Below are 57,671 nucleotides of genomic sequence, written 5' to 3' on the forward strand. Positions count from 1 at the left end.
GCCATTTTGATCAGTAACGGTTCCTTGCGTGGTACCTTTTATTTTTACAGCAGCTCCGGGCAAACCCTTACCTGTTTCATCTAAAACTTTACCACTTACATCAATATCGATGTGTTTTTCAGGAGTGTTGTTTAAAAGAACACTTTGTTTTGGCCTCACAATAACAGCATTTTCTTTTATAGAATAGGTAAAAGGCTGATTTTCAAAACATGCTTTCAACGTTTCTTCAAGGCTCGCATCCTTCAATTCTACCGATACAGGTTTGGCTTGTTTAATCAGCCTGATATTATAAAAAAAATCGTACCCGCTTTGGATCCTTATCTCATTGAATACTTTTTCAATGGATACATTCTTTTGGCTCAACGTTATTTTCTGAGCATAGCTGTTTGCGCTTACCTGTAATATAGCCGTGGTTAAAATAACTATTATAAGTTTCATTACTCGCCATATTTTACTTACGCGGTTTGTTTTACCGCATAAAATTTTGTAAAATTTCATACATTTGATTTGTTTAGATTTAAATGTTAATTGGTTAATTGCCTATTATTTAGCAGGTATGATCTGAATATTATACAGGGTTCTGATAGCAGTCAGGATCCTGTTTTTTTCTTCTGCTAATTATTATATAATTGTTATTTCGTAACTATTATCCTCCTTCCTTCAATCTTAAAGTGAACATTTCCGGTAGCTTCAATAATATTCAAAACTGAATTGATACTCTTTGACCGGGATATTTTGCCCCCAAATGATAAATCGGGATCTTTATCAATCTTGTAAACAACATCAATATTATACCACCGGGATAATCTTCGCATTATACTTTCAAAATCCTCGTTAAAGCTGAAGTAGCCATTTTTCCAGGCAACAACATCTTCCGTATTAACATTTCCCACAGCTAAACCTGCACAACCTAAAATGCTTTGCTGGCCCGGTTTAAGAATAATTGATTGTTGTGCAAGTTGATTTTTAAGGTGAGCCGCAATCTTTACGCTACCTTCAAGTAAGGTTGTGGTTATAGCATTTTCGTCGGTATAAGCATTTACATTAAAATGTGTGCCTAATACTTCAATTTCTTGCCTGTCTGTAATAACTTTAAAAGGTTTGGCCTTATTTTTTGTCACTTCAAAATACCCTTCACCGGTCAGTTCTACCTGTCTTTCACCGGTTGCAAATTGTGTAGGGTATTTTAATGATGAAGCAGCGTTAAGCCAAACCCTGGTTCCATCTGACAGGATTACCTGGTATTGTCCCCCTACGGGTGTTTCAATGGTGTTATAAGAGGGTTTATCTGTAGTTTCGGATAAAGTTTTATCAGTATTTGCAATGGTATATATCAGTTGGCCGGCCGCTGTTTTAGTAACACGCAATTGAGCTTGTTTTGCTATTCCCCCTGTTTTAGCATCGTCCAAATCAATCTTCGAACCATCAGCAAGGGTTAATGTAGCTTTATTCCTGCCGGGAATAATTTTGTTTTTATTAGCTACTGCTATAAGTTGTTCCTGTTGCTTTTTATAAATAAAGAAATAAGCCGCACTAAAAAAAAATACAAATACTGCTGCTGCAGCTGCCGCCCACTTTACAAATTGTTTTCGCCGGGGAAAAAGCCGTGGAGCACTTTCTATCTTATCAGCATTATATATGGCGTTTAAAATAGCGTCGCTTTTTTCAGAATCAAGATCCTCTGTTTGCTTTGGCGCTTCATAAGCCTTATGAAGCAATTTTTCTGCAATGGATTCATTTTCCGGTAACGCCATTAATTCCAGCATTTCTTCCCGCTGCTCAGGAGTAGCGTCGTTATTTATGCAAAGTTGAAATAGATATTCAAGTCTGGTTATGCTCATAATAAACCTTTTTCAAAGGTGAGTAAGTAGCTCCACACCTTTATAAAGTGGATCTAAAACAGCATAGACAATTGTAAAAGACTTATGGGGGGTATCAATTAAAAATAAAGTACAGGATAAAGGCGAATGAGGTTTCTTTTAAGTGAGCCGCGCAGAAAGTACGGATGCTCTTCATAGCCTGATCAAGATTCCATTTAACGGTTTCGGTCGAAACATTTAATTCTATTGCAGCTTCTTCTCTTTTCATTTCCTGCTGCTTAATAAGTTTATAAGTAAGCAACTGTTTAGGCGGTAAACGGTTTATCGCCAGGTTCAAAATATTTTGATATTCCCTTTCCTGGGTCAAATGGTCGGTATCCTGGCAATACGTAATTATCGGTTCACGGATAAACTGCAAAAGGTTTCTTTTTTCGCTTTGCGAATGCTTAATGGCATTGTAAGTAACATTTTTTGCTATTGTATAGATCCAACCTCCAAAATTGCCGATATGAATAATTTTTTCTCTGTTGATCCATACTTTCAGGAAAGTATCCTGCAAAATCTCCTCAGCGGTTCGTTCATCTCCGGTTATTCTTAAAGCAGTTGTATAGATGTTTGGCCGGTATAAATCAAATAAGCGCTTAAAGGCCTGCTCATCTCCATTTGCTACTTTTAATAGCAAAGGTTTGTCTTCATCTATATAGCTTATTTGCATATTAACTAATGAATGTTGCAACCTTTGAATAGAAAACCTTTAAATGTATACCTGTCATACAATTCTCCAAAAGCATAATAATCAGCTACCAGGACCTGGCCATGATAACAGCTTAAATTTCAAGGAGGTGTTTAGTATATGTACAAATGTAAATGCCATTTGTTAAACAAATGTAAAAAAATAATTAACAATTGTACATAAATACTAAACTTTTTTTAACATGTGTTTACAAACGAAAACAGGGGATCCAGGAATTAAATTCAGGCAAAGGAGAAAAGGAGCAATTATATACTTAGCTTTAAATAAGCATGTTACAACATACTTATTTAAAACCATTGCCTTAGTGCACAAAAATTACCTTATAAAACAATGATAAACTAATTATTAAAAGTAGATTAATTTTGTTTACTAATGCTAAATAATTAATTGAGTACTAATGGATGCATGATTTTACTGAAGCTCTGGCTTACAGACGATTCATAACGGGTGGGTTTTTCTGTTATATTTTGGAACCAGGGCTTGCAGTAAGGTCTTGACAATTATGTTAACAGGCCGGATCTACCTGTTAGTATTCCGTGTAATTTCAAACGGTGATTAAAGAATTCGGGGTGAATTAGGGATCTTAATCGTTGGAGATAAAATAATAAACTACCAGCATAATCGCGTCGGAGTTACCGATATTTGAAAGATTATGCCCTAAGCGACCATCAAAAAATATAGAATCTCCTTCTTCAAGGGTATAATTCTTGTCTTCAATCAGGTAATCAATTTTACCTTTAATAAGGTATTTATATTCAAAAGCGTCTGTTACCACCATTTTATTACGGCGGGCGCCCTTTTTTAATTTTAGCAGTACAAAGTCAACAGGTCCACCATGAATATTTCTTGTTAAGATCCTTTGATAGTCAAACCCTTTTGCAGTTTCTTTTTTAAGAGGTTTATAATCGGATGAGCGGATTACAAAAACCTTTTCCTGGTTGTTAACGGAGTAGATATCCTTAAAAAAAACCGTCAGATCAAGATTTAGCGAATGCACAATATTCATTAATACCGGTAACGAAGGGATGGTACGGTTATTTTCTATTTGCGAGATGAGCCCTTTGCTTACGCCGGCCCTGTCTGCCAATTCCTGAATAGTTATACGTTTTTCTTTTCTTATTTCTTTTATCCGGTAACTGATCTTCAGGATAATATCATCTTCCATATATTTTTTTTTCGTTCAAAAGTAAACAAAAAATCACAACGAAGCCTGCTGCCATAAACAATGAAAAACATCATTATTATGGGACGACAGGCTTCGCCCGATTCTTTGAAATGACCTTTGTACCTGTTAGTTATTTAAAGCTTTCTGCTACGGCTCTGCCACGCCCGCTTTGCGGCATTTTTAGGCCCAAGATCCAGGCAATAGTAGCTGCAGTATCATAGGTAATAATAACATCTTTTATTTCATGACCATTTTTGATACCCGGGCCATTTATAATCCATGGCACCTGTACTTCATCCAAAGATTTACCGCCGTGGCCTTTATTAATGCCACCATGGTCGGCTGTTACTATAATAATGGTTTCATTTTCAATGCCTGCATCTTTCACAGCCTGTACAATTTTCCCTATCCTTACATCTACTTTTTGCAACGTGTCATAGTAAGCCGGTGTGCGATGCCCTATATTATGCCCAACCCCATCAGGCTCACTAACGTGGATAAATGTAAAAAACGGTTTCTCTTTTTTTATAATACGCACGGCTGTGTCCACACAAAAATCATCGCCCGCGTCACCACCTGGTACAACAAAAGTAATAGCGTCTTTTTCAATTAACGGCCCAATACCGCCCCAGCTGTAAATTACAGCTGTTTTTGCAGCTGGCTTCTGGTCCCTGATCACACTAAAGATGGTGGGGAAGATCCCATATTTTGTGGTTGTAGCAGAAGGAATTTCGGGCACCTTGCTGTTCCATTCGGTGTAACCATGCTCTGTTGGCCCAGCCCCCATTAACATGGAGGCCCAATTATCGGCACTGGAAGAAGGTAATACGCACCTTGCTTTTAACGACCATGAACCTGTTTCCATTAATTTTTTAAGGACGGGCATTTTAGCATCAGGCACCGCATAAGCGCCAAAACCATCGCAGCCAATTAAAATTATATGTTTTACATTTTTAATTTGTGCACTTACTTGTAATACCAGGCAAAGAAGACAAAGGGTAATAATTGATTTTTTCATTTTATGTCAGGTTATTTATAATTAGTTAGCAAACCGTAAATAGTTATAGTTGTATACTTTGATTATCCTATAACGGCCGGATTTTAAACGTTTTGTTTAGTATAAGTACAAATATAGTTACTATTTGTAAACAAATTATAAATAAATATTCAAAAAATAAATCATTAATCTAAGTATTTTTGCAGGTAGGTCATTAGAGGTAGAAAATGAAGACACTATTATAATACTGTAAATTAACACTTTATAAATATTAATTTTACATATCGCTCTAAATAAAGCTAATTACTCCGTGCAATCGAGTATAAAAACTCCTGCCAAATAATAATTTATTTGTTTACAAATACTAAAATAATATTATTGCAGGGTCTTTGCTTTCAGGAGGATCTGTTGAATAATTAACCAGTCGCTAGTGACTGGTGTTAAGTCAAGTTTTATTTTTTGCTGACTTAGAACTTAAGAGTAAGCATCAATGCCCCATCCGGAAATGGCTATACAGATTTGTGGTTGATATAACACTAGTTATTTCGCACACATCTGAAGCCCAGGTGCTCCATACCGCTATCTTCCGTACTTTTCATTCGCCGGGCTACTCTGTAGCCAGAGCAATAGCTATCGTTACATAAAAATGAGCCTCCCCTTATCACCCTTTTTTTTGCATATGGCTCATCAGGGTCATAGCTTTTAGCGGGCCCGCGGGGATTTGTAATCCCGGCCGCAACCGTTTCGTAATATTTGTTATTATAATAATCGGCACACCATTCCCAGGCATTCCCCGCCATATCAAATAAGCCATAGCCGTTTGCTGCGAACGATGCGACCGGGGCTAATCCATAAAACTTATCTTTTAAGGTGTTGTTATCCGGAAAATGTCCCTGCCAGGTATTTGCTTTAGGTTTTCCCTGATCAACCGGTTCATTACCCCATGGATAAATACTATTTTTCAATCCTCCACGGGCGGCCCATTCCCATTCGGCTTCGGTAGGCAAACGCTTGCCGCTCCATTTACAATAAGCAGCTGCATCATACCATGATACCTGCACTACCGGCAAATTATCTTTTCCTTTAATATTGCTGCCCGGTCCCTGCGGGTGTTTCCAGCTTGCGCCTTTCTTCCATACCCACCATTGACTGTAATCATCCAAAGGCACAGCATGGTTTGGCGGCGAAAACACTAATGATGCCGCAACCAGCAAACTATCATTTGGTTTAGGTGTACCGGGTGGCACCTGTTTTTTTAGCTCCTCCCAATTGGGTTTAAGCTCGGCGGTAGTAATGTACCTGGTAGCTTTTACAAACCTGGCAAATTGCGCATTGGTGACTTCGGTTTTATCCATCCAGAAATCATTTACAATAACTTTATGTTTTGGGTATTCGTCTGCCGCCGCCTGTGCATTATCTCCACCCATCATAAACGTGCCTGCTTTTATCAAAACCATACCATCATGCAACTTACCGGCGCCTGATAGTGGCTGAATGTTAGTTTTGGCGCTAAGAGACGGGAACCGGGCCGGAATATTTGATTCGCAACAAACTGCCTTACTTTTAGGTACAGGTAAATGATTTACGATGTCATTTTTGGGAGCTGTTTTTTGTTTACACGCCTCCAATGACAAATAAATACATGCTATAAACAGTAAAAATTTTAATTTAATTATCATTCACCTTTAAAATTGATCTTGCCAGATAGCTAAGATAGAATATCCCTAAGATCTGATTTTTATTTTTTTTCCTTTACCTGGTTTAACAGCTCGTCCAACTCTTTTACCTTTTCCGGATGCTGTACAGCTATATTATGTTTCTCGCCAACATCTTTATTTAAATTATACAATTGGGGTTCTAAAGAGTTGCCTGTTTCTATCCCCACCAACTTATCATATGCAGCACCTTTGTTTGGCATAATATATTTCCATCCATCCTTTACAATAGCAAGCGCCCCACCTTGTTCCACATATACAGAACGGCCTTGATCTGATTTTCCTAAAAAAGCAGCTATTAAATTTTCGCTGTCCTTTGCATCCCCGGCTGGTACAGGCTGCTTTAAAAATGCAGAGAAGGAAGCCAGCACATCTATCTGTGATACCAAAGCATCTGAAACTTTTGGTTTGATCTTACCCGGCCAGCTTATGATAAACGGGACTCTTGTACCGCCCTCGAGTGCACTGTATTTACCACCCCGCATCGGGCCCGCAGGCATATGCCCGTTTAGTTTGGCTACGGCTTCATCCTCATATCCATCATCCAAAACCGGCCCGTTATCACTGCTGAATATAACTATTGTATTTTTATCCAGCCCCAGGTATTTGAGCTGTTTCATAATTTCGCCCACAGTCCAGTCCAATTGCAAAATAACATCCCCGCGTAAGCCTAATCCGCTTTTACCTTTAAAACGGGTTGCGGGCATCCGGGGCACGTGGGGTTCTGTTAAAGCCAGGTATAAAAAGAATGGTTCCTTTTGATTCTTTTCCATAAAGCCTTCTGCTTTTGCTAAAAAAGTTGACGATACCTCTTCATCCACCCAACGTGCCAGCTTTCCGCCACTCATGTAGCCAATTCTGCCTATGCCATTCACAATAGTCCCATCGTGACCCTGGCCCGGGGATGATTTTAACTTTAATAACTCAGGATGCTCTTTACCGGTTGGGTCATCACCTATCTTTTTGGTATAATCTACAGCAATAGGATCATTCGCTTCCAGTGCCACTATTTTATGATTCTCCAGAAAAACCGTAGGTACCCTATCAGCTGTTGCGGGGAAAATGAAGGAATAATCAAAACCTACTTCATTCGGTCCCGGTTTAACTTCTCCATTCCAATCTTTTGCTACGGCATCGCCAAGGCCCAGATGCCATTTGCCTACAATTGCAGTTTTGTATCCTGCTTTTTTAAACATATTTGGTAAAGTGGTTCTATCAGTGGGGATAATTAAGGCAGCGTCACCCGGTAAAATACCCGTACCCTTTTTTCGCCAGGGATATTCACCGGTCATCAGCGCGTAACGTGATGGTGTACAGGTTGCAGAGGTACAATGGCCATTTGTAAAACGAATGCCTGATGCAGCCAGTTTATCCATATTGGGCGTATGAATTTTAGTGGCGCCATAACAACTTAAATCGCCATAACCCAGGTCATCAGCCATAATGTATATCACGTTGGGATGATTGCCGGTTGATTTCTTTTTTACCTGCCCAGCGGCAGTAAACGCTGTTAAAAAAAGAGCCAGGATTAGTATGTTTTTATTCATTATAAAACATTTTTTATAAATCATTTCAGTTTGCCCGTTTAAAAAAATCAATTGTTTTGCCATCGTCACCTTTACTGGCAGTCATAACTTGTTTTATCACTTCCGGTAATAAGCTGATACAATCATTTTCAGGAGTTGAGCTATACGTATTTCTTTGTTCTGTCCAACTTTTTTCCATGCTGAAAAAATCAGGATAGTTGGCAAATTTGCCGTTCATTCGCGCCTCTGCGTATTCAAAAAACTTCAGCCAGCGTGGAAGGTAAAGATCTTTAATAATGCCCGACCATTCCTTATAAGCATATTCATGTAATTCAGTACCAGGATCATTACTTCCCCAATAGGTAATTTGCATACGGGCATTCCATTCGCTTAAACGTTTATCATTTTCATCAGGCAACATTTCTTTAGCACTGTTGATCCATTTGCCAACCCTAAAAGCCGGATTGGTACCTGTCCACTTATCCTGCAAATTTACCAGACCAATAAAAAGATTTTTATATTTCAAAAAAGCTTCCTTGTCTTTCCGTTTATAAGCCAGCATAAAACCCTCATAATCTTCCTGTGCCTTTAAGGCGATAACCTGGCGCCATATATCCACCAAATCATACCGGTAAGTAGTAACATTTTTAAACCGAGTGGCAGCTTTTGAAAAGCTTATGGCTGCCTGCATTAATAATTCAGGATCATAAGGTAATTCTGTAGGCCCCCACGTTGAAACTGATTTGATAACATTCGTATCAGGCCTTGCGCATAAAACCGATTCGTAACCTCCTGCATTGGCAGCTGAATAATCAATGTATACCGATTGCAGTAAATACTGCCATCCTTCATTTATATCTTTATCATTTTTACCATAACGCGCTTTGATATAGTTATCCAGATTTTCCTGAACCGGAACGTTTTGCTTTTGCCAGGCAGAGGCTAAGATCCAGTCGTAAATGATGGCATTATTCTCTATTCCTTCCGGGATAATTCCTACGCCTTTAAGTGTTGAACCGGCAGCAGTACGGGATGCCCGTTTAGGCTCTGTTATGGTACGTAATAATTTACCTTCCATAATAGGTTTACCCCCAAAATTGGTCACTGTACACCAAACCCATGGAAAATGACTATAACCATTTCGCTTTTCCCAATTATCGCCCCTATCCTCCAATAAGTCCAAAACAAGGGTATGAGAAGGATCGAGTCCCTTGAGCATTGCTACCTTTGGATTATCCTGCCAACCCTGCAATACCCAGGTTGAGCCCGGAAAGTTCTTTTGCATATTGGCCTGTATCAGTGTACCGGTTTCTGTTACATCCAAACCACCGGTTTTACCGCCTTCATGAAAAAGATCGCCCCCAAAATACTTAATATCAGCACCATATAACTGCCCCATATATTTATAATAAACTGCTGACATTTTTGTGAACAACGGATCTTGCGGAGCCAATATTGATGGGCGCTGAAAACCACCTACCCATTTGCCCTGGTCAATAATTATGGCTCCCGGAAAATGATTTTTCAATGTTGTTGGCACCATCCCCCAAAAGCCCTGCATTACCGGCTGAATGCCCAGCTCATGCATTCGAGGCAATATCTTTTTCTGCAAATTGCTCCAATGGGCTATCATTGCATCTGAAACGGGGCCTCCCCAGCCTTCCATGTTACCCATTAACCACCAGGCATTAAAGGCCGGTCCCGGTATGTATTGCTTTATCTCACCATCATTAAAACCAAAATCTTTCAGGGTTTTTTGCCAGATAAGTTCATTCCCTATTGGCGCCAGCATTAGGTTTACGCCGTTTAGCGCCATCCAATCCAACTCCTTTTCCCATTCCTTCCAACCCCAAAAGCTCATGGTATAATTATAGGTACAATAATTTAAGGCGTACCTTATGGGATAAGCTGATAATACAGCCACAGCTTTATTGGTTTGTGGCAGTATGGCAGGAATTTGAATATGATCGCCCGTGTGTGAAAGGCTGGTGTTACAGTACTTTTTTAAATACTCATTAAGTGCAAATGATGCGGCGCTAAGTGTATTGGCTTTTATAAACAGTTTACTTCCCCTGGTAAAATAAATAGCGGTATCGGATTTATTTTTGGTAGCCAGAACTTCAAAAACAACTTTACCCTTTAAAACCGGAAACCGGCGGTCAACCAAAGATTGGATGCTGCCGAAATTTTGTGCGGTAGCATCCAATAATAAAAAACAACAGGCTGCTAAAAGCAAGATCCGTTTTCTGAACAAATTCAAATAAGAAACTATTAAAATCATAGAGCTGTTTTATAATGGTAAAAGGCTTTAGCATCAAGATCCATCCAATCATTTTTATCACTTTTCCATTTCAGTTTCAATTGTGGTGAGATCCCTTTTGGCAACAAATAATTCAATTTTATAGCGTGATAACCAGCCTTTAAATAAACATCCTTTATAACTTCTGTATTGGGCTGATAGCCAAAATCTTCATCAATTAACGTAGCCTCATGTAAGCGCAAATAGGCCTTCCCTGTTGTTAGCATGGAGAAAGTATACTTCCCATCAGCCGGAATTTTTATAAATCCCTCATAACAGGTCATCCCTTCTTTTTTACCCGCTTCTTTTCTTGTTATATTATTACCCGTTCCTTTTTCACTCTCTTTCAAATTCTTTTCAGCTATCACCCAGGGAAAATTCCCCTCATAAAACTTCCAGTTAAGCCCGGGTATTAATTCCCTTAAAACCGAATCTGCCGGGATCATGGCGTTATCATAAGGGCGCGGCGCTTCGGCATCTGCGTGGCGCACCTGCAATACGTTAGCTTTCATTTGCGCCTGTATTTTTTCAAATCCGGTTTTCAGGGCCAGGTTATCCGTTTCTTTCGGATCATTAACTACATCATATATTTCAAAATCATCACCTGCAGCTTTAACCTGGTAGCGTACACCCACCAGGTTACCCATCCGGATCATTTGCATCTGGTCTCTTTTTCTATTCCTCCTGCTCGCTTCAAATTCTTTAAAAACAGGAGTCTTCCCTTCTTCGTAATACTCCACATAAACCAGGCTGTTTTGTTGCTTTCCCTTACCGGTTAAATCAGGCAGTAAAGAAACTCCGTCTGTCCTGGCAGGTGGCTGTATATGTGCAACATCTGCAAAAGTTGCCATCCAGTCAGACAGCATACTGGGCGTGGTTATCGTTTTTCCGGGGGCTATATGATCGGGCCATTCGGCCAGGGTTGGCATTCTCAGGCCACCCTCCCAGCAATCCCTCTTTATGCCATCAAAAGGCCCGTAGCTTCCAAAAAAAGTGGGATGGTTTGGAACAAATGAAGCCGGCAAATAGGATTCGATAGACGGACCATTATCAGAAGTAAAGATCACCAGCGTATTATCAGCTATTTTTAAATCCACCAACAATTGCAGAATATCTCCAACGGCATCATCTATCCTGCGCACAGCAGAAGCATATCTCTTATAAGTTTCAGGCCATGCTATTTCTGGCGTAGCGGGGTTGTTATCATCATCATAAGTAGCATTGGCATATTCGGGATATACATATGAATCAACTTTACCAGTGGCTGTATTGATCATATGGCCCGGCTCACCAAGCCATTGCAGGCCGCCTTTCAGTCCTTTCCCGCTCGGATATGCCTGCGTAGGCAGCTCTAACACGGCATGCGGGCAATCATAAGCCAAATACATAAAGAAAGGCTTGACCGCATCGCTTCCCTTTTGGTGCGCTATTATATAATTTTTTGCAGCAGCTGTCCACAAATCGGTCGTATAACACTTACTTAAATTTGCGGAAACCTCCTTATAGTCACTCCATACCTGTTTTTTTCCGTCATACAAACCCTCAAACGGATAGTGTTCATGTCCGTCTTTATGCCGTATGTAACCGTAATAACTGTCAAAACCTCTTTTTACGGGATGTGCCTGCCAATCGGGGCCATTTCCATTAATGCCCTGCAGGCCCCATTTTCCAATTGCTGTTGTATTGTATCCGGCTTGTTTTAATAAGGTAGCCAAAGTGTGGTTATTTTCCAGCGCCTTATCAAATTGATTATCCCTGATGTTTGCATTTCCCTGGTTAACGCCGGTTAGTAAAGAGGCCCTTGATGGCGCGCATACCGGCGCATTGCAATATTGCTGCGTAAACTTTGCACCCTTCTTTGCCATCAGGTCCAGGTTAGGAGTTAGTTCGTAAGGTTTGCTCCTATCGCCCGATTGTTGCCGTTTGTTTTGAAAAAACACGCCAAGATCTCCATAACCCAGGTCATCCGTCAGGATAAAAATAATGTTGGGCTTTTTTTGAGCTTTTACAGTTAGTATATTGGAAAAAACCAGCAGAAAAACAGTAATTAGGAGATATGTTTTTTTCATGATCTACACCAGAGTTTTCTAAATTTAACAACTAACCCATTATTTAGTTGATTTAATTTCACGCAAACGATTGTTTAAGCTTTCATCAAATCAGTTTCTAAGGCAGAAATGGTTACTTATTAAATTTGATTCTTCTTGGTGAAATATAAGGCACCACTTCATAGCCCATTTCATGTTTGGGCATCCCCAGGTCAGTTGGTGATGGACCTACAAAAGATGTACTGGCGCCTTTTATTGAAAAGGCACCGTTACTGTCAATTTCAGCTATTGTGTAGATGGGGTCTTTATAGGGTACCGTATATTTGATATATGGATATTTTTGGTCTATTTCTGTACTATAACGAATCTTGACATAGGAATCTCCCAGCCACTGGTATGACATGCTGTTGATCTGGATATAGAAGATATCATTAATTTCATTTTGATAATCCAGGTGATGATGTCCGCTGAATACCAGCCGCACTTTTTTAAAACCGGCATCCTGGTTTGCACGCTCAAGGATCAAACGTACCAGGGTTGCATTTTCAATGCCCCCCATATCATTATCTAATCCCTGGTGGCAGAATACTATGGTGGTAAGGCTTGTTTGATGCAAGTCTTTTTCCAGCCATTCCTGCTGTTCTTTACCGATATACCGGGCATAACCTACAGGCCTGTCGGGCGAGGGGTTGTGCTCGTTACCATTTAACACAACAAAATGATATCCATTTTTATCAAAAGAGTAATATTTAAGCGGAGCCTTCCAGAATGTAATTACCTGGTCGTGCGTAAAGCCTCCGTCGTTATCATGATTGCCTATCACATGATAGCGGGGACCCTGAAATTGCTCCCATATTTTTAAAAACGGAAGGTTTCTATCATAGGGCCGGCAAAAATCGCCTAACTGGATGATAAAATCAACATCCTGTTTTTGCATATCATCAATAAAAACCTGCAAACGCAATTCCCCATCGTGCATAATATCCTGGTGAATATCGGCACAAATACCAAACCTGATCTTTTTTTTGGCGGGTTCGCGTTGCAACTCTACAGAAACCGGTGTGGCAACTAATTTTTGAAATGGGGTTATCAATAAGCCCCCAATAGCCAGTTTTTGAATAAAACCTCTCCTGTTTTGATTTTTCATGATATGTGCGGATTAATGTTTATTTATTTCATAACACTATTTATAACCCCGCCGATAGGGTTTACCGAAGTAAAGTTGAAGCCCAAGATCCTGGCGATAGTTTTTGCATACTGATCCTGGTAGATCTGTCCATTATTTTTTACTTCGCCAATAGCTTTTATGTTTGGCCCAATTACCATTAACCAGGTATCATTTGCATGCGGAATACTTGAACCATGGCTTGTCCATTGGTCTCCTTCCCCCCTCCCATGATCGGGCACAACCATTATGGTGGTATTGTTTTTGTAAAACGGATCGTTTTGTAAATAATCCCACAATCTGCCAATCATTGCGTCAATATTGTGAATGGCATCCAGGTAGAAATCATATTTACCTTCATGCGCATCATCATCGGTGTCGGCCAGATCCAGGTAAACAACCTTTGGGTGTTTCGCCATGATATATGATTTTGCCAGCGCATAGGTGTTGGCATCCAGGCGCTCGCCATCGCCCCAGATCTGAGGTTCATAATGCTGAATTTCATTAGCCAGTTTCTCGGCTTCGGTAAGGTTGTTTTCTTTGAGGTCTTCAAACGGATTATTTACTAATAAACCATTGCGGTTACGGTTAATAATCCTGGCTACAGCATCCCATGATGCAAAAGCTACCACTTTGCCTTTATACCCCTTTTGCCTGTCAATAAATTCCAGAACATTCTTGTTAGGGTTATCCGGGTAATCGTTTGAGTTTACTTTCGGGTCGGCATAACCTGTTAAATTTTCGTTGCGGCCCGGATATGAAAACCAGTACGGGTTTTTAACATTTACTTTACTTCCCAGGTCCCGGTTGCCATACAGCTGACCATTTTTAGCTATGGTATTCCATACAAAAGGCATTAATTTAATTCGCCTTTCCTGCTCATCTCCGGCCCAATATTTTTTCATTACCTGGGCCGAATCCTGGGAAATAAACTTTTTGCCGGTAATCAGCTGCTTTTCCGCACCCTGGAAAACTTCTTTCCAGCGGAGACCATCTATAGATACGATAATGATGTTGCCAGGCTTGCTGGTTTTTTGGGCAACAACAGTTCCTGCGGTTAAAAATATAATCAGTAATAAAAAAGATACTTGTTTCATCTCAATTTGGCTTATGTATAAAATAAATAGGTTTATGCTTCGTATTTTATGTATTCATCATCAAAACTGCCATCTCTATACAGGCTAAACCCTTTTTGAATATTAATACTAAAACAAAGTTAATAAATACTATACAAATAGCAAATAAAATATTTGATACAAAAGCAGGCTATTGGATTACTATTTGCGGCATAATAAACCTTTAAAAATCAATAAAAAATGCGTCCCGGATCTCACACAGAACGCATCGTTAAACTGAAAGATAATTTTAATTGAACGGAAGGAACCGAAATTTACGTCAAAGCAATGGCCCACCCAGTGCCCGCCAGGGTTATGGCAATCTCTTTAAAATTCCGGTTCGTTTGGCTTATTCCCCATAACAAAAATCAGCCTGCCGCCATTCATCAGGTCATGATGAGTGAGATAGCTTTTTTTATAACTAACACCATTCAAGCTTATATTCTGTACATATTTATTTGCTGCAGACAGGTTTTTGGCCTGGATTATAAATTTTTTCCCGCCAGGCAAATTGATTGTAATTTTACTTAGCTGCGGCGCACCAAATACATACCTGCCATCGGCAGGGTTAACCGGGTAAAAGCCCATAGCCGTAAACAGGTACCATGCCGACATTTGTCCGCAATCATCATTACCGGAAAGGCCTCCAGGTGTGTTGAGATAAAACTGATCGGCTATTTGACGAACCAACTGCTGGGTTTTAGCAGGGTTGCCCGCAATGGTATATAAATAAGCAACATGATGGTTTGGCTCGTTCCCATGGGCATACTGGCCAACCAAACCGGTAACATCAAGGGTTGATCCTTTACCAAACACTTTTGAATCCATAGTAAATAATGAATCGAGCTTTTCGCTAAATTTCCTTTTGCCGCCCATCAAACTGATCAAACCGGGAATATCCTGTTGTACCTGCCATACATATTGCCAGGCATTTCCTTCGGTATAATCGCCGCCAATGGCCAGCTGTCCGCTATCCAAATTAGCAAAGGGGCGAACCCAATCACCATTTGATAATTTGCCACGCATCAGGTTGGTCGACTTATCAAAAAGATTGACATAAAATTTTGATCGTTTGGTGAAATAGTTATAATCTGCCTGTTTGTGCAATACTTTGGCCAATTGGGCGGCGCACCAATCATCATAAGCGGCCTCCAGGGTGCGGGACACGGCTTCTCGTTTAACGGTATCTGAGGGCAGGTAGCCATAATGCATGTAAAGGTTCCAATCGTATTTTGGATTTTTATTTTGGGTGAGGGTGGCTTTTATAGCAGCAAATACTTTCTGTTTATCAAACCCTTTTATGCCCTTTAAGCTGGCATCAACCATAACGGGTATGGAATGATTACCTATCATGGCATAGCTTTCCTTGCCCCAAAGCGTCCAAACCGGCAGCAAATGGACCGAGTTAAAATGCTGCACCATACTTTCTACCATTTGTCCGTCTTTAGCAGGGCAAATAATAGTGTAGAGGGGGTGCGCTGCGCGATAAGTATCCCATAAGGAGAAGGTGGAATAAAATACCTTATCTGCTGATTGGTGTACTTTACCATCGGCACCGCGATATCTGCCATCAACATCGGCAATATTATTCGGCTGGATAAGGGTATGATAAAGACTGGTGTAAAAGGTGATCTTTTGTTGCTGCGTGCCTTCAGCTTTAAGCTTACCCAGGTAGCTTTCCCAAATAGCGGCTGCATCGGCCTTAACTTTGTTGAAAGGCTTATTTATAGTTTCGGCAAGGTTTTTAGTTGCCCCCTCAATGCTCACTGCTGATATGGCTACTCTTGCTTCAACTGCCTCACCGGGCTGGGTATCAAAATCAATAATTAAACGCCTGTGGGTATCGCCATCAATAAAATGAGATCCCTTAAATGCTTTGCTAAAGCGGGCAACAAAAAACACTTTTTTATCAACCCACTGGCTGGTATAGGCATAACCGCTGATGCTGTTTTTACCGGTGATATTGATGTGCCCTTCAGAAACGTGGTTTTCAAGTTCTTCTTTGCTATCAACCAAACCGCTTTGCAGATCAATAAGCAGGTGCGAAGCCCCTGCATTGGTATAAGTGTAACGATGCACTCCTGTATGTGCCGATGCTGTAAGTTCCGCTTTTATATTGTTATTACTTAAAACTACAGTATAATACCCGGGACTTGCTTTTTCTGTTGATTTTGAAAACCTGCTTGTGAATTTTCCAGGTTGATTTCCCTGGTATGGAAAAAACAGCACGTCGCCCAAATCAACACCACCCGTACCACTCAGGTGAGTATGGGCAAAGCCGGTTATAGTAGTATCTTCATAACGGTAGCCGGAGCAATAGTTCCAGCCGAAGTTGCCGGTTTCGGGACTTAGCTGCACCATACCGAAGGGGATTGTAGCACCCGGAAAAGTATGGCCGTTTGCTGACGTACCGATGAAAGGATCAACATATTGGTTGTATGATTGCGAGAATACGCCGGTGCTTGCTAAAAACAGAATTAAGTATAGGCTTAGTTTTTTCATTGAGTTAATTAGCTTATAAATGATATAAATAAGCAGCCGGATCAAGCACCTTACCTTCGGCTGTTTGCAGCTGTAATAAGTTTTGCCCGCTGTTTGTATCATCAGCTAAATAATAACCTTTAATGGCATAATAGCCTTTTTTTAAATGGAGCAAAGCCTTTTGTGGTTCAACATAGCTATTTCTTTCCCTGTTTACCACTATCACATTATCCAAAAACAGCAACGGACTATCCTCAAAACCTGAAGTTAGCTGATAATCGCCTTCATCATTAATTTTTATATAGCCATTTACCTTAACCCAATTATTAATCGGGGTGTTAGTTATAGGAATTATAAAAGCTTGCGGAAAGTTAAGTATTCCTGTTACTGCGGCAGCAATAGTATCCAGTTTTTTATAATTCAACTCCTTTGTTTTATACAGACTATAACTTAAACCCGGCTGCAAATTGCCTGTACTATCAACTGGATTAACCATTACATGCTTTATAAATTCCCTTTGTAATATATGCTGATTATCGAAAGTCCATGTGGTATAGGCAAAAAGCTTAATGCTATCTGTTAGCGCCTCATTTATTTTTACCGGGAAGGATGTTGCAGATGCCGTGCTATCCGGAGCTTTACCGTTTAATGAATAGCGGACCTTCGCACCTTTTAAAGGATAATTTAATGTTAAAGAATAATGATCGTGGTTGGTAACCACATCGCCCATGTTCGCAATATTCGGCAAACGGGCATTTAGATCCCATAGCTTAAATAAGCCGTATTGCTGATTAAGCTTATATGCAAACCTGCTGATGTTTTTATTTTCTTTTGATGACCAGCCAAGCTCGGCAACTGCCAGTGCGCGGGGATAAACCATGTATTCCAAATGTTTAAGGTTTGGCACCTTTTCCGCCCAGAGATTGCCCTGCACACCCATAATATATTTAGCTTCATCAGTGCTTAATTGTTTTGATTGCGGCTCGTAATTATAAACCATTTGCCATGGCACTGGCGGATTCCAGCCTATGGGCTCCAGGCTTTCATTAGCCTGGGGTGCATCAAAGTACATATAGGGCAGTGGTGTCATCACCACGGGATGGTGCATCTTTGCAGCTGCAATGCCGCCGGCTTCGCCTTCCCAGCTCATTACCGTTGCTGATTGGGCAAGACCGCCCTGCAAGATCTCATCCCAGCCGATCAGCTTTTTATTTTTTGAAAGCAGGAATTTTTCTATCTGTTTGATGAAATAACTTTGAACCTGCTCAGGTTTTGTCAGTCCCTCTTTTTTCATCAGGGCTACCGCTGTTGGGCTTTTCAACCAATCCACAACTTCGGCTTCATCGCCGCCTATGTGGATGTATTGATTTGGGAAAAGATCAATAACCTCGGTTAGTACATTTTCCATAAAGGTGAAGGTATTTTCACTTGGGTCTAGCATCCGCACGCGGTGTGTGGCACCGGTTGAATCCTGGCAACCCAGCTCAGGGTACGCAAAAATAGCAGCTTCGCTATGACCGGGCATTTCAATTTCGGGCAGTACGGTTACAAAGCGTTCTTTGGCATATTTTAACACTTCGCGAATATCATCCTTGGTATAAAAGCCATCGCGACCGCCATCTATCAAATTATCCAGCTTCCTGAACTTTCCCTGCTTTTCATAAAAGCTGATCTTTGAACCAATATCTGTAAGCTTCGGATATTTATCTATTTGAATCCGCCAGCCTTCATCATCCGTTAAATGCCAGTGAAATACATTCAGCTTGTAATGCGCCATCATATCAATATACTTTTTAACCTCGTCAACCGTAAAAAAATGACGGCTTACATCTAAACTTAATCCGCGCCATTCAAATCGTGGCTCATCTGCAATGGTACATTCCGTTATGTGCAAAGGCGCTGGTCCGGTAGCCGGCAAAAGCTGGATCAGGGATTGAATCCCGTAAAAAATGCCATCGCTGTTGCCTGTAATGTTAATATAGGTTTTTGTGATGTTTAAATAGTAACTGCCATTGGTACGGGTAGAATCTATCAAAAGTCTGATAGCCGCTACAGTTGGTTTTATCCTTAATTTTAAGTGCAGGTTATAATTTTTTGCGAGGTAGTTTTGCAGGTAAATGCCGGTGGTCTTATTGGCTTCATCAACTCCAATAACATCATTGTTTTTTAAGGTGAATGTGCCTTTTTTTGCTATTATTTTTAGTGGTTGTGGGATGATATGGAATTGAGCTTTTACAGCGAGGGACAAGCAAATAAGCAACAAGGCTGTAATTGCCGATATGGAATTAGCGGCCTTTTTATGTGGGATATTTTTATTGTGGCCCATTGTTTTATGGTTAATTTTAGTTCATCAATTATTCGCACATCCGCACATCCAAAATCTGCACATCGTTCCCCTACGCTTTTTTTGGTTTTACACTTTTTAAGGTGTATTCAAAATGATAACTGCCCGAACCCGCTGTCAGTTGGATATCATTGCCGACATTTTTAATATTGCTAAGGTCACTAACAGTATTAATTTCAGCCCCGCTTTCGGTTACATCACCATTTACTAAAGGTAAAATAATTTGTGCAGTGGTGTTGGGCGGTACGGTAATATCAATTGTAATTTTTCCGCTATCAACGCTCCATGCCGATTTAACTTTGCCGTATTGTGTTTCCAGTTCGGCTTCTGCATTTTTAAGCTTGCCGCCCGGGTGTGGGGCGATGATCATTTTACGGAAACCGGGCGCAGTTTCATCCGTATTTATACCGGCAATTACTCCATACATCCAGTCGCCAATGGCGCCATAAGCATAATGGTTAAAGGAATTCATGCCGGGGTCTTCAAAACTTTTATCAGGCTTTATACCATCCCAGCGTTCCCAAATGGTTGTTGCACCATTCTTAACAGGATAAAGCCATGACGGATACGACTCATTCATCAGTAATTCATAAGCCCTGTCGGTATAGCCAAAGCGACTTAATACATGGCAAATGTAAGGTGTCCCCAAAAAACCGGTGGTTATATGCCCATCATAGCCATCAATATTTTGCACCAGTCTTTTTGCTGCAGATTCACGCAGGTTTTCAGGCAGCAAATCGAAATTTAATGCCAGCACATATGAGGTTTGCGTGCCCGATATCATACGCCCATTAGGCGTAACATATTCGCTGAGGAATGCTTTTTTTATGTTGATGAGCAGCTGGATATATTTTTTTTCATCGTCATCCTTGTTCAGGATCTTTGCCGCATTAATAAGCAATTGGGTTGAGTAGGCATAAAATGCCTGCGCTATCAGGTTTTTATCGGTATGTGCAGCTCCGTCTTCATAATCAGTGCCTGCATAAAACAACCAGTCGCCAAAGTGGTTACCTGTATCCCAGAGGTTATTGCGGGAATGCTGCTGAATGTAAGTTACCCAGGCTTTCATACTTTCATATTGCTGGCGCAGCACCTCTTTATCGCCGTAGGCTAAATAAATATTCCACGGCGCAATGGTTGCCACATCGCTCCAACCCGAAGCGGCTGAATAGGTGGAGTCTAAAACATTGGGGATCACATAAGGTACCGCCCCGTTTTTTACCTGGTCTGCCGACAGGTCTTTAAGCCATTTGGTAAAAAACCCGGCAACATCCATGTTAAAGGTAGCGGTAAGGCAAAATGCCTGGGCATCGCCTGTCCATCCCATCCGTTCGTCACGCTGCGGGCAATCGGTAGGGATCTCAATAAAATTACCCTTCTGGCTCCATAGTATGTTATGCTGCAATTGATTTATCAGCGGATTTGAGGTAGTAAATTTACCTGTCTGATCCATATCCGAATACAGGGCATAAGCCGCCACATTTGTTGAATCAATGGGGCCGGTATAACCCACAATTTTTAAGTACCTAAAGCCCTGGAAGGTAAAGTGCGGCTCGTATGTTTCTACCGAATCGCTCCTAAAAATATAGGTGATCTCCTGTTTTGCCGAACGCAGGTTTTTAGTGTAAAAATTACCTTTCTGATCAAGTACTTCAGCGTGGAAAAGCCTTAAGGTATCACCGGCTTTGGCTTTTAATTTAAACCGCACCCAGCCCACCAGGTTTTGCCCAAAGTCTACCACGCGGTCTCCTTCGGGAGTTGTGAGCACTTTAAGAGGGGAAAACCTTTCCTGTTTTTTTACAGGCGGCCCGGCAGATGCTATCAGATAATCTTTGACCTTGTTCTTTTGTTTTACTAGTTCCCAGGCATCATCTCTATAAGCAGCAGTTGTCCAGCCACGCTTTTCCTTGTTCGCATCATAAACCTCGCCATTAAAAAATGATGACGATTGGATAGGGCCATACGCAACCTTCCAGCTTTTATCTGATACAAAAATCTGGCGTTTGCCATTGTTGTAGATCACTTCGAGCTGAAAAAGCAGAGCCAACTTTTTTCCGTACACATTCTTTTTCCGATCATAGGTATAACCCCGGTACCAGCCATCGCCAATAGTTACCCCAAAAGCGTTAAGTCCTTTTTGCAGGCGCGATGTAACATCATAAACCTGGTATTGCAGGCGTTTTTTATAGCTTGTAAAGCCCGGTGTAAAATAATCATCCCCTATTCGTTTTCCGTTTAGCTGCGCCTCATAAAGGCCATGGGCTGATATGTATAAATGCGCTGCCTTTACCTTGTGCCCCAGCGTAAATACTTTGCGAAACATGGGACTTGGGCCACCAGTTGTATCCAATGGATCATTACTCTGGATCCAGTGAGCCGACCAGTCATCGGGTTTAAGCAGGCCCATTTTCCATGAGTTGATCTGGCTCCAGGGCGAAGTTTGGCTCTTATTGTTCCAAACCCTTACCTGCCAGTAAACTTTTTGGCGCGATGCCAATGGCGGGCCGCCATAATAAATATGCACAGACCGGTCTGACAATACCCTGCCTGATGTCCAAACCAGGTTTCCTCCTTTTATTAACGCTGCGGCATTGGTACCCACCCTGATTTCATAAGCAGTTTGGTGTAAATTTCTTTGCAGCGTGATCAATTTCCAGCTTAGGCGCGGGTTAGTAACATCAATGGAGATGGGGTTTATTTTATACTCGCAGCTAAGGTTATCAACCCTGAAAGGTACCGGGATAACTTTTTTTGCCTGCAGTAAACCGGGGGTAAAGATCAAAATTAATAAAACAGTGCATAGCCACGCCTTTTTGCGTTTACTATTCAGGGGTATTAAAATCATACTATAAAACGGTATTACCTTTTAATTTTGATTAAGGTACAAAATTATTGCAACCTACTGACGAAGAGAAGGTAAGGAGGCTGCAAATATTTTACTTTACAAGGCAATAAATACCCGCATTTTACAAAAATACAAGGCAATATGGTAGCTGATTTTACATTTATACAAGGCAATATTTATATAATATTGATAACCAAATAAATAAAATATCATTAAACAGGCGTTTACAACCGACTCCTTTCATCCTTTGATGCTGCATCAGTTGAGCGTTGGTTTTTATTATTTGCAATACCAAATGACCGGCTATAGGATAGCTTGATGATAGGTCGAAAGTGGGATTCAGGCTGGTAATTTACATAAACATCGCTGTTAAAAGCGTCAGTGATAAGCACTCCGAGGTGGCCGCGATAATTGTTAGCGCGAAAAACATCAGCTATACTCAACTGGAAACTCCCCTTTTGATCGCGAAGCTCCTTTTTAAAACCCAGGTTGAAGATCGCGTTCCCATTTGAGCGGGAGTTGCTGTTATAGGATGAGGAGTTATAATAGCCGGACAGTTCAATGGCGTAATTGCGGGGCAGTTTAAAACTTTCGGTAAAATTCAGGGAATAGCTGAAATAGCTTTTCTCCAGGAGTTCGGGGAAATAGCTGATCCGGTATCGGTGCCATCCGCCGGTCAAATTATAGTTCATCTCCCACCAGGCGGCTGCCTTCACCGGGATGGTCGCCTGCGCTGTAAGGTTATTTTGCCAGTCTGCGTTCTCCGGCATCAGGTAAACCAGGCCGGGAGTTGGACCTGGCACGCCCTGCACCCCTTCAATGGGGTCGGTATCATGGCTATACAATAGGGAAAACAAGTAGTCATCTGCGTTATACGCCAGCTTTAAGTTATGGGTGATGGTCGGCTTAAGGGCAGGGTTGCCTGTAAAAACAGAAGTTGGGGAGTTATAAGAGACATAAGAAGCCAGATCGGCAAAAGACGGGCGGCTGATCCGTTCGGTATAGGACAATTGTAATTCGTCTGTCGCATTCAGTTTCCGGCTGAGAAAAACGTCCGGAAACAATTTACGCAGCTTTCGGTCTACAAAATATTGCGCATTAAGCGAATGATCGGTTGTATTGCTTGAATATTCGTACCTGGCCCCGGCGGACAGGCTGGTCAGGCTATCGGGCTTCCAGTTCAGCACGGCATAGCCTGCAGCGATCAGTTCGCGGGTAGCCAGATCGTTCGAGGTGCCTGCGCTGACCGATACCCACTGGTCATTCACCAGGTTTTCAAGGGCAGAGGTGCTTTTGCTGCGTGTATAAGTGCTTTTTAACCCCATTTCCAATTGCAGCCCTTTGTTAAAAGAATTGCTGTAATCCAGTTGAGCGACAAATACGCTGATGTTGGCATTGACCAGGTTGCGCTGACGGGCTGCAAACAGGCTATCGCTGAAATTGCTCTGCACTTGCGTCGTGCCGTTGCTACGATGGCTAAAGAGATCCAGGCCAATATTGAGTTTTTGTTCTTTGCTAATGGCTTGTTCGAGAAAAAGGCTGGGGTGCAGATAGTGGGTATAGCTGGTGCCGGCCAATTGCGAATCAAACACCAGGCTGGAATCTATACTTGCGTAATTGCCAAAGTTATGGCTGTTGTTTTGACTGGAACTGATGCTGTAATAAACCCTGCCGCCAATGGTGGTTTTCGCGCCGGGGTGATAATCCAGGCCAGCAGCCAAACCCTGGTAAGCAGCTGCGGTATTCCCTTCTCCATTATAATGAAAATTAGGAAGGCCGCCAATTATCGGTGCGTTTGATGTGCCCTGAGCCAGTAATAAAGCATAGCTATGATCGTGATTATAACTATAAGAGGCGTGCAAGTTGATCTTACCGCTATTGTGGTTCAGATCGATATCCGCAGACTCTTTTGCTCCTTTACCATAACCGGCCGAGACGATTACTGAGCCGTTGGTACCTGCCCGCTTATTTTTTTTGGTAACGATATTGATCAGCCCGGCATTGCCATCGGCATCATATTTGGCGGGCGGCGTGGCCATTAGTTCTATTTGAGCGATATCATCAGCCGTCATGCCATTGAGCAGGGCAGCCACCTGGTCGGCCGAGAGGCGCAGGAGTTTACCATCCATCATTACCATAACTCCGCTTTTGCCGTTCAGGCTAATGGCGCTGGTTTGCGGGTCAACAATTACGCCGGGTGAGCGTGAAAGTACTTGCAAAGCCGAACTACCTTTGGCCAGCAGGCTGTTTTGTACATTGACCACCAAGCCCCCTGCTGTTTGCTGCACCAGGGGTTTGCCGGAGCGGATCACCACTTCGCTCAATTGTTGGCCGGCGGCTTTTAGCCGGATCGTTCCGGCATCATAAGCCGGATCGCGGATAGTCAGCGGTGAAAAATAGTCCATATAGCCTATACAACTGATTTTAAGGGTATAAGTGCCGGATGGCGCAGCGCTAAGCCTAAAAACCCCTTTTTCGTCCGAGGCCGCCGAACGCACCAGCGTACTGTCTGCACTTTTCAGCAATACCGCAGTGGCAAATGATACCGGGCTGCCATTGGTATCCGTAAGCGTACCGCTGACCTGGCTTTGGGCAATAGTGCTTAACAACAATCCGCTAAGGATGAGCAATAACGTTTTCATGCTCCAAAGGAAGTTTTCATCTGCGGCACGCAAAAATCCGATTGACGAGCTGCGGCCGCTAATTGACGAGGCGCATGAAATGGCACGAATTAATGTCGCCGGTGATTGAAAGAGGGTAATGTACCGGTTATCCTTTGCCCGGTGTATTTCGTCAATTAAAAGCGGCCATTGGCATATCGGCCTGTATTTATTAACTGAATAGCCGTAACTTTATTAATTATGCCATCCATGACGACTTCTCAAAACTGGTTTTTCAAATACAAGCTTTACCATATCCCTTTCTGGATGTTATACAACTACCTGCTATGGGCGCTATATATCGGCAGTCCCTACGAGGCTGCTCACGAAATATTTTTTTCTGTTTATTTTGCCAAATGTTTCTTTTATGTAATTTTCCCCGCTTTCGCCGTATATCTTAACCTGTATTTCCTGGTGCCGCGCTACCTGCAAAAAGGCCGCTACGGCTGGTATATGCTTTTCCTGGCATTGTCTATCGTCGCGTCGTCATTTCTAATTGTTCCGGGATACTACGTGACCGCCTGGATAGCCGGCAGCAACGCAAAGAAGATGTTTGGCTTCGACAGTGACTGGAACACTTTCTATCACGTGGCCAAGGGAGATCCTTTGAAATCCACAATAGCCGCCATTACGCTGGCCATGAGCATTAAACTCACCAAAAACTGGCTCGAAACGCAAAGACGGCAGCAGGCGCTGGAAAAGGAAAAGCTGGAGACAGAGCTCAAATTCCTGAAATACCAGTTTAACCCGCATTTCCTGTTCAATAGCATCAATTCCATTTTCTTCCTGATCCATAAAAACCCGAATATGGCTTCTGATTCATTGGCCAAATTCTCTGAACTGCTACGGCATCAGCTTTATGAAAGTAACGATAACCTGATACCGATTGATAAGGAAATTGCCTATCTTGAAAATTTTATCGGGCTCGAAAAACTTCGCCAGAACCAGGACCTTAAGGTTAGCTTTGATGCCGGCCAGAACTACCCGGCTAACCTGGGTATAGCGCCTTTTATATTAATGACCTTTGTAGAAAATGCCTTTAAACATGTTTCAAAACACAAAGGCGGGCCTAACTGGATAACTATCCGGATAGCTGTAACAGATCACAAGTTGTATCTTGACATAGCAAATAGTAAGGCAGAAGAACAGCTTACAGAAGTAATAAATTACGGGGGGATTGGTTTAAAAAATGTGCAGCGCAGGCTTGATCTTGTTTATCCCGGGCAATATGAGCTGGAGATTAAAAATAACCCGGACAGCTTTGTGGTGAAATGCGACCTGCAACTGTCTGAACTTGTAGTAACGCCATCGGTACAATTGATGGCCTAAATATTTCATAGTTAAAAAGATGATTAATTGTGTAATTATTGATGATGAACCTTTAGCCCGCGAGGGATTGGCTAATTATGTGCGGGAGGTTGACTTTTTAACGCTCAGCGGCACAGGCGAAAACCCGCTGGAACTGCTGCCGCTGCTTGACCGGCAAACCGTTGATTTGGTTTTTCTTGATATCCAGATGCCAAAAATGAACGGGATAGAGTTTTTGAAGATCCTGCAAAAACCGCCAATGGTGGTGATAACAACCGCCTATCCATCATATGCCCTTGAAGGCTTCCAGTTAAATGTGCTTGATTACCTGTTAAAACCGGTAACCTTTGAACGTTTTTTTAAAGCGGCAAGCAAAGCCCGCGATTATCACCGCCTGCTCATGAAATCTTTCTCGAATGATGCCGCAGTAACAGAGCCTGATGATTATTTTTTTATCAAGTGCGGAAGCAAATACGAAAAGATCCCTTTTGAAGAGATCCTGTATGTGGAAGGGATGCAAAATTATGTAAACATATACACCCTGAAAGGTAAGTATGTAACAATGCTTTCTCTAAAAAATTTAGAAGAGAACCTGGACCAAAAGGCATTCATCAGGGTACACAAATCTTATATCGTTGCTATCGGCAAAATTGATGGCATTGAAGGGAATGAAATATTTATCCAAAATAACCGGATCCCCATCAGCAGGAATTACAGGGACCAGGTGATTGGGCAGGTGGTTACCAAAAAACTGTGGGATAAAAAGTAATAGCCAGTGCGCTGTTTTACCAAAGGCATAACAAAGCAGCACTGGCTATTGAGATTAATTAACTTAAAATAAATTGCCGCTTAGGATTTTAACGGGATTGCCCCGCTGTAATGAATGATGCTGCAGCCATTTGCCTTGTTGTTCTTCAACTAATTGCCTCGTTTGCCAGGCCAGTACTTTTGCCTGAAGTCGGGCTATACATATTTTTTTATTTTCCAATTGTGAGCGGCTATCCATAGCCTGCACCTGGATGCCTGAAGGCACATGTAAGCCCCTGACAGCCGTTTCCACCTTATTTACATTCTGACCACCAGGGCCAGACGCCCTGCAGGTTTCCAATTTTACTTCTTTTACATCCCATGCCGCTAATTCTTTTATATCGAAAACTGCGACTCCTACAAACCAATTTTTACGTTTATGATATTTGCGAAACGGGCTTTGGGCTATCCATTGGATGGTGCCCTGCCATTCGGTAATAAATGCATCAAGGTTATCAGCTTCAACCATTAAGGTTGCCGATAGTAAGGCTCCTTCATTTTCGGCTTTTACATTTTCCAATACTTCGGTATTAATCCCCAACTGCTTTGCCTGTTTCAATATCATTTGCTGTACAAGGGCCACAACCCGGCAGCATTCTGCCGGGCCTTTGCCTGATGTTATTTGTATAATTACTTTTTTCATTTGTTTAATCTTTATTCATTCTTGCAATCATTGGTATAAACCTACCCTGGATGTCCACAAGGTCTTTTTGAGCATTCATTACCGTTTCTATATCCTTATAAGCCAGCGGATTTTCTTCAACACTGCCGCCAATAAGTGTTGCACCCGCACCTGACAAGAGCTTTTTCATAGCCGAAACTGTCATGCTCTCTTTAGCCTTTTGCCTGCTCATCGCCCTGCCTGCCCCATGCGATGCCGAAAACAATGAACGATCTGCCCCTTTACCGCTAACCAAATAAGCAGGTGTTGTAATACTGCCGGGAATAATTCCCAGCTCACCCGCATGTGCGGGAGTGGCACCTTTTCTGTGTATAATCACCTCTTTGCCATCAGCCAGGGTATCTTTCCATGCAAAATTGTGGTGGTTCTCTATCACCTTAATGGCCTTTAATCCCAGTGCCTTTAACAGGTTAGTATGGATGCGTTCGTGGCAAGCCTTTGCATAATCGCCGGCCAGGGTCATGGTTAGCCAGTATTCCTGCCCGGCCTCACTATCAAGGTCCAGCCAGGCCAGTTGCTGCGCATGGCGTGGAAGCTTGCAGGTATTCATCGCTATTTGCGTATAATGTTTTGCAATTGCAGCGCCGAGGCCCCTGCTGCCCGAGTGTGACAGCAGCGCAGCATATTTCTTAGCAGGTAAACCCAGCGTGTTATTTTCAGCAAGCTCAATTGTGCCAAACTCAACAAAATGATTACCGCTGCCTGATGTACCCAGCTGCCTTACCGCCTTGCCTTTTAACAACTTTAAGAAAGGAATCTGCCCAAAAACAGGGCTATCCAATACTTCATGCTCCTGCCTTACATCCAGGCCGCCTTCCATACCAAAATGGGTAAAGTTTCTAAGGGCTTGCTTAACTTTGTAATCAAAGCGTTTTATAAAAGCATCGGTTTCGTCAATAATAGTAAGCGCCATCCGGCAACCTATATCCATACCGACAGCATAGGGAATTACCACATTATCAGTGGCCAGCACGCCGCCAATAGGCAGGCCATAACCCATGTGTGCATCGGGCATCAAAGCCCCCTGCACGCTTACCGACAATAACATAGCCAGTTCCATTTGCTTTTTAGCAACGGCCTCAATATCCTTACCCCCATAAATACTGCAAGGCGAAGGGGTATCCCTTAACCCGAAGGTTTGAAAAGCAGGCTCAGCAACCTTGCCAATTATCTTCCCGGCTATTTTACCCGTTATCTCATCGTTAAGGTGTAATTCCGGGTTGTTTTTAATGGCTATCAGCAACTCAATCAACTTTTCATTACAGTAATGTTTAAAATATTTTGAGGTTATGCCCAATACCAGGCTTATCAACTGGTTATTGGTATAACCTATTTTTATCAGATCTTTTGTTTTTAATGTGCCCATGTTGGGTTTTATCTTTTTTAATCCAGGTACGCCTCTTTGTTGGTGTACCTGGGTTTGTTTTTTAATTTGTTAATGTATTTTGGCTTTTCGAAAAGGATATCAGCCCAATAACGGCAACTCCTCCCATTGGTTAAGCGATGAATTTTTGGCCATAAATATTGGTTACCAATCCGGTTATCAATAGCTTTTAACTCCTGCTCCAGCAGTTCATCCACCATTTTTACTTCGTAAATAATGTGCGGTTTTACTGCCAGTACAAAGCGCCATGATTCAGTGAAAGCGTAAGTAACTCTTATCATTTTACTAGCTGGCAACCACTCTTCTTTTCTAGAAAAACAAGCTTGTTCAGCTTCTGAGAGTTTCAACTTATTTTTATACCAATCGTAATTACAGATCTCGCGTAAGGCTTGGATCTTCTCTTCATAATGATAGCGCTGCTTGCGTCTTTTTCTTTTTTTAAAGCTTTTATCATAGTGGTATTCAACTGTATTGATCTTATCCAATATTCCCTGGTAAAACACTACCTTTTCACTTTGCTGTACATCTTTATGTAGCACGAAGATCTTTTTCCATCCTTTTTGATAGGGGTGTTCCAATGGTATCATTGGCAAATGCTGCTTCTCTTTGCAAAGTAAACTATGCTGCTTATCCAGCTGAATTAATTGCTTATCGCGATCTTTTCTTACGAGTCGTTTTTTTCTTCTGGCCGATTTTAAACGGTACGGCCAATTCTGCAGGTCCATAAGGCTTCCTGTATTAAAAATTTATTTAATTGATTTTAATTCGGGATGATTCATCCCCGGGTTAGGGATATACCCTCTGCTAAAGCTCAGCTGGCCTGTAAAATATTGGGCAATACAAAAAACTGGTGACAGCACAAAGCCACCACAATTTTATCCTTCAAAAAAAATGAAAAAAGAATTTTGTCTGCCGTTTAGGCAATGAGCGCAAGGGATGATATGTAGATATGCTCTGTCATGATTCCTTGATATTTAATGGGTTAACAAATCAGGAATTACGGCAAAGATAACAGAAATTATCTAACAGGCAAACAGATAAAAAATATCTCGAAAAGAAAAAATATAAACAAAAAAGCAACCTTGTTTGTTGTAACAAAGGCATTACAATAAGCAACACCAATAACTTAATAAACAACACAAATAGCTATGAAAAAGAATTATGCAATCAAAGGACTGTCCATAATAGTGATAGCCTTTATGTTTAGTGCGTGTAAAAAGAGCAACAACTCCTCTTCTTCAACTTCAGGAACTCGAATGGCTTTTGCGGTTAGCGCCGATAATTCGGCAAGCTCATTTGCGAGCTCAACGGGCAGCAGCTTAACTACCAATGCAACAGCGAGCATCACCTGGACATCAGGCATTGCCAACATTGCTTACTTTAAGTTGGACGCAAAAAAAATGAACACAGAAATTGAGATCAAAACAAAAAGTTTGCTGAATGTAGATCTCTTTGCCCCGGTTCCAACTGTAATCAGCACGGCCATTGATACCGGCACTTATAGCGAAATTGAAATAAAGGTTGTGCTTGAAAAAAGCACATCAGGCCCTATTCCACTCACATTAAAAGGCAACTTTACAACAAGCACCGGCACAGTAATACCTATTGAATTTGACTTTAATGATAATGCCGTTATTAAAGCCGAGGCAGACAATGTGACCGTTGATGGTAAAACTGACCTGGCTACCATCATAAAGCTGCATTTAAACAAGCTGATAAGCAACACAGCCGCAGCAGCGCTTGAAGCGGCTACAAGAACAGGAGGTGTAATTGTAATAAGCAGTACCAGCAATACTGCTATTTATGATGTAATTAAAGACAAAATTACCGATTGTGGTGGCTTTGAAAGGTTTGAGCACCATGACAAAAAAGACAGAAAAAATGATGATTAGTCATATAAATAAAATGAGCAACTAAATAAAAACCCCGAAAGGGGTTTTTTAATATCTAAAAAGTTCGACCTACATTAGCGCTATGCAAAACAACCTTTGGGAGCTTTACGGCAATATTGATATTTATTTGTTTGATCAGTTATTAAAAGGCCGCTTTAATAATTGCAATAAAGTACTGGATGCTGGTTGCGGAGGAGGGCGAAACCTGGTTTATTTCCTTCGCAATGGGTTTGATGTTTATGGTATAGACCCAAATCCGCAGGTAGTTAAAGTGGTAACAGAATTGGCCGCCAGCCTGGCGCCAGATATTCCATCAACTAATTTCAGGGTTGCTGCAGCTGAGGAATTGCCTTTTGATGATGGATATTTTGACCTGGTGATCAGCAGCGCAGTACTGCATTTTGCCACTAATGCATTTCATTTTGACAGCATGCTGCGATCTATGTGGCGCGTGCTAAAACCGGGAGGATATTTGTTTGCGCGGCTGGCATCGGATATCGGAATTGAAACGCTGGTGCAAAATCTTGGCAGCGGGCGCTACCTCCTGCCTGATGGTTCTGAACGCTTTTTGGTGAATGAAGAAATGCTGTTTGATTATACAAGCGACTTGAACGGTAAGTTATTTGAACCCATTAAAACTACCAATGTGCAAAATTTGAGGTGTATGACTACCTGGTGTTTGCAGAAAGTGTGAGTATGTTCATAATTTACAATATGCACCTTTAAGCTGCGTTTTTTATATTTACACCCATACATCATTACTTTATGAAAATTATAAAATCGCACTTATTTGTATTCGTTATTTTATTAGCTGTAGCTGTATTACCTGCCTGTAAGGCCAAAAAGCCTATTGTTACCAGGCCAGCCGTTACTTATCCCCCCGATCCTGTGCCTGTAAAAAAAGAAACACCTCCTGCACAGGCTCCGGTACAGGAAACACCTGCACCAGTAGCGGCACCTGTTGCACCGCCTGATTATAACTTTAAAAATATCCAGTTTGAATTTAACTCGGGCATATTAAAAACAGAATCATACCCTATTTTAGATAAGGCCGCTGCCGAGATGAAAAAAGACCCGACAGCTAAGTTTATTTTAAACGGCAATTCCTCTGCCGAGGGATCATACGATCATAACATGGCTTTATCAATTGAAAGGGCCAATTCTGTAAAATTGTACCTGGTAAATACCGGCATAGCAGGCGATAACCTTGCTGTTAAAGGTTATGGAGAAAGCAAACCTATTGCTGATAATGCCACTGAAGACGGAAGAAAATTGAATAGAAGGGTTGAGATTAAAAGCAATAAGTAATGCAAGTGATACATTGATGACCAAACTTTGATTGACATTAAAAAATTGATATTTTAAGGTTTAATGGAGCTAAATCATAAATTTTAATGCCCCACTTATCTTTAACCTTAAAATATCAATTTTTTAATGTCAATCCAATGCACCATATTTGTATATGGCATACCTTATAAATAACGACAGAAACGTTCCATGGAATACTTTACCTGAATTACCTGTTGATAAGGAACTTTATGAAGATATAGAGGTGTATGCGCAACTTGGCAATGCCAAAGCAGCACTTGGCCGCTTGCAAGGCAGAAGTATAGCTATTCCTAACCAGGGACTATTAATCAACTCCATTAGTTTGCAGGAAGCAAAGGCCTCCAGTGCAATAGAAAATATTTTTACCACTGATGACGAATTATATCAAGCTTACAGCGAAGAACATGTTAAACAATTAAACGGCCCCGCTAAAGAGATCTTATTTTATAGAGAAGCTTTGTGGGAAGGCTACAATTATTTAAAGGGGGATCAATTATTTGATGAACATTATTTCATTAAAATGTACAGAACCGTCAGCCAGTTTAATGACGGCATAAGAACTCCGATAGCGCAGATTGTTATTAAGGAAGGAGGAACGGGTCCGAATGCAGGCAAAGTTTCTTATACGCCACCCAGGGGTAAAGGAGTGGTTGAAGCAAAGTTGAAAAATCTGATTGATTTCTTAAATGATGATAAGGTATATGCTGTAGATCCACTGATCAAAATGGCAATCGGGCATTTCCAGTTTGAAGCCATACATCCGTTCAGGGATGGTAATGGACGTACGGGAAGGATTTTCAATATCCATTATCTCACCAAAAAGGAATTGTTGGATTATCCAATCTTATTCCTTAGCAGGTATATTATGGATAACAAAGAAGAATATTATACCGGGCTTTCAGGCATTACACAAAGGGGGAGCTGGAAAAACTGGCTTTTATATATGCTTAAAGCTGTTGAAGCAACTGCTAATATTACTTATGATAAAATCAATGACATTATAGCGGCTAAAGACGCTATTTTAAAAGCTATAACTGAGGACACAGATATAGCAAGACCAGAATCATTGATAAATGCAATATTTACCCAGCCTTATACACGGGTGAAACATTTGACCGGGGCCAATATTTATGCGGAAAATACAGCCAGAAAATACCTTGACCAATTAACCGACATGGGTATTCTTGAAAAAAGAATAATTGGTAAAGGCAACTATTACCTGAACCTGGAATTGTATAGGGTTCTTTCTGAGTAAATCTGTAACACAGGAAGCTGATTAACCTTTACAATCCCTAACTTAAGGCTTATTTTTTTATTATATATCCTATTCTTTTTTTCTCCATTGTTTATCCCCCGGCACTTTTTATAAACCGTTGCTAAATACTTTTTGAAAAGGTGCCCCGCTTTTTAAGTCATAAATAAACGGGGTTATTTATGCTTCATCAATTATAATTTTGCAGGTGCCACCGGCTTGTTATCGCTGCTGAAAGAGTCTCTGAACATTTTCCAGCCTTTGGCAGTCTTTTTCCAGAGCACCAAATACTTTCCGTTATCTGTCATTTTATTGTTTTTATCAAAAGACTGCCAGACCCCTTCTTCAGTCACATAGCCATTACCAAGCCCATAAACATCGGTAGTAATAAATTTCCCGTTATGGAGCCCGCCTGGTTTGTTGCATGTCATTTTAAAGAAGTCGAGTGCCCCTTTATGCCCTTTCATTGCGGGTGCATTTGGCAACATAATCCGGCAATCTTCCGCATAGCGGTTAATAAAAATAGATGAATCGTTCTTTAGGTACGATTGAAAATAAATACTGTTGCTTGCGGCAATTGCCTTTTTAGCCTCAGCCAAATCACCCTGAGCAGCAACTTTGTTAAAGGTAAAACCCAGCAACAACAGGATAACTGGTAATAAGATTTGCTTTTTCATTTTTTGTTTGATCTTTAAATTATGATCAAAATTACGGCATGCAAAAACAAGAAAATTGTACAAAACGGACCAGTTTATCCATGATAAATTATTTTATCAGATTCTCTCCATTAAATGTTAATGTTTCAACCAACCCACCGGAATCTCCTTAGGCTCTGAACCATTTACACTATATTTTAATAAAAGCTTAAAGCCGCCGCCGCCTTCAATAAAATCAAGCGCGAAAGGATGAGCGCCCATTTTTAAAGCTATTTGCCCGCTGCGTTCCTGTGCTGAGTGATTGCCATCGTTATTTACGGTTATGTTATTGCCTATTCTTAAAACACCACCATCATCGCAGGTAAGGTAAAAGCTGTAAATACCGTCAGCAGGAACATCAATATAACCCTTGTAGTTAATTCCAAATGATGGCGCTTTTACGGTAGAAGGAACTTCAATTTTATCGGTAATAAATGTGCTGTCTACTTTGGCATTTCGCATTAAAGCGGTTTCCTTAAAGTAGGCTTTATAATAACTGCAAGCTAGTCCGGGTTTTGGCGGGGCAATTTTTACCGGGCCAAGCATTTGCTGTTGCGTATAATTTAAACTATAAATATCGCCGCGGATGCCAGCTGGTGTAAAAGCGGCAACTTTAACAAGTTCAGATTTGCTGATAGTTAATGGCGATGGCAACTCCGGAGATGTAGTTGTTGGTGGCAAACCATCTGTTGTATAGCGGATACTAAGGTTTGGCAATGGCCGGGCAATGCTCAATTTACCTTCGCCGGTAAATACATATTCGTTCAACAAACCAGGGAGATCAGGCAGGCGATAATTGATCTTCAACGCATCCATCCTGTTATATTGCTGAACCAGGCGCTTTGTATAGGAATCATATTTATTTTGATCATTTGTCCAAAGCATTTCGGCTAAAGCGGTCATGCGGGGCATATACATATAATCAGCACGTTTTTCTGAAGGGATCATTTCTGTCCAGATGTTTGCCTGTGCGCCGATTATCGTTTTTGCCTCCTGCTTGTTTAAAGCTTTCGGGATAGGGTTAAAATGGTAAACTTTATAAACCGAATACTGGTCGGGCTGGGCATCAAAGTATAAAGGCTCGCCGGGTGTCATAATAACGGTATTGCCATTTTTGGCTGCTTTAACCGGGGCATCGGGCACCCAGGTGCGCCAGTACATTATTATGGCTGTTTTGGTTACCCCGCCTTCAATTATCTCGTCCCAGCCAATCATTTTACGCCCTTTTGAATTAAAGAATTTTTCCATCCGGTTTATGAAATAGCTTTGTAACGCGGGCAGGTCTTTAATTCCTTCTTTTTGCATCAAAGCTTTACAGGCATCAGATTTTGCCCAGTCGGACCGGTCAACCTCATCGCCGCCGATGTGGATATATTTTGATGGGAAGATCTCCATGATCTCGTTAAATACATTTTCGGCAAACTCAAATGTATTTTCGTTACACGGGCAGATGGGTTTTGAAAAAAGTGTACCAAATTTATTCTCGTCATTGCAGGTTAAAAACGGGTACGCGTTTATAGCAGCCATCATATGGCCGGGCATATCAATCTCAGGGATTATATCGATGTGTCGGGCAGCGGCATAAGCGATAACGCCCTTCATCTCTTCCTGCGTGTAAAAGCCGCCATATAACGTTTTGCCATCGCGCTGAATGATATGTTCTTTATCAATGTTGAAATCAGGGTTATCAACCGCACGTTTCATGCAGGCCGAATCCTGGTTATTGAAAGTTCTCCAGGCACCTTCTTCAGTTAGCTTAGGATATTTTTTTATTTCTATCCGCCAGCCCTGGTCGTCAGTTAAATGCAGGTGCAGTTTGTTCATTTTATAAAGTGCCATCCTATCAATAAACTTCTCTAAATAGTTAATTGAAAAGAAGTGACGCGATACATCGAGGTGCATTCCCCGCCATTCATAAGCCGGATGATCTTCAATGGCTACCGCAGGTAATGATAGTTGTTTATTTGCTGTACCCTCCTCTACCGAAACAGGTAACAATTGCCTGATAGTTTCAATCGCATGAAATACACCTGCCGGATCTTTAGCCCCTATAATTACCCGCTGTGCTGTTACCGTTAACCTGTAAGCTTCGGGAGCAGTAAGAGCGGCAGCATATACCAACTTTATAGCATGGGGTTGGGCGTTTTTAGTTATGCTTAACTTTTTACCAAACCCCTTGCTTAGCAAATCATTTAATTCATCTGCTTCACCCTTAAACTGAGGTGCAGTTACAATATTGGTTTTTGAAGTGATGATAAATGCGCCTTTACCAGCGATTAATTTGGCAGGATAAGGTATTAAAGGATACCTGGCACTTTCCTGTGCGGCTGCATTGATAATGCTGCTAAAAATTAAAAGGGCTATAAGCTTGAAGGATAAGTGCTTTGATGTAAAAAATTTCATTGAAAGAAGTGTATTATTTGGATTTGAAAGGTAATGATTTCAGTTTAATATTATGCTGTAGCTTGTATTTCTGCCGCCGCCTTCATTTTGCGCAAGTATATCCTTACTCATCAAATCGCGGATATCTCTTAATGCAGTATCTGTTGATGATTTAGTTATCTTAGCCCATTTTGAAACATTAAGGCACCCAAAAAAATCATCCAATAACATATCTGTAACCTTCTTTTGCCTCGCGTTCAATGCAGTATCCCGGTGTTTATCCCAGAACCGGTTCCTTATAGATACCGTTTCTAAAACATCAACAGTATTATCCATAGACCGGCCAAGGCAATCAAAAAACCATAAAAGCCATGCTGTTATATCCAAATTACCTTTCTGTGTGCTTTCTAATATATCATAATACGCATTTCTTTCTTTTTCTATTTGTGCAGACATACTGTAAAACCGCTGAGTTGATTTATCGGCCTTTGCTAATTGCATATCTGTTATGGCCCGCGTTATACGTCCATTACCATCATCAAAAGGATGTATAGTTACAAACCAAAGATGCGCTATTCCGGCTTTTATAACCGGATCAAGGTGTTGCCCTTCATTAAACCATTTAAGAAATAGATCCATTTCAACCGGTACGCGTTTGGCACCAGGCGCTTGGTAATGCACACTTTCTTTACCCAGTGGCCCTGAAACAACCTGCATAGGTCCGGTTTCATCATTTCGCCAATTACCAACCGTTATTTTATTCAGGCTACTTTTGCCAGATGGGAAAAGAGATGAGTGCCAACCATAAAGCCTGTCAGTAGTTAAAGGTAAATTAAAGTATTGAGTTGCATCAAGCATCATTTCTACAACGCCGTCAACTTGCCTGCTTGATGTTATCATTCCGGCAACTTCTATCCCCAGCCTTCTGGCAATGGACGAGCGAACCTGTTCTGTATCCAGCATTTCACCCTCTATAGCGCTTGATTTTGTAACATCGAGTGTAAGCGTTTTTAAAAGTGTTTCCTCTTTTTGCTTAAACCCGGCGGCATTCATTTGCCCAAATATCAATCCCATATTATGTCTCACCTGGCCTAATTTTTCAGACAGTGCTTTGTCATCCCATGTAAATCCTGGCCACGTTTTTAATTCATGTATATACATATTCGCCTTAAATATGCGGTAAATATATAATTTATTCGCCGCATATACAACAATTTGCCGCATTTTTGCGGCAAATAAGATTATTATTCACCGCATTTAAACAAAAATCCTCAATCCGCTAATTACGGATTGAGGATTAAAACATTTTCTTTAGTTGTTATGACTATTTTACTTCAGCACATTTACCACCACTTCAACAAGCAGTACAATGCCCCAAAATATTAAAGTAACGTTCCATTCTCTTATAGAGCAGTAAAGCATTTTGCTTCTTGATATTACAAACTCTTTCATTGTTATTAGTCTTTATTTATTTCCAACCACCGCCCAGTGATCTGTACAGATCAGATACTGCGCTTAATTCATCTCTTTTTATTGATGCCAGTTCCAGTTCACTTTGCAATACGTTACCCTGGGCTGTTATTACTTCAAGGTAAGTAGCTAATCCATTTTTGAATAACAGATCGGCATTTTTTGTAGCCTGTTGTAAAGTATTTACGCGGCTCGCTGCTATTGTTTGCTGTGATTTTAGCTTATCAATTTTTACCAATGCATCAGACACTTCGCCAACTGCATTTAAAACCGACTGGCGGAACTGCAATACTGTTTTTTCACGATCAACCTGTGCAACTTCGTAATCAGTTTTCAGTTGTTTATGATCAAACAATGGCTGTGCAATGCTAGCCCCAACTATACCAAACAGCGATGCAGGAATATTGAACCAGTTACTTGCTTTGAACGAGTTTACGCCACCTTGTGCAGTTATGCGTAAGGCAGGGTACATCTGGGCTTTGCTGATGCCTACTTTGCTGTTGGCAATCATTAATGCAAGCTCGGCGCTTCTAACATCAGGCCTGCGGCTTACTATAGCCGATGGCACACCTGTTGCTACATTGGTTAGAATAACCATTGCATCAAGGTTTGAGCTTCTTTCAATTTTATCAGGCAGTGCACCGGTTAAAATGCGTAAAGCATTTTCCTGGATGGCAATGTTTTGTTCAAACTGTGGCACCAGCTCTTCAGCTGCTTGTTTTTGCGCATCCGCCTGCTGAACGGCTAACGAGGTAACCTGTCCGGCATCATACTGCAGCTTGATTATCCGCAATGTACTGTCGTTAAGCTTCACATTTTTTTGTGTAATGTCTAACTGAGCATCCAGCATCAACAGGTTATAATAACCCTGAGATACACTGGCAACTATATTGGTTTGGATAGCCTTTTTAGCTTCCTGGGTTTGCAGGTATGCTGCCAATGCGCTGCGTTGCTGGTTATGGATCTTACCCCAAATATCAGCCTCCCATGAAATGGCTATATTTGCAGAATAATCTTCCACATGCTTTGAGCCAATATTATTCTGCTTTAAACTTAAACCGTTAATGCTATTGTCTGACGGGCGCTGTGAATTTGCCGTAACGTTCAGGTCAACCTGCGGAACATAGTTCCATTTTACCTGCTTAAATAACAGCTGTGATTCTTCTATATTTTTCACAGCTATCTGCATATCGTAATTTTTTACGATGGCGCTGTCAATCAGCTTTTGCAAAGTAGCTTCAGTAAAAAAGCTTTTCCATTGTATATCAGCAATGCTGCTGGTATCGCCGGTTGTAACTGCGCTCCTGAATGTTTCAGGCAGGGCAGGTTTGGGTGTTTCTACATCCTTTGATACTTTACAGGCGCTTAGCACTGCTAATACCAATATCAAAACAGACCCTTTTATATAGTTTTTCATTTTATGTTATGATTAATAAGAATTTGCCTGCGGTTCCTTCCCTTGAAGGCTTTCCACTTCACCTGTTCCGCTCTATCCTTTTCGGGGAGGGAACCGCAGGCCTACCTTTTTAAATTTACGCTGTTAATTCGTTTTCTAATTCAGCTACAGTTTTACCGTTATGTCCTTTATGTTCATCACCGGCGTTTAATACTGCCAACGGAATGCCTGTTATTCTTTCCTGTAAACCCTGGAATATTACAAACAATACCGGGATAATAAATAAGCCAAGCACTACACCTGAAATCATCCCGCCTGCGGCACCAATACTGATAGAGTGGTTACCTTGTGCAGATGGGCCTGTTGCAATACTCATTGGGAATAAACCGAACACAAATGCCAGCGATGTCATGATGATCGGACGAATTCTCAACCTTGCCGCTTCAATGGCCGATGCCACCAACGATAAACCCGCTCTGCGGCGTTGTACCGCGAACTCGACGATCAGGATGGCATTTTTAGCCAGCAAGCCGATGAGCATGATGAGCGCTACCTGTACGTAAATGTTGTTTTCGATACCGGTTAAACCTAATACAACAAACACACCTAAAATACCTGTAGGGATTGAAAATATTACGGCCAATGGCAGGACGTAACTCTCGTATTGTGCTGACAGTAAGAAGTATACAAACACCAAACAAAGCATAAATATTACAGCTGATTGTCCGCCTGAGGAAATTTCTTCACGGGTTTGGCCAGCGAACTCATAAGCAAAACCTGTTGGCAATTGCTCTTTAGCTGTTTCCTCTATGGCCTTGATCGCATCACCTGAACTGTAACCTGGTTTAGGGATGGCATTTACTTCGATAGAGTTAAACAGGTTATAACGTGAAGCTGTTTCTGAACCGTAAACACGGGTTAATTTAACCAGGGTATTAATTGGCACACTTGCTCCGGCTTTGTTTTTAACAAACACCCGATCAATACTTGTCGGATCTGTTCTGTCGGCAATATCAGCCTGAACCACCACGCGGTAGTATTTACCAAAGCGGTTAAAATCTGACGCTTGTGCTGTACCAAAGTAAGCCTGCATAGTTGACAGGATGTCTTTAACATTCACCCCCAATTGATTAGCCTTTTCATCATCAACTTCTAATTGTAACTGAGGATAATCTGCTTTATAAGAGGTAAAGGCATAAGCAATTGCCGGTTTTGCCATCAGCTTTCCTATAAAGTTATTGGCTACACCGCTAAATTTATCCAACCGGCCATTGGTTTTATCCTGCAGCATCACATCCATAGCCTCTACGTTACTAAATCCCGGAACGGTTGGGAAACTGAACACAAAGAAAGTACCGCTTGGGATGCCGGCTAATTTCCCTCTTATTATATTTTGTATATCATCAATATTCTTAACGGCACCTCTGTCTTTATTAGGTTTTAACAAAAGGAAAATTTGACCAGCAGATGGGCTGTTGGATAGCGTTAAAAAGTTAAAGCCAGCCAATGACATAACAAATCTTGCTGATGGTAAAGTATTCAACTGTACTTCGGCCTGTTTTAATATTTTATTAGTATTGCTTAATGAAGTTCCTGATGGTGTAGAAACAGCAATAGCCACAAAACCCTGATCCTCGGTAGGAATAAAGCCCGTTTTGGTTCTATTTACCAGGTAAACTGTAGCAACAACTACTAATGCAAGCCCAGCCATACTGATCCATTTATTACGGGTCAGAATTTTCAAGCCCCCAACGTACCTGTTGGTCATATAATTAAAACCACCGTTAAAGCCTGCATAGAATTTTTCAACAAAACTTTTCTTAGGTGCTTCGTGGCCATCTTCAGTATGCTTATTCTTTAAAAATAAAGCGGCCAAAGCAGGGCTTAAAGTTAAGGCGTTAACAGCTGATATAATGATGGCTATAGCCATGGTTAACGCAAACTGCCGGTAAAAGATCCCCGTTGAGCCTGTCATAAAGCTAACCGGTAAAAACACCGCCGCCATAACCAGCGTAATAGATATAATTGCGCCGCTAATTTCGTGCATGGCCTCGGTAGTTGCCACTTTCGGGGTCATTCCCGGGTTGTGCTCCATTTTGGCGTGAACCGCCTCCACTACCACAATCGCGTCATCCACCACAATACCTATGGCCAATACGAGGGCGAATAGGGTTAAAAGGTTAACAGAGAAACCAAAGAGGTTCATAAAGAAAAAGGTACCAATAATGGCCACCGGAACCGCTATAGCCGGGATCAATGTAGACCTGAAATCTTGCAGGAATATAAATACCACGATAAATACCAGTACAAAAGCTTCTATCAGTGTATGTTCAACCTGGTTAATTGATTCATCAAGGTCGGTTTTGGTACGATAAAACTGGTTGTATTTGATGCCTTTAGGAAAATCTTTTGATAATTTTTCCATCAGCTTATCAATAGCGATCTGGATTTCGTTGGCGTTTGAGCCAGACAATTGTATTACACCAATTGTAATACCATCATGCCCGTTCAAACGGTTCACACTACCATAGCTATAAGCACCCAATTCAACACGTGCTACATCTTTTAAACGCAATACAGAACCATCTGCATTTGCACGGATAGCAATATTCTGATATTCTTCCGGTGTGGTGAGCTTACCTTTATATTTAATTACATATTCAAATGCTTCCTGGCTTTGCTCGCCAAATTTACCAGGTGCTGCTTCCAGGTTTTTGTCCTGTATAGCGGCCGTAACTTCGGCGGGAGTAATTTTGTAAGCTGCCAATTGGCCGGGGTTCAACCAAACCCGCATAGAGTAATCTTTAATACCACCAAATACACTGGCAGAACCTACACCCGTGATACGTTTGATTTCGGGAATGATATTGATCTGTGCATAGTTATTTACAAATACGGCATCATATTTTTTTGTATCTTCTGAGTAAATACCTATAGCGCCAATAAAGCTATTTTGCTGTTTGGTAGTGGTTATACCATATTGCACAACCTCGGCAGGTAGTTGGCTTGTTGCTTGTGAAACACGGTTTTGAACGTTCACAGCCGCCTGATCGGGGTTAGTGCCTTGTTTAAAGTAAACCGTGATGCCTAATGTACCATCATTACTGGCAGAGGAAGTCATGTATGTCATGTTTTCCACACCATTAATTGCTTCTTCCAATGACGGTGTCACGGAACGTAAAATAGTCTCGGCATTAGCGCCGGGGTACACTGCGGATACCAATACCGACGGGGGAGCGATATTCGGAAACCGCTCTAAGGGTAACTTTGTTAAACCAAGTACGCCAAGTATCACCAATAAAATGGAGATAACTGTTGAGAGTACCGGTCTTTCTATAAATTTCTGAAACATGACTTTAATATTTAGATGTAAGACAACGAGAGTCAAGAATCAAGACAGATTTACTTGTCTTTTACTTGTGTTGGATATGACGCTTTATCTTGACTCCTGATTTCTTGATTCTTGATTCTCTTAATTAGTTTTTTGCAATTGCAGCTGTCTTTTCAGGCGCTTTTTGAGGATGGATCACCATACCTTCCTGTAAGTGATCAATGCCGCTTAATACAATCTGGTCGCCTACTTTTACGCCGTCTTTAACCAGGTAATTGTCGCCATTTTTGCCAATAATAGTAATGGCTTGTTTTTTTACCTTACTGCTATCGCCTACGGTGAACACAAATACTTTGTCCTGCATATCAACAGTTGCTGATTCAGGTACTATTAAAGCATCTTTATGTTGCAGGCTTAAACGAACTTTACCAGTGTTACCTGAACGTATCAGACCTTGTGGATTAGCAAAACTTGCACGTAAGGTGATAGCGCCGGTATTTTTATCAAACTGGCCATCAATCATATCAACCTTACCCTGTTTGCCATAAGCTGTATTATCAGCAAGCAATAATGATACTGTTGGTAATTTTGATAATTTGTCTTTTAGTGTTTCGCCGGGATATTGTTCTTTAAAGGCTACAAAATCTTTTTCGCTCAGTGAAAAATAAACATGCACATCATGCACATCCGATAATTGGGTTAGTGCGTCAACATCTGCAGGTGCAACAAGGCTTCCTTGTTTTTTAATTAAACGGCCGATATAACCGCTAACCGGGGCTTTTATTAAAGTATATCCTAAGTTGATCTGTGCGGTGTTAACATTTGCTTTTGCCTGTTCAATATTTGCTTTGGCAACATCATAAGCTGCTTTTGCAGTTTTTAACTGATACTCTGATACTACCTTGTTTTGAACCAGCGGGGTAAGTTTGTCAATTTCCAGCTGTGCATTGGCAGCAGTGGCTTCGGCTGCGTGCTGGCTAGCCAATGCGTTGTTTAAAGCTGCACGGTATGGCTGCTCGTTAATTTTAAATAAAGGCTGACCGGCGCTTACAAAAGAACCTTCGTCAACAAATACTTTATCTAATGCGCCGCTTACCTGCGGGCGTACTTCTACGTTAACAGTACCTTCTATTGACGCAGGATATTCCTGGTAAGTAGTGTCGGTACCTGTAACTATTGTGGCCACCGGCAATGATGGCGCGGGAGGTGCTCCACCAGCCTGCGGCTTCGGTGAGCAACTGTATAATGATATTGCGAGGATCGCTAAAATTAAACTTTTCATGATTGTATTGTTATTGTATTGATGCATTGTATAAATTTTAATTGTGAATTAGTTCGGTAGTGAATTAATGATTTTCACTTGTTTTTGCTATCTGCAACACGGATTATAAGAAGACATAATACTTGTTGCAACATTATTTGTTTTAACATTATTAAAATGTTTAACACTGTTAAATATTGAGGCATGGGTTTGGTTCTGTGTTTTCATAGCTTTCTGTGTTTAGTTGTTAATGATTAATTGATATTAATTTAACACTGTTAAATTATTTAACGATGTTATTTTTTTGTTAAAAAATTACTCGGTCATGGTTCGTATTATGCCACTTATTGCATCTTTTAATACGATGCGGTTAATCTCGTCTGAAGAACCACGACTTAATAAATTAATGGATACCAGCCCATGTACAACAGACCAAAAGGTATAATACTTTGTACAAATCACATCCCCTTCCAAATCTTTAATATTCATGTATTCACCTATTACTTCGCTAAACAGGTCATAAGGTATATCTGCCTCAGGCAAACCATTTACCAGGTCGCAACTACAATTTGTAGTTATGCCAAACATGCCCTGGTAAAGTTCTTTGTTTGCAAAGGCAAAATTCCAGTAGCTAAGCCACATATCTTCCAGCTGTTTAGCCGGCAGGCGGTGCCTGTCCCTGGCTTCTGTTAGTTCCTTCGCCAGCTTTAAATATCCCTGGCGGGTAAGCTCCAATAGTATTGCGTCTTTGTTTGAAAAATATTCATATATAATAGGAGCAGTATATTCAATTACGTCGGCAATTTTGCGCATGCTCAAGGCTTGCCATCCCTCTTCCTTAACAATCTGAAGGGCCGCTTCCAGTATGTTGCACCTGGTTTCTTCCTTCAATCGTAATATCCTGTCTTTACTAGCCATTTTGTTTAGGCATTAAATAATTTAACACCGTTAAGCAAATGTACAGCGATAAATTACTAAGTGTGTTCATTCTATTGTCATTTAATTATTGATGGAATGTCATTAGAAACAGGGTTTTGATAGGAATAAGGCTAAAATTTGAATGTTTGACTATTAAAATTATTAAAAAATCGGTCATTCTGACCAACAAACAAGCGACTTTAACGTCCCTCAGCAAAAAGTTCGTTGATTGTTGTGCCCGGAAGTTGCTTTGTTTCTCATGATAATGATCTGCTTCCTTTTTATTAGTAAACGGTACACTGATTATCAATACTTGAAACCCACTGCTGCGTAACCTATATTTGCTTTATGCAAAACCAGCTTATCAACTACCTGCAATTAATAAGGCATATCTCTGCCGAAGATGCGCAGATCATTTCCTCCCATTTTGAGCACAAGGTTTTTAAAGAAGGCGATTACTTGTTTAAGGGTAATGGCAGGGTTTGCCGCGAACTGTTTTTTTTATGCAAAGGCGTATTGCGCATTGTATCTGTTAATGATAAAGGCATTGAGCTAACCCATTATTTTTACAAGGAGAACCAGCTTAGCACCATATTGCAAAGCTTTAATGACGAGGCACCAACATCCGCAGCTATCCAGGCATCCTGCGATGCTGAAGTGCTGGCAATAAGCAAAAGCAGGTTGCTTGAATTGTATAAGCAGCTGCCTTATATGAAAGAGGTTATTGATCAGCAAAATCAATTACGGCTGATTGAGAAGATAAACATTCGGAATACTTATTTGGGTGAGGATGCTGAAAACCAGTACAAGCTATTCATAATGCAAAACCCGGATATTGCCTTGCGGGTACCATTAAAGGATATTGCCTCGTATCTCGGCATTACACCACAATCATTAAGCCGCATCCGTAAAAATATAAGTTAATTATGATTGAGATAAGAAAAGCAACATCTGCAGATCATGACCAGATTTGGGAAATCATTCACCAGGTAATATCCAAAGGAGATACTTACGTGTTTGACCCATCATCACCCAAAGAAAAAATGCTTGATTTTTGGTGCGGCGAGGGTAAACACACTTATGTTGCCACCATTGCCGGCAAAGTTGCCGGTACATTTCTTTTAAAAGATAACCAACCCGATTTGGGAAAGCACGTTGCAAATGGGGCTTATATGGTATCGCCTGATGCCGCCGGATTGGGGATAGGCAGAGTAATGGGTGAGTTTTCAATTGAAGAAGCCAGGCAACTTGGCTATAAGGCTATACAATTTAACTTTGTTGTTAAAAGCAATGAGCGGGCCGTAAGGCTTTGGGAGAAGCTGGGTTTTCAAATTATCGGCGAGATTCCTGACGCATTTGATCATCAGCAAAATGGGTTGACCAACGCCTATATTATGTATCAAAAGCTTTAATATAAATTATTACCTATCGTCATTTTTACCATTTGGTAAGTTAAAGCGGAATTTTCTTGTTCACCTTTGTTATATCAAAACAAGAAGGAGGATAACATGTCGAGAATATTCATAACGGGATCGGCAGATGGGCTTGGTAAAATGGCTGCACAACTATTGGTTGCCGAAGGTCACCAGGTGGTTTTGCATGCCCGCAATGAAAACCGGGGCAAAGAAGCATTACTCGCGGTTCCCGGCGCAGAAACTGTAGTTACAGGTGATCTATCAAGCATAGCAGAAACAAAACAGCTTGCTGAACAGGTAAACAAACTGGGCATATTTGATGCCGTGATCCACAATGCAGCGGTAGGCTACCAGGAACCCAGCCGCATTAATACAGTTGATGACTTACCACATTTATTTGCTATAAACAGCCTGGCGCCTTATATACTCACCTGCTTAATTACTAAGCCCAAAAGGCTTATCTACCTTAGCTCGGGCCTGCACCGTGATGGTGACCCAAGCCTAAAAGACCTTACCTGGACAGACCGCAGGTGGAATGGCATCAGCGCCTATGCCGATTCAAAGCTGCATAATGTAATACTTGCTTTTGCCGTTGCCCGGAAATGGGCGGATGTGTATTCAAATGCACTTGAACCGGGATGGGTAGCCACAAAAATGGGAGGGCCGGGTGCACCTGATAGCCTGAAAGACGCACCTGTAACCCAAGCCTGGCTGGCCGTAAGCAATGATGCAGAAGCGATGGTGAGCGGGAAATACTTTTATCATAAAAAGCTCAGGGATTTTCACCCTGCTGCAGCCAGAGCAGAGGTCCAGGAGTTATTTTTAGCTGAATGTGAAAGGTTATCGGGAGTGAGATTGGGGTAAGTATTGAGTAGTGCATTAGCGTTAATATCGCGCGCAGATTTTACTCACCCGGTCGACTCCGCTAGCCAGCGGATGGACCGGCCCTCTCTTCGCTGTGCGGAAAGAGGGCAAAGAAGTTATTTTCCTTTCCCCACCTCTTTCCGCCGCAGGCGAAGAGAGGTCGACCAGCGAAGCGTCGTCGGGTGAGTAAACTGTACACCCGGCAAGTGAATTAACTTAATTTAAAAACTCTACATAAAAATAAAATGAGCACAACAAAAATAGGCTGGATAGGTCTCGGTAAAATGGGGATCCCGATGTCGCAACAACTGATAAAAGCAGGTTACCCTGTTAGCGTTTATAACCGGAGCAAGGCTAAAGAAGATGTTTTAAGATCCATTGGCGCTACGGCTGCCGCCACTCCTGCCCTGCTGATACAACAAACTGACCTGGTAATTATTATGGTATCGGATGATAAAGCTATCGCTGATATCTTTAACGGTGCGGATGGCTTGCTGAGTGCCAATACCAGTGGCAAGATCATCATTAACATGAGCACGGTATCTCCTTCTATAAGCAAACAAATAGCCGGGTTGTGCAAGCAGCAGGGTAATCATTACCTGGATGCACCGGTATCAGGCAGTGTTAAACAAGCCGAGGAAGGTACATTGGTAATAATGGTTGGCGGCAACGAAAGCGCTTTTGAACAGGCTAAACCTGTGCTGGAGAAAACAGGCAGGTTGGCCATGCGGGTTGGTGAAACGGGGGCCGGCAATACTGCTAAATTGGTTATCAATACACTGCTGGGCATCCATGCGCAAGGATTGGCGGAAGCTGTTGTTTTTGCACAGCAAAACGGCATTGCTGCTACTGACTTGCTAACGCTTATAAATAACAGTGCATTAGGCAGCCCGTTCATTAAAATTAAGGGTGATGCTATTAATAATGATAATTACAACGCCGCATTTGCTTTGAAACATATTGCAAAAGATCTGCGCCTGGCAAAAGATCTCGGCCTTTCAACACCATTGGGCGAAGCTGTGTTTGAAACTTTTCAGCAAGCGGAACCGGCATTGGGCGAAGAGGATATTATTGCGGTGATTAAGGAAGTCCGGAAGACGGAAAGTCGGTAAAGTCCGAAAGACCTTTAAAGTATGGGATGAGTCCAAAAATTCATCCCTATTTTTTTAACTTTAAACCATGAGAAAATCTATTGCTGTAGATATGGATGGGGTTATTGCCGATGAGGAAACCCAGTTACTAACGTGGTACGAAAAGCATTATGGCGTAAAAATACATCCGCATGAGCTTATTGGCCGTAAAGAAGAAGAGGTTGTTCCTGAAAGGGATGCTTACAGTAAACTTTCTGCCACGCCCGGGTATTTCAGAACTACCCCGGTTATGCCCGGCGCAATTGAAGCGGTTAAAAAATTGATGGAAAATTATGATGTTTACATTGTTTCGGCAGCCATGCAATATCCGCATTCGTTACCAGAAAAATTGGGCTGGCTAAACGAACACTTCCCTTTTATCAGCTGGCGGAACATTATTTTTTGCGGCGATAAAAGCATCATCGGCACCGATTATATGATAGACGACCATATTAAAAACCTCGACTTTTTTAAGGGCAAAACCATTATGTTCAATGCCTTTCATAATGTTAGCTATAACCATCATCAAAGGGTTAATAACTGGGATGAGGTTTTGGGGCTGATGGAAGGAGTGGGATAAGTTTATATCAACAACCCACAACGTGTTCATAATGATGCAGGTAAGTTTAACTAATGAACCAATAAACTAATATATTTGATCATTACCTTAAATCATCATGAAAAAATTAGCTTTACTCCTTACTGTTCTGTTTCACCTATCCATAAATTACCATACCAGCGCCCAGGTTATAACTAAATATGGCGATAACGTAAGTACGCTCGATGGCATTATTAAAGCTTATTACGATGTGGTTACCGTTAAAAAAGGTGGCAAAGTATATTTTGAACGCGATAGCCTGATCCACTGGCCCGGCGTAAATGTTGGCGCGATAAGTATCTCAAAAAATGGCAAACCGGCCATGCATTATATGAGTCTTAAAGAATACCACCGCCTGTCTGATCCATCCTTAGAGAAAGATGGCTTTGACGAAAGGGAGATCTCCCGTAAGGTTGAAAAGTTTGGCAGTATTTATCATGTATGGAGCACCTACGAATCGCGCAATGAACATAACGGGCCAATTATTGAGCGCGGAATCAACAGTATTGAACTGTTTAATGATGGTACCCGTTTCTGGATATTGGGATGGTTTTATGATGGAGAACGAAAAGACAACCCAATACCGGCTCAATATCTTCATTAATGTTATTGGTGATTCCATTATTAGTCATTGAAAGTGTATAGATTTACTGACTATCGGCAATGATAAATGACCAAAAGACTAATGACCAATAACTAACTCATGAAAAAAATCCTGTTACTTATACCTATAGCAGTATTATTAAGCTGCGAACAAAAAACACAGTCTGTCACCTCGCCTGTTTCTGGCGATGCTGCATTTCAAAAACTGGCTGACGACTACCTGACCGGCTACCTGGCATGGCGACCGGCAACAGGTGTTGCATTGGGCTTTCATCAGTACGATGGTAAGGTTACGGATCTGCGCAAAGAATCATTGGGCAAGGAGCTTGGGCGCTTAAAGGATTTCGACCAGCATTTAGCAGCGACAGACACTGCTTCGTTAAGTACGCAGGCGTTTTATGATTTTCGCATCCTGCGGTCGGCTATAAAGAACGAGATCTTCACGTTTGAAGACATGGGCACCTATGATAAAAACCCCATGACCTATGCTAATGCAATTGACGTAAGCATTTATGTAAAACGCGACTTTGCCCCAATTGAAGATCGAGTTAAATCAATTATCGCAATTGAAAAGAATGCCGCTAATGTATTTATTGCTGCAAAAGCTAACTTAAAAGATTCGCTGGCCAAACCTTACGTTCAAACAGCCATTGAAATTGCCCGGGGTTCTACAGATTTTTTGGGGGGAGATTTAAAGATCGCTTTAAAAGATGTAAAGAACGATTCATTAATGAAGGTGTTCAACGCAACCAATAAAACCGCCATTGCTGCCATAAACGGCTTTGCCGACTGGCTGCAAAAAGAGAAACTGCCCAAAGCAACCAACAAATATGCTATTGGCGAAGCCAGCTACAAAAAAATGTTGCTTTACAGCGAAGGCATTACGCTATCTCCCGAAAAGATCCTTGCAATTGGCCTTAGTGAATTGAAGAAGGAACAACTGGTATTTAATGCCGCCGCAAAAACCATCAACCCCAATAAAAAACCTATAGATGTTTATCACGATCTGCAAAAAGAACATCCTACCGCCGAAAACCTGATTCCGGAAGTAAGGAAAAATGTTGAGGCTATCCGTAAATTCCTTACGGATAAAAACATTGTAACAATGCCATCAAAGGTTAATTTAAAAGTAGAGGAAACGCCACAATTTGGCCGGGCAACCAGCACAGCTTCAAATGACGATCCGGGCCCTTTTGAAACCAAAGCTACAGAAGCTTTTTATTACATCACGCCTGTTGACGCAAAATGGACCGCCAAACAAAAGGAAGACTGGTTAAGGCAATTTGATTATTATACTACTGATAATATCACCATTCATGAAGCTTATCCCGGTCACTATACGCAATTCTTACACTTAAATGCATCAGCAGCCACAAAAATTGAGAAGGTGTTTAACAGCTATGCCTATGTTGAAGGCTGGGCGCATTACTGCGAAAAAATGATGGCAGATGAAGGTTATGGGCACAATGGCGATACGGTACGGGCTGCCAAGTTCAGGCTAACACAGTCTGGCGATGCTTTGCTGCGCTTGTGCAGGTTGTGTGTGTCCATTAAAACCCACTGCCAGGGAATGAATATTGATGACGCTACCAAATTTTTTATGAACAACTGGTACCAGGGCGATAAACCATCGCGCCAGGAAGCCCTTCGTGGTACTTTTGATCCGGGTTATTTGTTTTATACAATAGGGAAATTAGAGATCCTGAAGCTTAGGGCTGATTATGAAAAGCAGGAAGGCACAAACTTCTCCCTCAAAAAATTCCACGATGAAGTGTTAGACCATGGTATGCCGCAAATAAGACTATTACGCGAGGTAATGCTTAAGGATAAAAGCACCTGGGGCGATGTGATGTGATTTTGGAATTCGGATTTCGAATGTTCGATTTCGGATTTTTGTCTGAATCAGAATTTACAGAATTTTCAAAATGTGATCTTAAAATTTTGTAAATTCTGATTCAGATAATTCCATATTACCCGTTCCAACTTCTGCAATAAATAATTCCGAAATCGAACATCCGAATTCCGAAATTAAACACGCGGCAGTTTATACCCATTGTGATATTCTTTCATCAGGTATTCTTTGTTAATTGCTTTGTCGGTAAATTCATGCAGCGTATTGTTCCATTCCAGCTTTTTACCGCTGCGGTAAGCTATATTACCCATTTGCGCCACAGTTGCTACATGAGCACCTGCCTGGATCGGGCAGTGCAGATCATCCATTTTACGTGATTTTACCACGCTCACAAAGTTTTCCCAATGTTTATCCAACCCATCGTCAGATTTTGCCACAAAGGGCTTGCTCACCTTGTTGCCGCTTTGCCTTTCTTCTATAACTTCCCAGCCGTTGCGGTTTAAAATAAGCGTACCGTTATTACCAATGTATGCAATGCCATGATCACGATTATAAGAACCATTGTCAATGCCCATGGCCGAATCCCAAACCATATTAAAGCCGTCAAACTCATATAAGGTTGTTAAAGTATCAGGTGTTTCTTCTGATAGTTCGGGGTAAGCAAACCGTCCGCCCAAAGCCGAAACCGATTTTGGGATGGGCGATTTCATGCCCAGCAAACCATAATCCAATAAATGTACGCCCCAGTCGGTCATTAATCCACCGGCATAATCCCAAAACCAGCGGAAGTTAAAATGAAAACGGCTGGCATTAAACGGAATTGTTTTTGCCGGACCAAGCCACGAAGCGTAATTAACCCCGGCAGGCGGTGCGCTATCAGGCACTATTGCGCCCGGTTTCATCCAGCCCTGGTAGCACCAAACTTTTACGGTTCTTATGTTTCCAAGCTGTCCGCCCTGCACAAAATCTACAGCATCCTTAAAATGTTGCTGACTGCGCTGCCACTGGCCGGCCTGTACCACTTTATTATACCGCTGCTGCGCATTCACCATCGCCCGGCACTCCATTATTGAATTGCCTACCGGTTTTTCAACATATACATCTTTACCCGCCTCCACAGCGTGCATCATTATCAGCGCATGCCAATGATCAGGGGTGCCTATTACAACGGCATCAATATCTTTTTGATCGAGCAGTTGGCGATAATCTTCAAACTTTTTAATTTTCGAAGTATCGTAGCCTGTTTTGGCTAAATCGGCCAACCGTTTATCCATTACATTTTTATCAACATCGCAAACAGCTACCAGGTTTACGCCAGGTACTTTTAAGGCCGCCTGCACATCGGCCCAGCCCATGCCATTTATTCCAATGGCGCCAATATTTAGCTGATCGCTTGGGGCAATTCCGGGTTTAAAAATGGCAAAAGCCTGATTATTTAATGCTGATGCTAACAGGCTGCCACCGGCTACGATGGCAGATTTTTGTAAAAAATCTCTACGGGAGCTCATAAGTTTAGTGTTATTGGGTGTGATAAATTTAGGATTAATTTGGAGATAAACAAATGTGCAAATAACAATTATAACACGATTAAGGGATTTGAAGGATTTTCAGGATTTTTAAAATTGGATTTAATCGTAAAAATCAAAAGAATCCCTTAATCGTGTTGGTGTTCAGGAAATCACCATCAATAATCAATAGCTTCACCCCATTTTCAGTTATGGAGCGATGGGAGCTTAAATCATCCGAAACAATATAGCTCATGCCTTTTGATAGCTGAAAGCTTTCGCCGGTTTGCATTTCGGTTGTAAATTCCCCTTCAAGGCAATGCACAATATGGCCTTTTTGACACCAGTGATCAGCCAGGTAGCCCGGGCTATATTCAACAACCCGTACCCGCAAACCTTCAAACTGGAGCGTTTGCCACCACGCTGTACCCGTAGTGCCGGGATGGGTTGTTTTGTCAATATTATCCCAGTTGATGGTTTGGAATGGAATGTTTCTGGATTGCATATATATTATTAAATAAGGACATCATACTTGTTTCAGCGTATCATAAGGCAAGCCATATGATTTGTCTACACCTTGTTGCCTGCTAAATCTGCACTATGCAGATTTAGCATATGAGGTGCTGAAATAAATTCAGCATGACATTTTGGTTTTAAATCCGAAATCGAACATCCGAATTCCGAAATCATACTGCTTTTTCCAAATAAACAATAAACTCGGCACCTTCGCCCGGTTTGCTTCGTACCACCAGCCTGCCGTTGTTGGCATCAACAAATTGCTTAATTAAACCCAGCCCAATGCCTGCGCCGGCTTCATTATTGGTGCCGCTTCCTGAGATATCTTTACCGGTTATTTTAAAAAGCTTTTCCATTTTTTGTGGTAAAATCCCTATCCCATTATCCTTAACATGAATAGCCAGGTAATCTTCATCATCCGTATAATACACATCAATTGTGCCGCCATGCGGGGTAAATTTTATAGCGTTGCCTACAAGGTTATGAAAAATAATTTTTACGTGGTTTAAATCGGCCGATACCCATTTATCCGTTTCGTAATTGTGCCGGAGGTTTATACGTTTATTTTTTGCAAGGAAGTTTGATACTAATAGAATATCGTCTATAGCTTCGGTAATAGGAAGTGTTACCAGGTCGGTTTTAATACCCGATTGCTGGCTATCGGCCCAAACCAGTAAATTATTCACCATAAGGTTAACCAGGCTTAATTGCTGATAAAAACTGGTAAGGATCTCTTTTTGTTCGCCGGCTGACATTTCGCCGGCCCGGATACTATCCATTGTTTGCAGAATAGCAGCAAAGGGGCTCCGCAGATCATGACTGATAACTGAGAAAAGCTTATCCTTGGTATGATTAAGCTGGTGCAACGTTTCCCTTTGTTGTATGATCTCTGCTTTTTTCAAAGCAATATCGGCATTTTGTTTTTGCAGCACCTTGTTCAAGGCTGTTTTTTGGCGATTGCTGCGGATGATCAGGAATATAAAAATGATAACAAAAACAGCTACCAGGTTCCTGAACCAAAATAACCGGTTTCTAAACTCAATAACTTGCTCTTTAATTTTTATTTCATTAACAAGCCGGGCATTATCGGCCTGCTGCTGTTTTAAACGAATATTGCTTGAGTCTGAGTTATAATTTGAGGCAGAGCTGGCTTTTTGTTGTTTATCTAACAAATCAGCATTGCCCGGCCGGGCAACACCTGTAAAACACGAAAATGTTAACAGCAGTATAAAAATATACCGGTGTATGAATTTGTTAAAAAGCATTTATTAAGCCAATTGCGACAGTGGATGTTTAAATCAGCGGCGAAAATAGGGAATTATAGGTAAGTATACCAATAGGTTACCTAATTTGTTACTGATTACCAGCTTATTTTAGGCGCCGTTTAATTTAATATCCCCTACGGGCTACCCGCATTAATTGCCGGTGGCGTTTATCATCATAATATTTGGTAGTAACCAATACAGCATGTATAATACCCGGCACCCAAAAACATAATGTAAGCAGGATATTTAATATAAATGCGCCAATTTTACCGGTAGTTAAAATAGCTATCGGCGGGCATAAAAAACATAAAAAGTATCGCATAATCATTTTTAAGCTAAAAAGTAAAAGCAAAAAGCTTACGGTTAATGTAATTAACAGCTTTTTATATTTTGATAATGTTTAGCGTATTTTGTTACATATAAGGTACTATTTCAACATCAGGCTTATTTTAACTTTTATAGCACTTACAACTTTTACAACCTTTACAACTATATTTACCACTAGTATGATCATCGTAATTCAGTGTATTGACCGTGCGGGCCTTGTTGCATCGGTATCGGCCATATTGGCAAAAAATTTGTTTAATATAGTTTCGCTTCGCGAGCATGTGGACCAGGCCGACAACCTGTTTTTTATGCGCCTTGAGGTTACTTTTGGCGGCGATGAAACAACGCTGGAAAATCAGTTACGTAAAGTGCTGCCTGATGACGCCACTATTTTAATTAATCCGCTACCTGATAAAAAGGTGGTGGTAATGGTTACCAAAGAATACCATTGCCTTGCCGATATCCTGATCCGCAATTACTTTGGCACACTTGGTGCAACCGTACAATGTGTTATTGGCAATCATAAGGTACTGGAAGATATTTGCAAGCGGTTTGACATGCCTTTTTATGCCATATCACATGAGCAGGTAAGCAAAGAGGTTTTTGAAGAAAAGATTGCTGCAACTATAGATCAATATAACCCGGACTATATTGTGCTGGCCAAATTTATGCGGATCCTGTCGCCTAAGCTGGTGGCAAAGTTCCCGATGCGGATCATCAATATTCACCACTCCTTTTTGCCGGCATTTATTGGTGCCAGCCCTTACAGGCAGGCTTTTGAACGCGGTGTTAAGCTGATTGGCGCTACCGCTCACTTTGTATCGAATGAATTAGATGAAGGACCTATCATAGCACAGCAGATCATCCCAGTAAGCCACTCGTTTACGGCAGCAGATATGGTAAAAGCCGGTAAAGAAATTGAAACAGCGGTACTTGCCCGCGCTCTTAAACTGGTGTTTGAAGACAGGGTATTTGTTTACAAGAATAAAACGGTGGTGTTTGAATAAACGCTGCCAGGTTCAGCGTTTATAAAGCGCTGTTGGCAAACCGTCAATACTAACCAGGTTCTTTTCTTTTTTGTAGGCTTCAAGCCCTGATTCACCTTTATTTAGCGCCCACTTCTCGGCTTGATCCCTTTCGCCTTCATAGCCATAAAATGGAACGCTAAAGCCGCAGGATGTTTGTACTTTATCAATATCGGCAACTATAATTTGCCTGGTTACCAACAGCAATTTAAAGTGGGGTGATAATAATTGCCATTCGCTATCTCCAGGCAATACGGTATAGCCTTTGCCATACAAACGCAATATATTCGGGGGGCCGTCAAATGCACAAAACATAAACGTTATCCTGCCATTCTCCAGCAAATGTGCCGACGTTTCATTACCACTGCCAACAATATCCATATATGCAACCCGCGTAGGTGAAAATACATAAAAGCAGTCCATTCCTTTTGGTGAGAGGTTAACATGGCCATCAAGATCAAGGGGAGCAGTGCCTACAAAAAACAGGTGCTGTTTTTCAATAAACAACTTATGTTGCGGTAAAATGTCGTTAAAAAACTTGCCCATAATTACTTCTTAATATTAACGATATTCAAATTTAAGCACAATTTTAATATGATGTTGAAAGATGTTACTATTATAATTTTTTTAAACTATAAATTTAGTTTATAGAAATATTATTCTTAAATTAGCGCTCAGTACTTTTAACGGGCATAAATTAACCTGCTTAATAGTACCTGTTACCTTATCTTATACATGCGAAAAATATTACTAATACCCCTGCTTATTATTATTTCAATTGCAGCAAAAGCGCAAAACCATGGCGTAGTTAAAGCAATCATCCTCGACTCATTAAGCAAACAGCCTATCCAGCTTGCTACTGTTTCCATTTTAAAGCTGCAGGATTCATCCCTTATATCCTATACCGTTACAGATAAAAACGGCGCATTCACCCTCCATAACTTACGCGAAGAGCCATCCCGGTTGCTTATAACACATGTGGGATACCAGGGCATACATATCAGTATTAAATTTAAAAACAGCCAACCGACAGATCTTGGAAAAATATACCTGTCTGCAAAAACACTGCAGGAAGTAATGGTAAAAGGTGAACGCATTCCTGTTATGATTAAAAAAGACACCATTGAATTTGATGCCACCGCATTTAAAACCCGCCCTAATGCATTGGTAGAAGATCTGTTAAAGAAATTACCGGGTGTACAGGTTGACCGCGAAGGCGGAATTACCGTGAACGGTAAAGACATTTCAAAGATTAAAGTAAACGGCAAAGATTTTTTTGTGAACGATCCTAAAATAGCAACCAGGAACCTGGAAGCAAATATGATCTCGAAAGTACAGGTTTATGACGACAGGGAGAATGATCCTGACCACCTGGTACCAGACTACCAGGTTAAAAAGATCATCAATCTTAAATTTAAAAAATCGTTCACCAAAGGCATCCTGAGCACATTAGCTGCCGGCGCCGGAACGCAGGACAGGTACGTTGGTTCGGGATTTATGGCAAAATTCCAGGACGATCTGCAACTGAGT

Annotated in this window: 45 protein-coding genes and 1 pseudogene (2 of these 46 cut by a window edge); 15 read left to right on the forward strand and 31 right to left on the reverse strand. The window is 41.3% G+C overall.

Going from position 1 to position 57,671, the window contains the following annotated elements; all coding sequences use genetic code 11:
- The 15 genes from BUE31_RS08935 to BUE31_RS09005 all read right to left on the reverse strand — a co-directional run.
- Window positions 1-438, reverse strand: the 5' end (the start) of a protein-coding gene (locus BUE31_RS08935; RefSeq protein WP_159440651.1) for a TonB-dependent receptor. 2,976 nt of this gene lie to the left of the window's left edge; 438 of the gene's 3,414 nt are visible here — the first part of the coding sequence; it begins with the start codon at window positions 436-438; its stop codon lies beyond the left edge, outside the window.
- Window positions 439-632: 194 nt separating this feature from the next.
- Complete coding sequence (locus BUE31_RS08940; protein ID WP_073402536.1) at window positions 633-1,841, reverse strand: FecR family protein; 1,209 nt, start codon at window positions 1,839-1,841, stop codon at window positions 633-635.
- 94 nt (window positions 1,842-1,935) lie between these two features.
- A complete protein-coding gene (locus tag BUE31_RS08945) occupies window positions 1,936-2,535 on the reverse strand; it encodes an RNA polymerase sigma factor (RefSeq protein WP_073402537.1) in 600 nt (199 codons plus the stop codon).
- A gap of 622 nt (window positions 2,536-3,157) precedes the next feature.
- Complete coding sequence (locus tag BUE31_RS08950; RefSeq protein ID WP_073402539.1) at window positions 3,158-3,739, reverse strand: helix-turn-helix domain-containing protein; 582 nt, start codon at window positions 3,737-3,739, stop codon at window positions 3,158-3,160.
- A gap of 130 nt (window positions 3,740-3,869) precedes the next feature.
- Window positions 3,870-4,757, reverse strand: coding sequence for an alkaline phosphatase (locus BUE31_RS08955; protein WP_073402541.1), 888 nt, complete (start codon window positions 4,755-4,757; stop codon window positions 3,870-3,872).
- Between the two features lie 515 nt (window positions 4,758-5,272).
- Window positions 5,273-6,415, reverse strand: coding sequence for a formylglycine-generating enzyme family protein (locus BUE31_RS08960; RefSeq protein ID WP_073402543.1), 1,143 nt, complete (start codon window positions 6,413-6,415; stop codon window positions 5,273-5,275).
- Between the two features lie 59 nt (window positions 6,416-6,474).
- Complete coding sequence (locus tag BUE31_RS08965) at window positions 6,475-7,998, reverse strand: sulfatase family protein (RefSeq protein ID WP_073403109.1); 1,524 nt, start codon at window positions 7,996-7,998, stop codon at window positions 6,475-6,477.
- A 25-nt stretch (window positions 7,999-8,023) separates the two neighbouring features.
- On the reverse strand, window positions 8,024-10,258 hold the full coding sequence (locus BUE31_RS08970; protein WP_073402545.1) for an alpha-N-acetylglucosaminidase: 2,235 nt from the start codon (window positions 10,256-10,258) through the stop codon (window positions 8,024-8,026).
- Window positions 10,255-12,345, reverse strand: coding sequence for a sulfatase-like hydrolase/transferase (locus tag BUE31_RS08975; RefSeq protein WP_073402547.1), 2,091 nt, complete (start codon window positions 12,343-12,345; stop codon window positions 10,255-10,257). The genes BUE31_RS08970 and BUE31_RS08975 overlap by 4 nt, the downstream gene beginning before the upstream one ends.
- Window positions 12,346-12,457: 112 nt before the next feature.
- On the reverse strand, window positions 12,458-13,471 hold the full coding sequence (locus BUE31_RS08980; RefSeq protein ID WP_083619554.1) for a metallophosphoesterase family protein: 1,014 nt from the start codon (window positions 13,469-13,471) through the stop codon (window positions 12,458-12,460).
- A 23-nt stretch (window positions 13,472-13,494) separates the two neighbouring features.
- Window positions 13,495-14,586 carry an alkaline phosphatase family protein gene (locus BUE31_RS08985; protein ID WP_073402549.1) on the reverse strand — a complete coding sequence of 364 codons (1,092 nt, stop codon included), beginning with the start codon at window positions 14,584-14,586 and terminating at the stop codon, window positions 13,495-13,497.
- A gap of 345 nt (window positions 14,587-14,931) precedes the next feature.
- Window positions 14,932-17,106, reverse strand: a complete 2,175-nt coding sequence (locus BUE31_RS08990) for a GH92 family glycosyl hydrolase (protein ID WP_073403113.1) — start codon at window positions 17,104-17,106, stop codon at window positions 14,932-14,934.
- 13 nt (window positions 17,107-17,119) lie between these two features.
- Window positions 17,120-19,411, reverse strand: a complete 2,292-nt coding sequence (locus tag BUE31_RS08995) for a beta-N-acetylhexosaminidase (protein WP_073402551.1) — start codon at window positions 19,409-19,411, stop codon at window positions 17,120-17,122.
- 70 nt (window positions 19,412-19,481) lie between these two features.
- Window positions 19,482-22,274 (reverse strand): alpha-L-rhamnosidase, encoded by a 2,793-nt coding sequence (locus BUE31_RS09000; protein WP_073402553.1) that lies wholly within the window; start codon window positions 22,272-22,274, stop codon window positions 19,482-19,484.
- A gap of 224 nt (window positions 22,275-22,498) precedes the next feature.
- The gene (locus tag BUE31_RS09005; RefSeq protein WP_073402555.1) at window positions 22,499-24,916 is read right to left on the reverse strand and encodes a TonB-dependent receptor domain-containing protein; all 2,418 of its coding nucleotides are present in this window, start codon (window positions 24,914-24,916) and stop codon (window positions 22,499-22,501) included.
- Window positions 24,917-25,144: 228 nt separating this feature from the next.
- Here BUE31_RS09005 and BUE31_RS09010 point away from each other — a divergent pair, with 228 nt between their 5' ends.
- Window positions 25,145-26,263 carry a sensor histidine kinase gene (locus tag BUE31_RS09010; RefSeq protein ID WP_200801896.1) on the forward strand — a complete coding sequence of 373 codons (1,119 nt, stop codon included), beginning with the start codon at window positions 25,145-25,147 and terminating at the stop codon, window positions 26,261-26,263.
- Window positions 26,264-26,282: 19 nt separating this feature from the next.
- Window positions 26,283-27,011 (forward strand): LytR/AlgR family response regulator transcription factor, encoded by a 729-nt coding sequence (locus BUE31_RS09015; RefSeq protein ID WP_073402559.1) that lies wholly within the window; start codon window positions 26,283-26,285, stop codon window positions 27,009-27,011.
- Window positions 27,012-27,074: 63 nt separating this feature from the next.
- Here BUE31_RS09015 and prfH read toward each other — a convergent pair whose 3' ends face one another.
- The 3 genes from prfH to BUE31_RS09030 are packed head-to-tail and all read right to left on the reverse strand — an operon-like array spanning window position 27,075 to window position 29,840.
- Entirely contained in the window at window positions 27,075-27,692 is a 618-nt protein-coding gene (prfH, locus tag BUE31_RS09020; protein ID WP_073402561.1) for a peptide chain release factor H, read from the reverse strand.
- Between the two features lie 4 nt (window positions 27,693-27,696).
- Window positions 27,697-29,097 carry an RtcB family protein gene (locus BUE31_RS09025; RefSeq protein WP_073402563.1) on the reverse strand — a complete coding sequence of 467 codons (1,401 nt, stop codon included), beginning with the start codon at window positions 29,095-29,097 and terminating at the stop codon, window positions 27,697-27,699.
- Between the two features lie 17 nt (window positions 29,098-29,114).
- Complete coding sequence (locus tag BUE31_RS09030) at window positions 29,115-29,840, reverse strand: hypothetical protein (RefSeq protein ID WP_073402565.1); 726 nt, start codon at window positions 29,838-29,840, stop codon at window positions 29,115-29,117.
- Between the two features lie 423 nt (window positions 29,841-30,263).
- Here BUE31_RS09030 and BUE31_RS09035 point away from each other — a divergent pair, with 423 nt between their 5' ends.
- From BUE31_RS09035 to BUE31_RS09050, 4 genes are all read left to right on the forward strand, one after another.
- A complete protein-coding gene (locus tag BUE31_RS09035; protein ID WP_143167069.1) occupies window positions 30,264-31,007 on the forward strand; it encodes a hypothetical protein in 744 nt (247 codons plus the stop codon).
- Between the two features lie 82 nt (window positions 31,008-31,089).
- A complete protein-coding gene (locus BUE31_RS09040) occupies window positions 31,090-31,701 on the forward strand; it encodes a class I SAM-dependent methyltransferase (RefSeq protein WP_073402569.1) in 612 nt (203 codons plus the stop codon).
- A 71-nt stretch (window positions 31,702-31,772) separates the two neighbouring features.
- The gene (locus tag BUE31_RS09045) at window positions 31,773-32,315 is read left to right on the forward strand and encodes an OmpA family protein (protein ID WP_073402571.1); all 543 of its coding nucleotides are present in this window, start codon (window positions 31,773-31,775) and stop codon (window positions 32,313-32,315) included.
- 154 nt (window positions 32,316-32,469) lie between these two features.
- Window positions 32,470-33,591 (forward strand): Fic family protein, encoded by a 1,122-nt coding sequence (locus tag BUE31_RS09050; protein ID WP_073402573.1) that lies wholly within the window; start codon window positions 32,470-32,472, stop codon window positions 33,589-33,591.
- Window positions 33,592-33,782: 191 nt separating this feature from the next.
- On the opposite strand, the gene BUE31_RS09055 is transcribed toward BUE31_RS09050, so the two are convergent.
- From BUE31_RS09055 to BUE31_RS09085, 8 genes are all read right to left on the reverse strand, one after another.
- A complete protein-coding gene (locus BUE31_RS09055; protein WP_073403115.1) occupies window positions 33,783-34,265 on the reverse strand; it encodes a YybH family protein in 483 nt (160 codons plus the stop codon).
- A gap of 117 nt (window positions 34,266-34,382) precedes the next feature.
- Window positions 34,383-36,686: a family 20 glycosylhydrolase gene (locus tag BUE31_RS09060; RefSeq protein ID WP_073402575.1), complete on the reverse strand. Its 2,304-nt coding sequence runs from the start codon at window positions 36,684-36,686 to the stop codon at window positions 34,383-34,385.
- Between the two features lie 39 nt (window positions 36,687-36,725).
- A complete protein-coding gene (locus BUE31_RS09065; protein WP_073403117.1) occupies window positions 36,726-37,826 on the reverse strand; it encodes a Fic family protein in 1,101 nt (366 codons plus the stop codon).
- 168 nt (window positions 37,827-37,994) lie between these two features.
- On the reverse strand, window positions 37,995-38,117 hold the full coding sequence (locus tag BUE31_RS31545) for a hypothetical protein (RefSeq protein WP_255376653.1): 123 nt from the start codon (window positions 38,115-38,117) through the stop codon (window positions 37,995-37,997).
- 16 nt (window positions 38,118-38,133) lie between these two features.
- Window positions 38,134-39,552: a TolC family protein gene (locus tag BUE31_RS09070; protein ID WP_073402577.1), complete on the reverse strand. Its 1,419-nt coding sequence runs from the start codon at window positions 39,550-39,552 to the stop codon at window positions 38,134-38,136.
- A 115-nt stretch (window positions 39,553-39,667) separates the two neighbouring features.
- Entirely contained in the window at window positions 39,668-42,883 is a 3,216-nt protein-coding gene (locus tag BUE31_RS09075) for an efflux RND transporter permease subunit (RefSeq protein WP_073402579.1), read from the reverse strand.
- Between the two features lie 124 nt (window positions 42,884-43,007).
- Window positions 43,008-44,144, reverse strand: a complete 1,137-nt coding sequence (locus tag BUE31_RS09080; protein ID WP_073402581.1) for an efflux RND transporter periplasmic adaptor subunit — start codon at window positions 44,142-44,144, stop codon at window positions 43,008-43,010.
- Window positions 44,145-44,438: 294 nt separating this feature from the next.
- Window positions 44,439-45,041 carry a TetR/AcrR family transcriptional regulator gene (locus BUE31_RS09085; RefSeq protein WP_073402583.1) on the reverse strand — a complete coding sequence of 201 codons (603 nt, stop codon included), beginning with the start codon at window positions 45,039-45,041 and terminating at the stop codon, window positions 44,439-44,441.
- A gap of 348 nt (window positions 45,042-45,389) precedes the next feature.
- Here BUE31_RS09085 and BUE31_RS09090 point away from each other — a divergent pair, with 348 nt between their 5' ends.
- From BUE31_RS09090 to BUE31_RS09120, 7 genes and pseudogenes are all read left to right on the forward strand, one after another.
- Window positions 45,390-45,965, forward strand: a complete 576-nt coding sequence (locus tag BUE31_RS09090) for a Crp/Fnr family transcriptional regulator (protein WP_073402585.1) — start codon at window positions 45,390-45,392, stop codon at window positions 45,963-45,965.
- A 2-nt stretch (window positions 45,966-45,967) separates the two neighbouring features.
- Window positions 45,968-46,453, forward strand: a complete 486-nt coding sequence (locus BUE31_RS09095; RefSeq protein WP_083619562.1) for a GNAT family N-acetyltransferase — start codon at window positions 45,968-45,970, stop codon at window positions 46,451-46,453.
- A gap of 96 nt (window positions 46,454-46,549) precedes the next feature.
- Window positions 46,550-47,320, forward strand: a complete 771-nt coding sequence (locus BUE31_RS09100) for an SDR family NAD(P)-dependent oxidoreductase (protein WP_073402588.1) — start codon at window positions 46,550-46,552, stop codon at window positions 47,318-47,320.
- A gap of 242 nt (window positions 47,321-47,562) precedes the next feature.
- A pseudogene (locus BUE31_RS31660) lies at window positions 47,563-48,432 on the forward strand (NAD(P)-dependent oxidoreductase); the annotation flags it as partial.
- 67 nt (window positions 48,433-48,499) lie between these two features.
- Window positions 48,500-49,030 carry a 5' nucleotidase, NT5C type gene (locus BUE31_RS09110; protein WP_073402592.1) on the forward strand — a complete coding sequence of 177 codons (531 nt, stop codon included), beginning with the start codon at window positions 48,500-48,502 and terminating at the stop codon, window positions 49,028-49,030.
- Window positions 49,031-49,127: 97 nt separating this feature from the next.
- Window positions 49,128-49,652, forward strand: coding sequence for a hypothetical protein (locus BUE31_RS09115; RefSeq protein WP_083619565.1), 525 nt, complete (start codon window positions 49,128-49,130; stop codon window positions 49,650-49,652).
- 99 nt (window positions 49,653-49,751) lie between these two features.
- On the forward strand, window positions 49,752-51,506 hold the full coding sequence (locus BUE31_RS09120; protein ID WP_073402594.1) for a DUF885 domain-containing protein: 1,755 nt from the start codon (window positions 49,752-49,754) through the stop codon (window positions 51,504-51,506).
- Window positions 51,507-51,679: 173 nt separating this feature from the next.
- Here BUE31_RS09120 and BUE31_RS09125 read toward each other — a convergent pair whose 3' ends face one another.
- From BUE31_RS09125 to BUE31_RS09140, 4 genes are all read right to left on the reverse strand, one after another.
- Window positions 51,680-53,011 (reverse strand): Gfo/Idh/MocA family oxidoreductase, encoded by a 1,332-nt coding sequence (locus BUE31_RS09125; RefSeq protein ID WP_073402596.1) that lies wholly within the window; start codon window positions 53,009-53,011, stop codon window positions 51,680-51,682.
- A 133-nt stretch (window positions 53,012-53,144) separates the two neighbouring features.
- A complete protein-coding gene (locus BUE31_RS09130) occupies window positions 53,145-53,513 on the reverse strand; it encodes a DHCW motif cupin fold protein (RefSeq protein ID WP_073402598.1) in 369 nt (122 codons plus the stop codon).
- A gap of 181 nt (window positions 53,514-53,694) precedes the next feature.
- The gene (locus tag BUE31_RS09135) at window positions 53,695-54,789 is read right to left on the reverse strand and encodes a sensor histidine kinase (protein WP_073402600.1); all 1,095 of its coding nucleotides are present in this window, start codon (window positions 54,787-54,789) and stop codon (window positions 53,695-53,697) included.
- 124 nt (window positions 54,790-54,913) lie between these two features.
- The gene (locus BUE31_RS09140; protein WP_073403123.1) at window positions 54,914-55,111 is read right to left on the reverse strand and encodes a YqaE/Pmp3 family membrane protein; all 198 of its coding nucleotides are present in this window, start codon (window positions 55,109-55,111) and stop codon (window positions 54,914-54,916) included.
- A 184-nt stretch (window positions 55,112-55,295) separates the two neighbouring features.
- Here BUE31_RS09140 and purU point away from each other — a divergent pair, with 184 nt between their 5' ends.
- Window positions 55,296-56,123, forward strand: a complete 828-nt coding sequence (gene purU, locus BUE31_RS09145) for a formyltetrahydrofolate deformylase (RefSeq protein WP_073402602.1) — start codon at window positions 55,296-55,298, stop codon at window positions 56,121-56,123.
- A gap of 12 nt (window positions 56,124-56,135) precedes the next feature.
- Here purU and BUE31_RS09150 read toward each other — a convergent pair whose 3' ends face one another.
- Window positions 56,136-56,687, reverse strand: coding sequence for a pyridoxamine 5'-phosphate oxidase family protein (locus tag BUE31_RS09150; protein WP_073402604.1), 552 nt, complete (start codon window positions 56,685-56,687; stop codon window positions 56,136-56,138).
- Window positions 56,688-56,876: 189 nt separating this feature from the next.
- Here BUE31_RS09150 and BUE31_RS09155 point away from each other — a divergent pair, with 189 nt between their 5' ends.
- Window positions 56,877-57,671 carry the 5' portion of an outer membrane beta-barrel protein gene (locus tag BUE31_RS09155; RefSeq protein ID WP_073402606.1) on the forward strand. The gene runs 1,893 nt beyond the window's last position, so 795 of the gene's 2,688 nt are visible here — the first part of the coding sequence; the start codon lies at window positions 56,877-56,879; its stop codon lies beyond the right edge, outside the window.

It is taken from the genome of Mucilaginibacter sp. OK098 (assembly GCF_900142915.1).
Lineage (GTDB): Bacteria > Bacteroidota > Bacteroidia > Sphingobacteriales > Sphingobacteriaceae > Mucilaginibacter.

Excerpts from the sequence above, each read along its gene's own strand:
- BUE31_RS08940 (WP_073402536.1), bottom strand. The coding sequence starts at position 1,841 with ATGAGCATAACCAGACTTGAATATCTATTTCAACTTTGCATAAATAAC.
- BUE31_RS08945 (WP_073402537.1), bottom strand. The coding sequence starts at position 2,535 with ATGCAAATAAGCTATATAGATGAAGACAAACCTTTGCTATTAAAAGTA.
- BUE31_RS08950 (WP_073402539.1), bottom strand. The coding sequence starts at position 3,739 with ATGGAAGATGATATTATCCTGAAGATCAGTTACCGGATAAAAGAAATA.
- BUE31_RS08955 (WP_073402541.1), bottom strand. The coding sequence starts at position 4,757 with ATGAAAAAATCAATTATTACCCTTTGTCTTCTTTGCCTGGTATTACAA.
- BUE31_RS08960 (WP_073402543.1), bottom strand. The coding sequence starts at position 6,415 with ATGATAATTAAATTAAAATTTTTACTGTTTATAGCATGTATTTATTTG.
- BUE31_RS08965 (WP_073403109.1), bottom strand. The coding sequence starts at position 7,998 with ATGAATAAAAACATACTAATCCTGGCTCTTTTTTTAACAGCGTTTACT.
- BUE31_RS08970 (WP_073402545.1), bottom strand. The coding sequence starts at position 10,258 with ATGATTTTAATAGTTTCTTATTTGAATTTGTTCAGAAAACGGATCTTG.
- BUE31_RS08975 (WP_073402547.1), bottom strand. The coding sequence starts at position 12,345 with ATGAAAAAAACATATCTCCTAATTACTGTTTTTCTGCTGGTTTTTTCC.
- BUE31_RS08980 (WP_083619554.1), bottom strand. The coding sequence starts at position 13,471 with ATGAAAAATCAAAACAGGAGAGGTTTTATTCAAAAACTGGCTATTGGG.
- BUE31_RS08985 (WP_073402549.1), bottom strand. The coding sequence starts at position 14,586 with ATGAAACAAGTATCTTTTTTATTACTGATTATATTTTTAACCGCAGGA.
- BUE31_RS08990 (WP_073403113.1), bottom strand. The coding sequence starts at position 17,106 with ATGAAAAAACTAAGCCTATACTTAATTCTGTTTTTAGCAAGCACCGGC.
- BUE31_RS08995 (WP_073402551.1), bottom strand. The coding sequence starts at position 19,411 with ATGGGCCACAATAAAAATATCCCACATAAAAAGGCCGCTAATTCCATA.
- BUE31_RS09000 (WP_073402553.1), bottom strand. The coding sequence starts at position 22,274 with ATGATTTTAATACCCCTGAATAGTAAACGCAAAAAGGCGTGGCTATGC.
- BUE31_RS09005 (WP_073402555.1), bottom strand. The coding sequence starts at position 24,916 with ATGAAAACGTTATTGCTCATCCTTAGCGGATTGTTGTTAAGCACTATT.
- BUE31_RS09010 (WP_200801896.1), top strand. The coding sequence starts at position 25,145 with ATGACGACTTCTCAAAACTGGTTTTTCAAATACAAGCTTTACCATATC.
- BUE31_RS09015 (WP_073402559.1), top strand. The coding sequence starts at position 26,283 with ATGATTAATTGTGTAATTATTGATGATGAACCTTTAGCCCGCGAGGGA.
- prfH (WP_073402561.1), bottom strand. The coding sequence starts at position 27,692 with ATGAAAAAAGTAATTATACAAATAACATCAGGCAAAGGCCCGGCAGAA.
- BUE31_RS09025 (WP_073402563.1), bottom strand. The coding sequence starts at position 29,097 with ATGGGCACATTAAAAACAAAAGATCTGATAAAAATAGGTTATACCAAT.
- BUE31_RS09030 (WP_073402565.1), bottom strand. The coding sequence starts at position 29,840 with ATGGACCTGCAGAATTGGCCGTACCGTTTAAAATCGGCCAGAAGAAAA.
- BUE31_RS09035 (WP_143167069.1), top strand. The coding sequence starts at position 30,264 with ATGAAAAAGAATTATGCAATCAAAGGACTGTCCATAATAGTGATAGCC.
- BUE31_RS09040 (WP_073402569.1), top strand. The coding sequence starts at position 31,090 with ATGCAAAACAACCTTTGGGAGCTTTACGGCAATATTGATATTTATTTG.
- BUE31_RS09045 (WP_073402571.1), top strand. The coding sequence starts at position 31,773 with ATGAAAATTATAAAATCGCACTTATTTGTATTCGTTATTTTATTAGCT.
- BUE31_RS09050 (WP_073402573.1), top strand. The coding sequence starts at position 32,470 with ATGGCATACCTTATAAATAACGACAGAAACGTTCCATGGAATACTTTA.
- BUE31_RS09055 (WP_073403115.1), bottom strand. The coding sequence starts at position 34,265 with ATGAAAAAGCAAATCTTATTACCAGTTATCCTGTTGTTGCTGGGTTTT.
- BUE31_RS09060 (WP_073402575.1), bottom strand. The coding sequence starts at position 36,686 with ATGAAATTTTTTACATCAAAGCACTTATCCTTCAAGCTTATAGCCCTT.
- BUE31_RS09065 (WP_073403117.1), bottom strand. The coding sequence starts at position 37,826 with ATGTATATACATGAATTAAAAACGTGGCCAGGATTTACATGGGATGAC.
- BUE31_RS31545 (WP_255376653.1), bottom strand. The coding sequence starts at position 38,117 with ATGAAAGAGTTTGTAATATCAAGAAGCAAAATGCTTTACTGCTCTATA.
- BUE31_RS09070 (WP_073402577.1), bottom strand. The coding sequence starts at position 39,552 with ATGAAAAACTATATAAAAGGGTCTGTTTTGATATTGGTATTAGCAGTG.
- BUE31_RS09075 (WP_073402579.1), bottom strand. The coding sequence starts at position 42,883 with ATGTTTCAGAAATTTATAGAAAGACCGGTACTCTCAACAGTTATCTCC.
- BUE31_RS09080 (WP_073402581.1), bottom strand. The coding sequence starts at position 44,144 with ATGAAAAGTTTAATTTTAGCGATCCTCGCAATATCATTATACAGTTGC.
- BUE31_RS09085 (WP_073402583.1), bottom strand. The coding sequence starts at position 45,041 with ATGGCTAGTAAAGACAGGATATTACGATTGAAGGAAGAAACCAGGTGC.
- BUE31_RS09090 (WP_073402585.1), top strand. The coding sequence starts at position 45,390 with ATGCAAAACCAGCTTATCAACTACCTGCAATTAATAAGGCATATCTCT.
- BUE31_RS09095 (WP_083619562.1), top strand. The coding sequence starts at position 45,968 with ATGATTGAGATAAGAAAAGCAACATCTGCAGATCATGACCAGATTTGG.
- BUE31_RS09100 (WP_073402588.1), top strand. The coding sequence starts at position 46,550 with ATGTCGAGAATATTCATAACGGGATCGGCAGATGGGCTTGGTAAAATG.
- BUE31_RS09110 (WP_073402592.1), top strand. The coding sequence starts at position 48,500 with ATGAGAAAATCTATTGCTGTAGATATGGATGGGGTTATTGCCGATGAG.
- BUE31_RS09115 (WP_083619565.1), top strand. The coding sequence starts at position 49,128 with ATGAAAAAATTAGCTTTACTCCTTACTGTTCTGTTTCACCTATCCATA.
- BUE31_RS09120 (WP_073402594.1), top strand. The coding sequence starts at position 49,752 with ATGAAAAAAATCCTGTTACTTATACCTATAGCAGTATTATTAAGCTGC.
- BUE31_RS09125 (WP_073402596.1), bottom strand. The coding sequence starts at position 53,011 with ATGAGCTCCCGTAGAGATTTTTTACAAAAATCTGCCATCGTAGCCGGT.
- BUE31_RS09130 (WP_073402598.1), bottom strand. The coding sequence starts at position 53,513 with ATGCAATCCAGAAACATTCCATTCCAAACCATCAACTGGGATAATATT.
- BUE31_RS09135 (WP_073402600.1), bottom strand. The coding sequence starts at position 54,789 with ATGCTTTTTAACAAATTCATACACCGGTATATTTTTATACTGCTGTTA.
- BUE31_RS09140 (WP_073403123.1), bottom strand. The coding sequence starts at position 55,111 with ATGCGATACTTTTTATGTTTTTTATGCCCGCCGATAGCTATTTTAACT.
- purU (WP_073402602.1), top strand. The coding sequence starts at position 55,296 with ATGATCATCGTAATTCAGTGTATTGACCGTGCGGGCCTTGTTGCATCG.
- BUE31_RS09150 (WP_073402604.1), bottom strand. The coding sequence starts at position 56,687 with ATGGGCAAGTTTTTTAACGACATTTTACCGCAACATAAGTTGTTTATT.